The following is a 57,671-nucleotide window of genomic DNA, read 5'->3' as shown; positions in this document are numbered from 1 at the left end:
AATACATTGCTCGACGGATTCGCTGCGTAAGCCGACAGCAAAACGACAGAACTGACCTTATTTTTACTTGCGATTTCGGCGAAACGGGCCGGAATTTCATAATCGATTTCCCATTGTTTTTCTTTCGATCCCGCCGCTTGCAATGTAGTGCCGAGACAGCAGAACAATACATCGCCGCGGACGATATCGGAAACCGATCCTGGGTTATTGAAATCTGTTAGCACTTCGGTGATTTTCGGATGCTTATTTCCGCTCAAGCGCCTCACGAACAAAACGACTTCCGTATACGAAGTATCATTTGCCAAGGTTTCGACAAGATCTTTTCCCGTTGCACCCGTTGCCCCGATGACCAATGCTTTCATGACTCGCGTTCAGATTTCGTTATCCGAAATATACGCAAAAGTCGTTAATTGATTACCGAACGGTACTGCTTCCTATATTCCGAAGCGCTCTTTCCGGTCAATTCCCTAAACGTCTTATTGAAATAGCTGAAGTTGTTGAAGCCGCTTTCGAAGCAGATTTCGGTTATGCCGATCTGCTTTTCGGCCAAAAGTTTCGAAGCGTGCACGACGCGGTATTCGTTGACGAATCGCGTAAAGGTCTTGTTCGTGACTTTTTTGAAATAGCGGCAAAACGAAGGAACGGTCATACTGACCAAATCGGCCATTTCCTCTAGCGTGATCGGGTTCTGGAAATTGTCTTTCACGTGATTGAACACCGAATTGATGCGATCGTTGTCCTGAACCTGGGTTTCCATCGAAAATCCGGCGGCATTGAGGATTTTGATGTCTTTTGCCAAATGCAAATCGTTGAGGATCGAAAGCATCGCCATCAATCTTTCGAATTGAGGCAAACGCTCCATGGCTTCGATTCGCGCGCCGACCTTGTCCATGGTTTCGCGCCCGAAAGCGATACCGCCCTTGGCTTCGTTGAAAAGCAATCCGATGTTTTTGATTTCGGGCAATCCCATAAAAGCCGTTCCCAAAAAATCGGGTTTCATCTGGATTACGGTCTCGTTTGTATTTCCCGTTTGGTCGTCGGTGAATCCGCAATGCGGCAAATTGCTTCCGATCAGGATCAAATCGCCGTCGTTATAATAGGAAACATGGCTGCCGATTTGACGCTTGCCCGAGCCTCCGTTGACGTAAACCAACTCGATTTCGGGATGGTAATGCCATACGTGCGATTTGACGTTGGCCTTCTCATCGAACCTCGAATAGTAAAACGAGCTTCCGAACGATGGTTCTATGACTTCTAATGCGGGTTTCATATGACAAAATTACACAGTTCGAAAATGTACTTTCTGTGCAAAATTAACCATAATATGAACTAAATTACCATTTAACCTTAATTTAACGTCATTTAATGTTAATCCAGCACACAAATCTGAACATTTGCTGCTAACATCGCCTATGTCATCTTTCTAATTTTACACCATTGAAATCAATGTTCAACCTAAAATTTAAGCACTATGAAAAATTTCATGAAATTCGGATTGGTTATGGCAATGTTGTTCGGGATGGCTTTTTCCGCATTTGCCAACACGGCAGATTTTTCGCTGCGCGTCATGAACACTAACGGTAAAACGGTGAGCTTGTCACTTGTTGAGGCAAAAAACATCAAACTCTCGATATTCGCAGACAACGAGGATCTTTTGTTCCAGGAAACCATCGATTCTGATGGTCATATCTCCAGAAAATACGACCTCAACGCTTTTCCTTCGGGAACGTATACGCTCGAAGCGGAATCGGCTCACAAAATCACACGTTATGAGATTACGATAGACGCGAATTCGGCTAAAATTTCGACAGAAGCGAAAGCCGAGGTGAAAAAACCTATGGTCGTCAAAAAAGGAACCGATCGAGTGAGCCTAAGCATCATCAACACCGAGAAAACTCCTGTAGAAATCGCGATTTTCGACGACAGCGGATCGGAATTGTACCGCCAGACATTCCCGGCCGAGTTAAGCCTGATCAAAATGTTCAGCTTTGACAACGTCAACTACGGAAACTATACGTTCGTGACCACTTACAGCAATAAGACCTTCACCGACTCGGTAAAAGCCGGTAAATAATTCTGATAAAGGTTAGCAAAGAAAAACCCTCCGATTATGGAGGGTTTTTTATTTTTTGATGATTTTGTCCGATCGAAGGAATTTGCCGTTTGCGTAAATCCTCAGGAAATATACGCCTTGAGGCAGGTTTTCAAGCCCAATCACGTTTTCGACCTTATCGAGCGTCGCCTCTTTTTTGAGTTGGCCGTTCGCGTTATAGATTTCTACCTTATCCACATACGTCTTGTCGGAATGGATGACGAAGTATTTATCGGCGGGATTCGGATACACCAAAATGTCGCTATTGGAGATGATCTCGCGCACGCCTAACAAAGACGACCGCGGTCCTGCCAAAGTCGCTTGTGCCACCGATTTTTGGTCATCTGTAAAGAAAGCCATACACGCATCGTCAACATAGTCCATAAAGTTCATGAACATCGCGCCGTGTTCATCGGGATTGCACATGTTGCTGTTTTCGGGATAGCTCGGACATCCGAAATGCGGATCGTTGATGGCGGGCGTGTCTTCCAATCCGTCGTCGTTCGTCATTTCGCCACAAGACGACTCATCTTCTCCCCACGGATGCAAAAGCCCTAAGTAATGGCCCAATTCGTGTACAATCGTGCGTCCTTGGTTGTACGGAGGAATTGCCGAACCCATGCTTCCGACGCATTTATACGAAATACACAGACCGTCATACGCTTGACCTGCAGCAGCCGGAGGCGTCGCGAAGCCAAGATAGCCGAAAGTCGGGAAACGTCCGATCCATACGTTGAGATAGTGTGACGTATCCCAAGCCGGTTGGCCTTCTTCTGTATAATATTGGGTTTCGAGATTGAAATCTTCGTCGACGTGTTTGCGTGTGATGCCGTTGGTGGGCTGTCCGTTGGGAGCGATCGTGGCCTTTGCGAAACAGATTTCCATGTCGGCTCCATGACATTGGAACGGTTCGGGGACGACGCTTGAAAAATCGCTGTTGAGTCGCCTGAAGTCGGCGTTCATGACCGCGAGTTGGGATTCTATCTGCGATTCCGAAATATTTTGGTTGTTGTTCTTATAAAGTACGTGAAATACTACAGGAATAGTTACTGTAACGTTAGGCATGTTAGCCGACAGATTGCGTTGGTGCATACGCGCATCCTTCAAATAACGCGTTATGGCCTGATGCCTCGCAAAGAACTCGGGATCGTTAGACAACTGGGCTATCCTTTCGTTTGTGCCACAGCGTTTCTGGGCCGAAACAGCCACAGAAAGCAATGCGAGCATTAAAGTAAAAAGTCTATTCATAGCCATGTCGTTGGGTCAAAACTACCAAAAAAAATAAAAAACGTTACATTTTGGTTATTTATTTATTCGGAATCAACCGATTACCTAAATAAAAAAGGGAAGCTTTCGCCTCCCTTTTCTATAACTATGATGGTTTTGTGATTATTGAACCACAACGCGTTTAACCGTCTTGTTCGCACCGTTTTGTACGGTAACGAGGTAAACTCCTGACTGAACCGATTGCAATTGAAGGTTTTCTTCGAATGCACCTGTTGCAGGATACGTTTTAGCCAAAATTCTTCTTCCCTGGATATCGTGAACATTGATTTTAATGTCGTTGCTTCCGTCTGGAGTGAATTTCACGTTGAACGATCCGTTGTTCGGGTTAGGATAAAGACTGAAATCGGTAAGTTCGAAATTGTCTGTAGCCAAAGTAACAGTAGTCGTAGTAGAGCAAATCTGCAAAGACCAGCTATTAAGAGTACCGCTGTTGGCAGCAGTTACGTCGGCGATTGCCAATCTCCACAAACCTTGTGACTGACCTCCGTTGAACACTTCAAGAAGCTGGTTGGCCGGCTTGTAAGAGTTTCCTGCACCAAGAGTGGCACAAGCCAAAGTCGGAGCCGCATCATCCCAAGTACAAACCATGTTTTGAGTGATCAGCGTAGGGCAGCTTTGCGTGTAAATCTGGCAATCTACTACTGTGCTGTTCGGCTTGACCAGACCAACGTACAAATCATTCACTTTCGGGTGCGTGATATTGATGGTCAAGTTCACATCTGAAATCGTAACGTTATCCGGAACGTCTACTGTTCCCTGAACGGCATACTGTGTATCCGGACCAGCTACAGCAGCAGCCGTAACGGTTCCTGTATATGTGTTACAAGTATTGGTAACTGTAACGGTGTATCCGATAGCGAATGATTTAGAAACCGCATAGTAAATGTTTCCTACCGGCTCGATCATGATTCGGCAATAAGGAGCGGCTACGTTCGGAACGGTAATAGCTTCAGATCCGTCGTTTGGCGTATTGGCAACCAAAGTCGTGAAAGTAGCACCGGCATCAGACGAGAACAAGATGTTTACGTTAGATGTGTTGATTCCGTTTCCAGTTGTCCCTGCAACATCCCAAGTAACGGTTTTGGCCGTATTCTGGAGCCAAGTTTCGTTTGCGATATTCGGATAAGTCACCTGGAAAGGTCCTGCAGTAGCGTTAACGGTAACGATCATTGCATCTGTTTGGGTCTGTGAAGACGTCGGACCGTTGCTGTCTCTTCCCGTAAGGGTAAAGTTCATAGTACGCGCAACAGTAGAAACGGTTTCCCACATTGTAGTCAAGTTACCTGCCAAAACGCTTGAGAAAGCCGGCATATAACGGTTAGGCGATGTTGAAGGGTTAACCGAACGGAAGTTAGGTCCGTCTGTTTTTGTAGGCGACGGATATGAAGCAGCAGCTCCTACAACCGTAGCATCATCGTTTTGTTCCCAACAGTAAGTGATCGTGTCACCTTGTGCATCGGAACCAGTTCCTTTCAAGATGAAAGCTGTTCCTTTAGGAATCGTGAAATCGGCACCAGCGTTGATAGTTGGAGGCGTATTCGCGATTGGCGTGCTAACCGGACAAGTTTTTGTCGCCATGTTAGTTTGGATCTGCAAGATACTTCTGTAAGTGAAGTAAGGATCTGAATGCGCCTGAACGTCTGTAGCACCTGTAATTCCGGCATAGGCCATAATGGTCGAACCACTTCCTGGTTCAACGTTCACTGCGTTGTTTTCAGTCGAAAACGAGAACGTGTGATTTCCTCCCATTTGGTGACCCATTTCGTGAACAACGTAATCTACGTCGAAGTTATCACCTTCCGGTATACCATCGGCAGGAGACGTGATTCCGCTTCCTTTCCCTAGTGGATTACCAATTGTCGGGTTAACGCAAACGCACCCGATACAACCGGCATTTCCACCGCCGCCATTCGAACCGAACATGTGTCCGATATCGTAATTGGCATTTCCGATAGAGTTGGTCAACGTCGTTTGCAACTGTTGGTTCCAGTCATCGATACCGTTTCCTGAATCGAAAGGAGTATACGGATCCGTTGTGGCGTTGGTAAAGATTACCGAACTCGACGAAGCGATAATGTTAAGGTGAATCGACAAATCCTTTTCCATGATACCGTTAACACGGGTCATCGTGGCGTTCATCGCATCAAGTGCATCAGAAACCTGTCCGCCGTGATAGATGGTGTATTCAGCGTTACATGACAAGGCCAAACGCATTGTTTTGTACGATTGGTTGTTCGAACGCATCACTTCTGTGTTCAACTGTTGGTTAAGAGCTACGTCGTCTGTGCTACAAACCCAAGGAAGGCTTGCGTGGCTTCTTGACTCAGCTCCTTTTACCACATAAACTGAACGGTCTGTAGTGTACGGCTCGATGAATTCAGATTTTCTGTCGGCACGAAGAAGCATCGTTTTTACTCCTTTTGGAGAAACGCTCAAGTTCAATTGTGCGGTAGGATCTGTAATTCCTTTTCCGACATAAGCGCGGATGTTCGGGTATTGCGCCTGAAGTTCTGCATCGAAGTTCGAATTTTCCCAAACGAGGAAACGCTCGAGTTGTCCGGCTGAATTCGGAATTGAAATTTCTACTCCCGCTTGTCCAGAAAATTTATCTGTTGCCGAAGCAAGAGCGGCGGTAAATTGAGCCTGATTGATTTGGTAAAGGCGTTGGTTTTCCGGAATATCGCCTGTTCTGATGGCCTGACGCCCAGAAAGCTTATCCGTGCCCACCTTTTGCCATGGCGATCCTTTTTGAGCCGAAAGGCTTCCGAAAGAAAGGGCCAATGCTAAACATAGTAAGGTTTTTTTCATTATAGTTTAATTTTTCCCAAATGTATTGGTTTTTTGTTGGACTTAAAATAGGTTTTGACGGCTAAGTTGTTAATATGTTACTTCGAGATGAACGAATTGTCAAATTTTATAGGTTTTAACACCGCCGAAATTCATTTTCGTCCTAATCCGGATCTTGGTAAAATAAAAAAGCGGTCCCAAAAATGGAACCGCTTCAAATTATTTAAAAATCAATCAGTTGATGACGATTTTTCGAACCTCTTTATGTTCGCCTTCTTGAACAGTCACCAAATAAACGCCCGATTGTACCTGGTTCAATTGGATGTTCTGTTCGAAAATGCCCGAATTCGAATACTTTTTCTCGAATACCTGACGTCCTCTCAGATCGTGTACAGCAACCGAAACGTCTTTTGTTCCTGTCGGCGTGAACTGGATCGTGAAGTTTCCGCTGTTCGGGTTCGGATAGATCGCGAAATCGGTCAAACCGAAGCTTGGCGTGGCCAATTGAGCCGTTTGTGTACAGATTTCAAGGAACCATGAGTTCACGTTTCCTATGTCTTCATTCCAGAAGTCTGCCGCAGATAGCGTCCAGGTTCCTCCCTGGGTCTTACCGTTGAAAACAGAAAGCGGTGAAGACGGCGCAAAAGTACCGGTCATGTTGGCGACGCAAGTGAATGTGGCTCCGCCATCGCTCAAGGTCACATTGAAGTTGTTGTTTCCTGCACAAGCGCGGTTCCACACCAAAGATTGGGTAGCGTCTGGGTGTGTAACGCCTAAAACAAGGTCGTTCGGATATGTATGCGTCACGTTAAGTCCGACATTCACATCTGAAATCGTACCCGTCAAAGCGGGAACGACAATCGTATTGCTGACGGTCGCGCCTGGTGTGTTCGCACCAGTTCCGTCTGGGATTACCAAAGAAGTACTGTTCGTATACGTATTACACGTTGTGGTAATGATATACCCGACAGCAAAAGACCTCGAAACCGCGTAGAAGATGTTGCCTACCGCCTCAACCATGATATAACAGCTTGTAGAGGTCACATTCGGAACGGTGATCGTTTCCGAACCGTCGTTAGCCACGTTCGCTGCCAAAGTAGTCCAGGTCGCACCTGCATCCGAAGAGAACAAAATGTTTACGTTAGCCGTGTTCACAGGCGCTGCAGTCGTTCCCGCCACGTTCCAAGTAATGGTTTCCGATGTGCCCTGAACCCAGCTTTGGTTCAAGGTTGGCGCAGTCAAGATAAAAGGCCCGGCAGTTCCGTTTACCGTTACCACCATGGCGTCCGTATTGGTTTGTCCTCCACCGGCTACATTGTCCCAAGCGGTAAGCGTAAAGTTAAGGGTACGGGCGACGGTGTTTACCGATTCCCATGTCGTGCTCAGAGTTCCTGCCAAAACGCTCGAGAAAGCCGGCATATAACGCACCGGCACTGATACCGGAGGCAAAGAGCGGAAGTTCGGACCTGTAACTTTCGTCGGTGAAGCGAAACTGTTGGCGTCTGTATCGGCATCGGTCGCGCTGTCGTTTTGTTCCCATGCATACGTAAGGGCATCTCCGTTCGGATCGGTTGCCGACCCAGTCAGTTTGTAAGCTGTTCCTTTTGGAATCGTGTAATCTGATCCTGCGCTTACGGTCGGAGCACCATTAGACATCGGGGTTGAAACCGGACAAGTCTTGGTCGCCAGGTTCGTCTGGACTTGCAAGATGCTCCTGTAAGTGAAATAATCATCTGAATGTGCCTGAACATCGGTCGCTCCCGTAATTCCGGCGTACCCCATAATCGTAGACCCACTTCCAGGCTCCACATTCACTCCAGTGCCTTCAATATTCATCGAAAAGGTATGGTTCGCTCCCAATTGGTGACCCATTTCATGGGCAACATAATCGATATCGAAATTATCTCCTTCCGGGATCGCATCTGCAGGCGAGGTGATTCCTCTTCCTTTTGTCGCATTGACGCATACGCATCCGATACAACCTGCATTACCGCCGCCGCCACTTGCTCCGAAAAGGTGACCGATGTCGTAATTTGCCGCGCCGATTGTAGTGTTCAGGTTAGTTTGGAGCTCTGCATTCCAGTTACCCATGTTCGCCGCCGGCGAATAAGGATCTGTCGCCGCATTGGTATAGACAATCGCACTGTTGTTGGCGATAATATTCAAGTGAAGCGCGAAGTCATTCTCAAAAACTCCGTTACAACGCGTCATAGTGGCGTTCATTGCATCAAGCGCATCAGAAACCTGTCCGCCGTGGTATACGGTATATTCACCTGTACACGACAGCGCCAATCTCATTGTTTTATAAATTCCGTTATTGGCCAAAGCCGTTGCGTTGTTTCGTGCCAATTCATCGTTGATGGCCACGTCTTCGGTAGTACATGCTAAAGGCAAACGTCCCGGGCGACGCGTCTTCGAATCAAAAATCACATATACGTTGCGGTCTGTAGTGAAAGGTTCGATGAATTCGGTACCGCGATCGGCACGCATTACCATAGTTTGAATACCTTTCGGACTAAGGCTGAAGTGGATTACCGCTGTAGGATCGGTCAATCCTTTACCCACGTAAGCCCTGATTTCGGGAAATTGTGCCTGAAGTTCGGGAGCGAAGTTCGAATTCTCCCACACCTGGTAACGCTCCATCGCGCCGTCCATGTTCGGGATTTGAATTACGACGCCCTGTTTTCCAGACCAACGGTTTTCTACACCTTGCAAGGTTTGCCTTAGCAAAGTCGTGTTCACCTGATACAGGTTTTGCTCTTCGGACGGGGCTACCTGCCTAATCCGTTCAAGACCGCTGGCTTTGCTTGCCGCGACCTTGGTCCATGACGAACTTTTTTGGGCACTCACTTGCCCAACAGTCACCGCCAAAGCTAAAATTAGTAGTGTTTTTTTCATTTTATCATAGTTATGGTAAGTAAACAAAAATAGCATTTTATTTTGTTTACGCACTATTTTTCATGTCTTTTTGGGAATGATTTCGACGAAAAATTGAGGAAAATTGATTTTATTTCCGAAAATTACAATCGCCTTTTGTTTGCGGTTTAAACTCCCGCTACATTTGCAATAAATCTTTACGTTTTGAAAATCGTACATTCCATCGAGGATTTCGTTCCTGTCGGAAAAACCATATTGACTTTGGGCACATTCGACGGTGTGCACATCGGTCACCGAAAAATAATCGCGCGCCTTTTACAGACGTCCGAAGAACAGAAATGCGAAAGCGTCATCCTTACTTTTTTCCCGCATCCGCGAATGGTATTGCAGTCGGATTCCGAAATAAAATTGCTCAATACGATGCCCGAAAAGGCTGAGCTTCTTGAGCAGGCCGGGCTTGAAAATCTCGTCATCCATCCGTTCGACAAAGCCTTTTCCCGACTCACGGCCGAAGAATTCGTCAAGACCGTACTCGTGGACAGGTTCAATATCTGCAAAATCATCATCGGGCATGACCATCGATTTGGTAGAAACCGTACGGCCACGATAGACGACCTTGTCGAATACGGGCATATTTACGGTTTTGGTGTAGAGCAGCTTTCGGCCGAAGAAATAGACGAAGTGTCGGTGAGTTCCACGAAAATCAGGGAAGCGCTTTTGAACGGAAACATGGCACTGGCCAATCAGTATCTCGGCTACGATTACTTTTTGACCGCAACCGTCGTCAAGGGAAAGCAACTCGGGCGCACCATCGGATTTCCGACAGCCAATCTCGACGTAAGCGAACCGTATAAACTGATCCCGAAACAAGGTGTTTACGTAGTGGAAAGCATCATCGACGGAAAGCATTTCAAAGGCATGATGAACATCGGCACGAACCCGACCGTTGGCGGACAGGACTTGTCGGTAGAGGTCAATTTCCTCGATTTCGATGGCGATCTTTACGGAAAAGAGCTCAAAGTTTCCATTTTACACAGATTGAGAAACGAAGAAAAGTTCGCTTCGATCGAAATCCTCAAACAAGAACTGGCCAAAGACCGTATCGCCACGATCGAATATTTCAAACACAGATGACTTTTACCCAAAAATTATTCCGGCCGATAGACAACGCACCTTTGATCGCGTTCCGGATTTTTTTGGGATTCCTGCTGTTTACCGAAGCTATCGGCGCAATTTTGACGGGCTGGGTCAAATCGATTTTCATAAAACCCGAGTTCACGTTTTCACATATCGGGCTTGAATGGTTGCAGCCTTTGCCCGGAAACGGCATGTATTTTTACTTTTTGACGATGGGCATTCTGGGGCTTCTGGTCATGCTCGGTTATCGCTACCGGCTCACTTTAGGTCTTTACACGATTCTATGGGCGGGCGTTTACTTCATGCAAAAGGAATCATACAACAACCATTATTACTTGCTGTTGCTGGTTTGCATGATCATGTGGCTTTTGCCCGCGAACCGATATGCATCGTTAGATGTCAAAAGAAATCCCGCCATCAAAGAACTCTCGATGCCGCAATGGTATTCGTGGGTCATGATCGTTCAAATGGCCGTCGTGTATTTTTTCGCGACGGTTTCCAAACTCACGCCCGATTGGGTAGACGGCACGTTCATCAAATTGCTTTTGGGAGGCACAGACCATCTCCCATTCATGATGAACTTATTTTCGAAGCATTGGTTCCATTTGTTCATCGCTTGGTCGGGCATGGTTTTCGATTTCGTCGTGATTCCGCTGTTTTTGTGGAAACGCACGCGCACGATCGCTTTTATCTGTTCGATCATTTTCCACATTTTCAATTCGATCGTGTTGCAAATCGGGATTTTCCCGTTTTTCGCGTTGAGTTTCATCGTTTTTTTCTATCCGGCAGACAGCATTCGAAAACTGTTTTTCAGGAAAAAACCCGTAGCCGACCCGAATACCATAATCAAAGGCCACAAATCGCTTCTGGCTTATGTGTTCGTGCCGTATTTCATCATTCAAATTTTATTGCCGCTGCGCCATTTCGCGATCAAAGGCGACGTGCTCTGGACCGAGGAAGGCCACCGTTTGAGTTGGCGCATGATGCTGCGGCAGCGATACGGCTACGCACAGTTTGAAGTCGTCGATAAAAAGACGCATTCGAAAAGTTTCTATCCGCTTTACAGGTTGTCGAACAAACAACAGCATTTTGCCACGACCAAGCCCGACGGCATCTGGCAAATGGCGCAACGCATCAAGAAGGAATACGCCGAAAAAGGCAAAGACGTGAGCGTTTTCGTGACGGGAAAAGTAGCCGTAAACGATTCGGGTTATCACGAACTCGTCGATCCGAAAGTAGATATGGCCGCCGCAAAATGGGATATTTTCGCCCACAACGACTGGATATTGCTGTACGACGAGCACTGGAAGCCGATTCCGTGAACGAAGTCATTTCAACTACTAAAATTATATTAAAGTAGATTTCCCGTTGAAAAATCCGTAATTTTTTAGTTAAATTTGATAGACACCATCAATAGGATTTTGTCTAACATTTCCGACCTATATCGGGCTAACTAAAAAACCATAACCATGAAATTTACCAGAGAACTCACCAACGGTTTCATTATTTTTCTTGGAATCGGACTTTACTTCATCATCCTTGAGCTGCTTGGCTTATCGGATGTGTTCTACTTGCGGCTTCTGAACGTCCTTTTTGTGATTTACGGTGTCAACCGAACGATTCGGGCCAATTATCAGGACGGCATCCGCGGCTACAACACGAACTTGCTATCGGCGATCATCACGTCTATGATTGGGGCGATTTTAAGCATTGCCAGTTTGCTCACGTACATTTACATCAAAGGTGGCGAGCCTTTCCTTAAGAACCTTGCGGAAAACTTCATTTTCGGAGGAGGCGACCTGACCATCCAACAATACTGTATCGGTCTTTTGTTCGAGTCCACAGCGGCCTCGCTGATCGTTTCTTTCTGTTTGATGCAATATTGGAAAGACAAGGTAGAGGTCATCAATCGCGTCGATTAAGCATCTTTAAACATACAGATACCTGCAATTCAACCCCTTGTAGCGATTGCAGGTTTTTTTATGCCCGATACTTTCCCGTTTTGCAGCGGCCTTCTGCCCTACTTAAAGAAGAATTCCCTACTTTTGGAGCAAACAAAACCAGGCCTTATGACCCAAACCAAACACGATTGGACGAAGGAAGAAATCATCGCCCTGTACAACAAGCCCTTGATGGACCTGCTTTTTGAAGCGGCCTCGGTTCACCGTCAAAACCACGACCCGAACGTGGTGCAAGTCTCTACGCTTTTATCGATCAAAACCGGAGGATGTCCCGAAGATTGCGGTTATTGTCCGCAGGCAGCCCGTTACCATACCAATGTAGAAGGAAACGACCTTATGACCGTAAACCATGTGAAAGCCCAGGCATTGCGTGCCAAAGCCAGTGGATCTTCACGCGTTTGCATGGGAGCGGCTTGGAGAAACGTGAAAGACGGCCCTGAATTCGACCAGGTGCTCGAAATGGTGCGTACCATCAACAAATTGGATATGGAAGTTTGCTGTACACTTGGCATGCTTACCGAAAATCAGGCGCATCGTTTGGCCGAAGCCGGTTTGTACGCCTACAACCACAACCTCGACACTTCAGAAGAATATTATAAGGAAGTCATTTCGACACGCGGTTTCGAAGACCGTTTGCAAACGATCGAAAACGTGCGTAAAACGAACGTAACGGTTTGTTCAGGCGGAATCATCGGAATGGGCGAAAGCATCGAAGACCGCGCCGGAATGCTCGTTGCTTTGGCGACTTTGAACCCGCAACCGGAATCGGTGCCGATCAATGCGCTTGTAGCAGTTGAAGGAACTCCGATGGAAGATGAAAAACCGGTCGAGATCTGGGAAATGATCCGAATGGTCGCCACGACAAGGATCGTGATGCCCGAAACCCAAGTGCGCCTTTCTGCGGGAAGAACCAATATGTCGCGCGAAGGACAAGCAATGTGCTTCTTTGCAGGCGCCAACTCTATTTTCGCCGGAGACAAATTGCTTACGACACCGAACCCGGACGTGAACGAAGACATGAAAATGTTCGAAATGCTCGGTTTGGTCGCACAAAAACCATTCATCAAAAAAATGCAGCCACAAACGGTAGAAGCACAAGATTCACAATTCGAATCGCTTGGCGAAAAACCAAGATGGACGCGTCCAGGACACACGATCGACCGCAATCTAGAGGCCGCCGGCAAAAAATTGGTTTAATTCGTTTTATCATATAGGTGAAGGCTTTCCGAAAGGAGAGCTTTCTTTTTTACAGGCTTTCGTAACTTTGGGCAAACCATCCGAACAAATGCCTTTCATCCGTGTTGTCTTATCATTCGTATTTGCGTGCCTTTTGGCGCAAACCGCCGCTTGGGGTCAAACCCGGCAAGACTGCGATTCGCTGATCGTGAAAGGCGTCAAGGCGATGCAGAACCAACAGCACGCCAAATCGTTGGAATTGCTTGCCGAAGCCAAATCTATCGCGCACAAGCAGAACTGGCCAGAGCAGGAATTCCTTGCAATCAACAATATTGGCGCGAATTACTACATCCTTTTGGAATACGGCGAAGCACTCGATCATTATCTCGAAGCTTACACATTGGCGATCAGAAAGCTTCAACCCAAATTCGAGATGATCGTGCTCAATAATATCGCGATTTTGTATTCGAAGGAAAAGAAATTCGACAAGGCCGACGAATATTTCGGTAAAGCCTATAACATCGCCAAAGAAAACAACGACAAGCTCAAGATTGGCTTGTATGCGATGAATCTGGGCAATGTCGCCAACGAAGTCCACAAACCTCAAATAGCGCGCGATTATTTTCTCGAGGCGATTCCGTTGCTCAAAAACCAGCCCGAATTTTCTGCCATGGCCAAAGTAGGCATGGCAGAAAGCGAGTACCAGCAAGGCCGATGGAGTGAAGCACGTACTTCTGCATTACAGATTTACGATTCGATAAAAAACTCGGCTTTCGAAGACGCCAAAACCTCATCGTTGATTATCGCCGGAAAATCGTTCCTCAAGGAAAACAACCTGCCGCAGGCCGAAAAATACCTGAACCTTCTCATTGCTTCTAAACCCAACCTCGAAACCAAGATTACGCTTTTTGATATGCTTTCGGACCTTCACTTCAGGGCCAAGCGCTTCGATAAGGCGCTCGTTTGCAAGGATTCCATCATCAAGATTAACAGCCAGCTCGAAGCCATCAAAAACGGGAAATTGCTCGAGACCAACAAGGCGAAGTTCGAAATCAAAAATTATCAGAACGAACTCGTTTTGAAAGAAGCGAAAATCACGAACGAACGTCGTATTTTCTATTCGATTACGGCGATCATCCTTGTCATTTTGGCTTTGGTGATCTGGTCGTTGCGCAACCGTTCGATCAAACACAAGCAAAAGAAACTCATTGCCGAGCGCAATCAGCAAATCCTGTATCTCGAACTCGAAAAGGAAAAGAACGAACATCTGTTGCTTGAAAAACTGTCAAAGGAAAACGAAACGACGGCCTTGCTCGAACAGGAACGCCTCAAAAACGAACTCGAAGCGCGCAACCGCAAGCTTTCGGCCAAAGCCTTGTATTTATCGGGACGTAACGAGATGATCGAGGAAGTACTTTCGGAACTTTCGAAAATCCCGCAACTTTCAGAAGACAAAGTCCTGTCGACACGTATCGATTCGCTCAAGAAACATTTGAAGTCCGATGGCCAATGGGACGACTTCATCACGCACTTCGAAGAGGTCAACCACACGTTTTTGAACGCACTCAAGACCAAGCACGCGAACCTTACGGCAAACGACATCCGTTTCCTGTCTTACATTTATATGAATTTGAGCAATAAGGAGATCGCATCCATGCTCAACATTACCGTAGAAGCGTGCAGGAAACGCAAGGAAAGACTATCCGATAAAATGTCTATTCCTGAACACGTTAACCTTTACGACTACCTCGCAACCCTTTAGAATCACGGATTGTCGCGTTTTCGGTCACGTTTTGTCACGCCGTTATTTTTGAATTGGGGCTTGTTTTTCTGAAACTTTCGGAAAACAAAAAAACCGCAATGAAAAAACCTATTACGCTTGCCTTGCTGCTTTGGTCGCTTTTTTCGGCCCAGGCGCAAACCACTTTTGAAGCAACGGAACAGTACGGGAAGTTATACGACCTTACTTACGATGCAACCATCCCAAATCGCATTTATGCCATTACGCTAAGCAACCACATCGTATCGTCTGACGACAACGGACTTTCGTGGCATCTTTTCTTTTCGAGCCCGTCTGGTGAATACATGAGAGATTTGAAATTGTTGCCTGGAAACGCAGGCCTTTCGTTCTCTGTAGGAAGCGGCATCGGATTCGTCGACATCGCTTCACAACAACTCACACATTTCTTCCCGGTTCCTCAAAGCAACGTTCCCGAAGCTGCGGCGCATACCGTAACTTCGTATTCGGTTTACGACGCACAAGGCACGACGATTTTGGTGAACACGAACTTCCGCGTCGGTTTGTCGAGTTTCGGAAAAGCCTTCTACACTTCGAGTTCGGGCAACACCTGGAATGAAATTTACTACACCGTCGATCACGACAACGTGTTCATTAACAACGTGGCCATCAGCCCGAACAATCCCGATAAGATTTTCCTCATGCGCAGCCACGGGAATACCGATATAGACGGCGGATTGTGGATTTCTACCGATGCGGGAGCTACTTTTAACGAAAAACTTTCAGGTATCACGCTTGATCCGATCGCTTTCCATCCGACCAATGCGCAGGAAATCCTATTGGGTACGGGTATAGGCGCCGGAGTGCATCCTGAAAACCTGTATAAGTCTACCGACGGCGGTTCGACGTGGTCAGTCATTCCAATCACCTGGAACGACCAGACGCTTAACAACATCACGACGGTCAAATATTGCCCTCAGGATCCGAGCAATATCATCGTGCTCGACGAAAACGAAATCCTTACGACGATTAACGGAGGCGCAAGTTGGACGCAGACGGTATATCCTGTTGGCGAGAGCATGCAATATTACTATGGTTTGAACGCGTCCTTCAACCCGGCGAACAAAGACCAGATTGCTATCGGAACCGATTTCTATCCGCAATTTACCGTTGACGGAGGTGCTTCCTTGACCCAAATCAAAGCCAAGTTCTACAACGTCATCAGCACCGCGGTCGTAAAAGACAACGGCGTCACGCATCTGTACTACGGCGCACAAGGCGGACGCGTGCACAAAAACATGAATACGGGCGATCAACAGGCATATGATACGGAATTGGTGAATTCGTTCAATCCGAAGCGCAATTTCATCTATGCCGACCCGAACGTTCCGGGGCGTGTTTTCACGTTTGCCTCGCTTGGCTTCTTTGGCGGAGCGATCAACGTGAGCACCGATTACGGCGCTACGGCTACCGATATCTATCCTGCATTCGCCGACGACATTCAGGAACTTACCATCGATCCGAACAACAACAATATCATTTACATTTCATTGCGCTCGGGCGAGGCCGGCAGCATGATCAAGCTTGATATTTCCGATATGAACAACGTAATCTCTACGGATATCTTCACGCCTTATGTGGGCGAAGGTGTCGGTGTGGTGACGGGAATCGTGATCAATCCGGCAAACTCGAACGAAATTTACATTTCACTATACGACAGGGTTTTCAAATCTACCGACGGTGGCGAAAACTGGATCGAAAAGAGCAACGGTCTCCAAGCGATTTCGAACAGCGGTCTTATTTGGGACATGACGCAAAACCCGTTAGATCCGACACAATTGACGTTGAGCTCAAGCGTAGGGATTTTTACGTCGTACGATTCGGCCGAAACCTGGACGTCGCTTATGTGGGGCAACGTATATCGCGTGAAACACTCGCCTTTGAACAACGGTGTTTTGGTAGGAACCGTACATGCGAATTCTCAAGGTATGGCCCAGATTTACTATTCTGTCGACGGCGGGCAAAACTGGGAAACCGTTTCTGAAGAAACCTTGAATTACCTGCAAGGTTATTGGGTCGACTATCTTTTTGAAGACGACACGATCGAATGCTACATCGCTACATCCGATTTGGGTGTCGTGAAATATGTGATCGAAGACTTGCAGCTTGGCACGCATCAGCCTGTAGGCCCGAATCCGATCGCTTTGTATCCGAACCCGGCTTCGGACACGGTAAACGTCGGAATCGATGCGAGCGAGCTAGTTTCGGCTCAAATCTGGTCTGTGACCGGACAGAAAATCATGGAAACCACTTCTCCTAATATCAACGTTTCCTCTTTGAGCAACGGGGTTTATTTTGTGCGGATCAACACAACTGCCAACAAGACTTTTACCTCAAAATTAGTGAAAGAGTAGTTTTTTTATTTATCTAAATTGGGATGGCGCTTCTCTTCGGGGAAGCGCTTTTTTTTGGCAAAAGATTAGCAGAAAGGGCAGTTTACAATTCCGTAACACTCGCTAACTTTGATAGGAAAGCGGTCAAAAACACTACTTTTTTGTCCAAAAACAACACAACACATGCCTTTAGACCTAACTGAAATTGAACGTGTAGCGTCTATCTCGAGAGAAGATTTCTACAACAATTACGTAAAGAAACAGAAGCCCGTGGTAATCGAAAAACTGACCGAAGACTGGCCGGCTTACCACAAATGGAACTTCGAATACATGAAAAATGTGGCCGGAAACCAAGTCGTCCCTTTGTATGATGACCGGCCCGTTTCGCACAAAGACAAATTCAATCAGGCGCATGCCGAAATGAAGATGTCCGAATATATCGATTTGCTCGAATCGAAGCCCACGAATTACCGCATTTTCCTGTATAATCTGGTAAAACAGGTTCCCGTATTGCGCGAAGATTTCAAATGGCCCGATTTGGGATTGAGCCTCATCAAGCAAATGCCGATGCTGTTTTTCGGCGGACGCGACTCGAAGGTATTCATCCATTACGACATCGATTATTCGAACATCCTGCATTTCCATTTTCACGGCACGAAACGCTGCGTATTGTTCGCTCCCGACCAAACGCCGTATTTGTACAAAGTTCCGCATGCGTTGATTTCGCGCGAAGACATCGATTACGACAATCCTGATTTCGAGAAATTCCCGGCACTCAAAAAAGCGAAAGGACTTGTCACCACGCTCAAACACGGCGAAATGCTGTATATGCCTGAAGGTTATTGGCATTATATGAAATATCTGACTCCGGGATTTTCGATGAGTTTACGCGCGCTTCCGAGGGAAATCGTAAACCTTGGCAAGGCCGCATATAACATTTTCATCATGCGCCATTTCGACAACCTGATGCGCAAATGGAAAGGCCAATCCTGGATCGATTACAAGAATGAGCAAGCCATAGAGCGCACGCACAAACAACTTGGCATCGGCGTATAAAAGACAACCCCGACGCGAGCCGGGGTTTATCATGAGAGTGAAGTTTATCAGTAAATGATTTTCTTGGAAATCACGGCTCCGTTAGCCAACTTTGATTTTACGATCAACGATTGCTGATTGCTGACGACATTCCGGATCGTAAAATCGGTCGAATGCACATCGTTGGTTTCGTAAATGTTACGGCCCAAAAGATCGTATACTGCAATCGACTCGATATCCTCGCCAAAAGATTTGAGATGGATCGCATTGTCGTTGACGGCAATCGTCAGGCTGTTTTGCAAATCGAATTCGGGAGTGGAAAGCTGTTCGGTCGTATAGCGCAATTCGAATCGTGTATCGAATGTTCCCGCCGAAGTAGTGAACGCATACGGGCTTTGTTTCAAATCGTGGATGATGTTGAGCACCTTATCTTCCAAATAGATGTTCTGGTTTTCGAACAAACCGTCGAATCCTTCAAGACCAATCGAAAAGTTACCCGCAGCGGTCGTTTTGTAACCGAGTTTCACCTTGTCGGAATCTACGAACGGAAGCCCGCGGCCTTGTATAGCAAACGTATCTTGGCCTTGATCTATAAACGAATAGAGCGATAGGAAATTGCCTCCGTTGGCGAACGGTCCGTCAAACAGCAAATCAATTCCGTTCGACGCACCTTCGGCATAACCGACCAAAGTTTGCTTGAACCAGCCCGAATCGTTAAAGATATCAAGCCAAATACGGTGTTTTTCTATATCTCCGGGCACTGAAACCGTTCCTGTATTATGATGGCCTTGAAGATCGGGCCTGAAGAAGGTCGTATTGTTGCCTGTGAGACGCATACTGTTGTTGAACGTGACGTTTCCTGGCGTATGGCTTACGACAAAGAATCCCTGTCCCGATGCGATTTTACCGTTCGGAATGGTATTGTTTACGCCAACACTTGGTGCGGCCATCGTTCCTGTTCCGCCCAAAAGGTTGTACGCCGCATAATCGTTGTACACATAATTCTGGTTCGTGATTGGCGTATTGTGTGTCCAGAAATAAATTGTTCCGCTAAGAAGGGCCGAATTTCCGGGAAGCTGCAGGAAGGTGTCGGCGTTGATTGCCGATGGATAAGGATTTCCGACCAAATTCCAGGTTCCGATAGAGTTGTAAACCGCCGGTGTCACGAATCCGTTATTCGGGCTTCCGACAAAATTAGCCGCATACACCTGAGGCGTAGACGTAAAGGTTTGAGGCGCCCTGATGATATATCCGATTCCCGGCGTCATGATCGACGAACTTGGCACCGATTGCCAATTGTTGATTTGGGTGTTGAACGAATAGAATTTATCGGGAGTCGTATTCGGCGACAGGTTATAAAGCGTTTGGCCGCCAACCGGACTCGACCAATAGGTGTAATCGTAAAGTCTCATCGGGGTTGAATTCCTACGTACTGTTACATTGCCGATATTCGTCGCAAAATCGTTTCGCTGCACCAAACTTCCACCGCTTTGCACGATGATGGAACCTGCATTCTCGATATCGCTTTCACTGCTCAGGTATTGCCCGCTTGCTATCGTTAGCGTTTTTCCTGCGTTTATCTGACATTTACAGGCCGTAATATTGCCTAGCGAAGTGTTATAGTCGGCATCGAAAATCGCTTTGGTGGTTTGGGTTGGCACACCGTTCGTCCAAGCTCCGTTCCAAGTTGTGGTCACTTCCTTGCGTCCGAAAAGGCTTACGTTGTCGATGGCCCAAATTTCGGCTGCGCTATTGTTGATTAGGGTGATGCGTACCATAAGGTTTGACGCCTTAGGCAGGTTCGCCAATCGGATCGTGCTCATACCGTCGGCGGTTATATAACCTGCAGTCGCCGTAGTGTAACTCGTCACGACATTGTTTCCGTCGTATGTAGCGGTGATGATTCCGGTTCCCGAAGTGAAACTCCATTTCGCATTCGCGTTACCGATCAGATCCAATTCGTTTGACCAGGTAAGGCCTCCGTTAGAACTCACCGCGACGATGATTTTATCGGTATTATCGCTTCCTTCGGTATTATTAGTCGACATCGAAGCCAAACGGAAAGACAGTTCGATATCGCTGTAAAGTAGCGTATTGGTAGCGGCAAAGGTCACATTAGAAGTGGCGTTGGTCACTTGAAGGCTTCTTCCTCCTATAAAACGGCTACTTGTACCCGAATCCCCGGAAACTCCATAAGCCGTTCCCGCCGCAACGGTATAGCCAGTTCCCGAATAGGTCCACGTAGGCGTTGCAGGTGAGGTTTCGAAATCCTGGATGCTAATGGTTTCGACCGCTCCGTACGCGCAAGGCACATAGTCAAGTCCGTAGCCGCGAATTGCGAATGTGTACGGATTCTCATCAAAATCGTTATTTACCAAATTCACCTGGGCGTTCTTTATCCCTACAGACGATGGGTCGAAACGAATCGTGAAAGTAGTGCTGGCATTGATTGCCAACGTTGCACTCGGAGAAGATATGATTGAGAATTCCGAGGCATTGACACCCGTTATGGTCAAAGCGCCGATGGTCATGGCCGCAGTTCCCGTGTTCTTTATCGTATACGTTCGGTCGAGCGTCGCGCCTGTGATATTGAGATAATCGAAGAAAGTATGGTTGATAAGCGTTGGAGTCGTGCTTCCGCTTACGATGGGTTGTGAATTTCCCGTGATATCGATTTCGGGTGTGATTCCTTTTCCTTGAATCAAGAACGTATAGGGACTTTCGGTCAATCCGGTAAATGGATCATTGATAGCATCATTATTCGGAATCGTGACCAAAGCGGTACGTATTCCCGCTGCCTGAGGTGTGAAGGTAATTATGAAATTCGATCCAAAACCACCGTTGATATTGGTAGATGTAGGCTGAGTCGTCACGACAAAATCACCTGGGTTCGTCCCTCCGATCTGTACTTTCGGAGTGCCCGTCAATTGAAGGATCGACGCGATGTTGGCGGTATTTTGTATGCGATAGTCTTTAGAAACACTTGTTCCGACGATCTGGTCGGCTACCCAAAGCGTATTGTTGCCCGCAGCCGGAATCATGTTCCCACTGGTGATGTTTGACGTGCCTCCGGTATTTCCTTTTACGTTTATATCGGGCTTAGGGATGAGTCCATATCCCTGGATATCGAACCAATATACGCCTTCATTACTGTCTGTATTGTAAATCGTCACGCGCGCTTTTCGCAGCCCTTCGTCGCTTGGGTCGAATTTAATCGTGAGTTCCCTGAAGTTACTCCCCGAACCGGCCGGTAATATGTCTCCCGTCGGCAGGTTGTTTGATGCGGGAATATAAATGGAAAAGTCGGCCGCCTGCGGTCCTGTAATGGTTATGTTACTTACATTGAGCAGCGCACCTCCGAGGTTTTGGATTTGGAAAGTCGTATTTAGGCTCGCACCGACTGTTGAAAGAGGCGAACCGATTGGGGCGAAATCTGTTCCTTCGGCTACCGTCGGAGTCGTATCTCCCGTCAAAACGGTCACGCCAGAAACGCCTTTCACGTTTATTTCGGGAGCAGGCGCGCCGTAGTAGGCCGAAATCTGAATGTCGTCCAATCCGAATTCATCGCGATCGCCCGTTCCACTTACGTCTTGCGAAGTCCACCTCAAATAATAGAATCCGCCCGGAGCGATATTGATTCCCGTAATGATGATGGAACGCGCCGGAGAAACGCCGATCGCCGTCCATTGGAAAGCATCCGGAGCTTCTGGCGAAATGTAATCGAGACTCGGTTCATCCTGATAGACAACATCATCCGAAGAATGCGAGAAATTGAACGAAGAAGCCCTTCCTTCGTCATTTCGGATAAACAAATTATAGGAAACCGTAAGCTGGGTCAGGTTGGTCGTGCCGTTGTTTTTGAGTTTGAGGACAATCGAACCGGGATTGAAATCGGTATCGGTCGGTTGTACCATAAAAGCCGGATTCGCAACCGTTCCGGGCAATTCGGTATAGGCATAAAGCCCGCCAGTCAATACGGGATTGGTAATTTGACCGCGACCGAAATCATCTACGGTTTGTGTTCCACCAAAGCCTAAAACGCCAAAATCGAATCCGCGAACGTCCCAAGCGTTGGAGTTCAACCTACCTGCAATTGTCGGGTTCGGAGAGAAACCTGCAGCCTTATATGCCGTACTTGGGTTGGTTCCGACGGTCGTTTGCATCGATGCAGAGAAATCTACAGTCACGTTCGGAGCCGCCTCGGTAAGCATTACCTGGGCGTTCACCGCGCTGAATGCCAATAAAATAAAGGCAATAGATAAGTAGATTCTCAGTTTCATGGTAGTAGGATTACGCTAATTTGTTTGCTTGGGAATTGTAACTTTCAAACATACAAATAAAAGATTTACAGCGATTTAACACAAAGTCATTCTCGACGAATAACAAAAAAAACCGATGAATTACATCGGTTTTTTCTGATTAGTTTTTTAACGTAAATTACAGTTTCGATAAACTACATAGTATCAGTTCGTTAATGGACGATTTTTTTAGCCGTACGACTTCCATCTGTAAGCTCAATGCGCACCAACAACGCTTGTTCCTGAACATACACCGGAATCGTAATTTCGGTGGCGTTGATGTCTTTTTTAGAGTATACCAATCTTCCGACCATGTCAAAAATTTCTACCGTAGCTAAATTTTCGACACCCGATTTTATCAGCACATCGTTGCCCGAAGAAACCACCAACACATTCTGCTCAGGATTTTCATGAACCGGGTTGCCAAGCGCCGAATCGGTGTAGCGCAATTGGAAACGGTCGTCTGAAGCGCCAAGAGGTATATCGAAAACATACGGTCCTTGTTTGAGATCGTGGATTACGTTCAAAAGTTTGTCCTCAAGGTAAATCGGCGTGGACGGATCGTTCAGGATTCCCTCGGCATGTTCGATACTGATGGTATAACTTCCCGGAAGTGCCGTTTTCAATCCCAACGGAACGATGTCGGACGTCCAGAACGCAGGCCGTCCCTGAATGCGGTATTTGTCGCCTGCGATGAACGAATAAAAACTCACCGAGTTTCCGGCATTGCTCACAACTGCATCGTAACCTCTGTCTATATCGAGCGTCGCCGCATCAGAATAACAGATAAGTTGCTGGCTGAACAATCCGATAGCATGTTGCAGATTAAGCCAAACACGGTCTTTTTGCGGAGCCGGAACAGCCATATTGCTGTTCCTGTAGAAATTCGCGTTGCCGTACGTTTTGTCACGCATCGAATTGTTGAAAACGAGATTCGTTCCAGTGATTGCCTCTATGAAAAAACCTTGTCCGCTGGCTACATAACCCGTTGGTTGGGCGCCTCCGTTAGAACTCGCGACGCCTCCACTCAAGTTATACATGGCATAATCGGAGGTGACGAAATTATTTTGGTAAGGTCCCGGAGCCGTATTCGACACGGGCGTGGAATGCGTCCAGAAAAGCAAAGTACCCGACGTATTCGTGTTCAGGTTGATGAAATCGTCGGCAAAAATTGACGACGGATACGGATTTCCGACCAAATTGTAATCGTCTCCCGTATCGGCCGGATTCGCGCTCAAAGACAACGGAATGTTGATTATCCCGTTGTTGACCCTTCCGGAAAACGTTACCGTCGTGGTAGTCGGGTAAGCCGGCAGATTCGTAGGCGTCATGACCGTATATCCTTTCGCAGGAATCATCGTCGCTCCAGAACCGGCAAGCGTCCACGTATCGTTGTTGTCGTCGAAACCATCGGCCGGGCCTGTTCCGTTCGGGCCGGTGACGTCTGTATAGTTTGCGGTGTTGAAAGTCCATGAATAATCGAACCTCCAGCCTGGCATGGCCGCTCCCAATGTCGTATTGAAAACCGGTGACGACCAATATGTATAATCGTATTTCACGAAAGGCGTGGTCGTCCTGGCCACTTGGGTCGTACCGTTATTGGTAACAACGCCGCTGTCCTCGATCATGACAAGCGAACCGTCGTCCTGGACCTGAAGCGTTCCTCCGGCGGCAACCGTCAAATCGTTTACGATAGAAACGTAAGTATTCGGTGAAATCACCAATGTACGCGTTCCGTTTACAGTAAGGCTACAAGCTTCGAAACTTCCGTTGGCCGCAGTGTTGTAATTGCCGTCGATGACTGCCGGAGTCGTTGCGGTCGGTGCCGATGGCGTCCAAGCCGTTCCGTTCCAGGTCACTGTAGTCACTCCGGTAATCATGACCGCATTCGAGGCGGTATAACACGTAGCCGTATTTTCACGCACTTGTACATAATATTGGTAACCGGTAAGTCCGGCGATATTCGAAATCGTCAGCGTCGCGGTGCTCACTCCCGAATAAACGCCTACATTGGCGAGAGCCGTCCATGTTGTCGCTCCCGGCGCAACTTCGTACCATTGATAAGCCAACGCGTTGCCTCCGACAAAACCTTCGGTAGCCGTTACGGTGAACGACGTTTGCTTACAGCTTGGGGTGAAAACCGGTTGAACGGTGACTGTTGGCGGAGTTCCGGCCAAAAAGTCGAAAGATCCAACATTTGAATAATCAAGATCGGTACACGTATCGCCCCAATCGGTTATGTTCCAATCGGCATTCGTATAGGTCGTATTCGGTGCCACGACGTTGTTCTTGCGCTCGAAATTCGCGCCTTTTCCGTTCAAATTAAGCGATACGGCCCAAGTTTGATCCGTATAGACACCCCAACTGTCTACATGAGTCGCGCCATTATAAAGCCTGATGTGGTCATGGCCGTTATTGTTGTTGGTGTTGTTGAAGTTGACTCCGCCAATGCCGCTCGACTGATTGCCCAGTTCGCCATTTCCGCCTGTAAAACCAGAGCAGGCAGGGCTACTTGTACCAACAACTACCGTATACATACTGTTATTGGGAAGCATGACATTGTTCAACGCGACGTTACCTCCATTTTGCGTAGCGCTTCCGTTATTGAAGAACTGCAACGACCATCCGTTCAGGTTTACAGCCGCACCTGTACCGTTATAGATTTCGATATACGACATAGCGTCGGCTCCCGAATCGGTGACTTGACTTATAAAAAGACTTGAAGGCAAAGCAGCCCCTCCTTGGCATCCGCCCGTAACTTGTTTTATGATGCCGAATGTCGTGCTTACCGAACATCCAGCGGCATTGGTCGTGATAACTGGTCCTGAAACCGCTCCAACCGGAACCACGACAGTAACTTGAGTAGCCGAAATCTGAGTCACCACGGCAGCTACGCCGTTAAAAGTAACCGAGGCGCCATTCAGGTTACCGGTATTCGCCGTGATTGTCACCACAGTTCCTGCAGGTCCTGAGGCTGGTGTAACCGTATTCGTATTTGTTGGGCAATCCCCAGTCCCTTGAACCATGAACGTATACGGATTCTCTGATCCCGAACTGTCATTGTTTGCGATGTTCACGATAGCCGTGCGTACGCCGCTGGCTGTCGGCTGGAACGTAACGGTAAAATCGACGAAACCAGTTGGTCCCGCAATGCTGTATGGCGTTGAAGCAGTAATGCTGAAGTCGCCAGGATTCACGCCCGTTAGCGTAATGGTCGGTACAGAAAGGTTACCGTCGCCAATATTTTCGATTCGGAACGTTTTTGCAAGGGAGTTCCCCAAAGTCTGGGCGGCAAATAACGTATTGTCCAATCCGGATGGCGTCACATCTCCGGAAGTAATGGTCGGGTTGGCCGCAATCACGCCTCGTACGTTGATGTCTACGTCCCTAAGCCCTGCCGTAATATGGTTCGTGCTTGCCACAACACAATTGACCGGTCCTGTAGCAGATGCAGCAACTACTGTTCCGGCAGTCCAAGCCGTTCCGTCCCAACGTTGGCGTTTATAGGTGGCTTCGTTTGCGGGAGTATTTACATCTGCCGGTAGATAAGTCCCGGATGCGGTAAAAGTCGTCGGAGCCGTTATGCCCGAAGTACCCACTTGCCAATAGCGTGTAATAAAATCTGCGGCAGATTCAAAATTAGGATGCTGTATGTCGTTCACTCCGACACTCACATAAGATGTCGCCGAATAACTCCCACCGGCAAGTATTATCGCACAAGGCGAGTATTGAGATCCGTTGAGTGACGCCACGGCATCTCCAATCGGGAAAGTGAAATTTCCGGCTGCCGAGAAAATCTTGCGTACTTCGGCAGCGGCATTCGATTTATCGGCAATTATATAATTAGACGCGCTTCCCGAATAGGCGATCGAAGGCCCGAGCGTCAACACATTGTTGCCCACGTCAAAGTAGCCTCCGTTAAGCGTAAGCGCAGATTGGACGCGCAAAGCAGTTCCCAATGTCGCTGCAGCTGTGCCTGTGGTACGGCTTATTGAAAGAGACGCTAAATTCTGAGATCCCGTCACAAAATTGAGCGTTCCTATACTTCCTGTTCCGATCAAGGTCATAGAAGATGTTGTCGTCGTACTTGTCGTACCATTGAACATCCCGTTCCCTGTTATCGTATTCGCTACGCCTACCGTACCTATCGTAAGCGATTGGTTGTTGAGGCTAAAAACGTCGGCGGCCGAATTGAAAGCGATCGCATTTCCTGCGTTTGGTGCGCTGATCGTCAACCCATTGTTAAGCTGCACCGTGCGGCTGCCCGTACTGTCGAAAACCACATACGGAAAAGTAAGTCCTGTAGTAGACGAAACGGTTTGCGTACCTGTCGCTTTAGAGAAATACACCGCGCGGGCGTTGCCGTTAAAAATTCCTGTATTGGTGAAATCGCCAAAAAGCTTCAAGTCGGCGGCATTGACATTGCCAAGCGTAATCGTGCCGTTGTTGATCACGTTTCCGGCGACGGTCAACGGAAGAGCCGAAGACGTTCCTTGGTTCATGTCGAAATGGCTTCCTGCGTCAATCGTTAGGTTGCCGTTGAGCGCTTTGGCTGCAGGCGTGCCGTTGTTGTAGTTAAGGGTCGTACTTGCCGAAAGCGTGACGTTGTTCGGATATCCCGCAGAAGTACCGATTGTGCCTACGCCGTTGAACAGCCATTCGAAACCACGGCCAAAGGTTCCTCCGGTATTATATATAAGTTCGGATGCATTTCCGAAAATCGGTGAATTCAAGAAATAGCCAGAAGGATCGATACGGCAAATACCGTTAAGCGTCAACGCAGACGGAGTTGCAAACGCAACGCCAAGATTGCCGCCCGACACAAAAGTTCCGGCAACGGTACGCGACGTACTGTTCATCTGCATACCGCCTTGAAGTACCGATACGTTAAAAGGTCCGCTTGCGGCAGGCCAATAGACATGAGTATTGTTTACGTTGTACACGCCTGTAGTATTGAAATTGAGTCCGCCGGCGCTTCCGTAAGTGAAGTTCGTGCCTTGGGCAAATCCGCCGTCGCGAAGCTCAAAAGTCCCGTTGACCATCGTCACGGCATCGCGTTGCAGCGGCACGGTCGTATAGACGACATAAGGAGCGGTTAGGGTTACGTTATCGGTGTTTGTGGGCACCATGCCCGTATTCCATGTAGCCCCGACGTTCCAGTCACCGTTGGTTATGGTGTAAGGACCTGCAAGGTTGACGCTTCCGTTCAACGTAAAATCATCAAGACGGAATGTTCCCGTTCCACTTGCCCCAGATAATGACAATACAACAGTGACCGTTCCCGTCAAATTTGAAACTGCGTTCGAAACCGTGAGTGTACCCGTTCCCGCGCCAGTTGTCGGAACAGTTCCTGAACCTACGGAAATACCGTTAATGGTCATGCTCCAATTTTGCGCGCCAGTTCCACTGCGCACACGCCAAAAACTAAATGAATTGACAGACAGCTGATATCCGGCGTCAACGTTAAATGTCAAAGTATAAGTTGGCGTTCCTCCAGAATTATTGAGGGATAATGCTTGTCCTGTCGCCCCTCCAAAATTGGTGAAAACCGTCGGCGACGTAGTCCACGATGACGCCGATAAATTTGCCGCCAAAGTATTCGGCGCTGCCGTATAAGGCGTTGAGTATGGCGTTCCTTCGAAATTATGCACATAAATCTGTGCGTTCAACATTCCTCCTACGCAAAACGCGAGGGCTAAAAGGAGTAATCTGATCTTCATTAAAAGGGCTTTTTGTTTTTGTTTTCGACTCTTTTTACGGCGTATATTCGTGTTGTTGTTCCCCAAACTTTTTAAGGGGCGACAAATCTACATCTAATTTACTTATTTTCAAGCGTTTTAGGCTTCAGAATTATTAACAATTGCATATGGCTGAGAATTGGTCGCCCAAGCGCAAAACCTACACCGTAGACGAGGCACGGCTCAAACTCGAGGGCTATTGCGCCTATCAGGAACGCTGCCATGACGAAGTTTTGTCTAAACTGCGCGCCATGTCTATGATTCCCGAGGCCGTCGACCTAATCGTGACCCATCTTATCACACACAATTTCCTCAATGAGGAACGCTTTGCCATAGCGTTCGCACGAGGCAAGCACCGCATCAAAAAATGGGGCAAAATCCGGATCACCAATGAGCTGAAATTGCGAAATATCTCACAACGCAATATCGCAACCGCACTCAAAGAGATTACGCCCGACGAATATTACGCGACTTTCCACGACACGGCCGAGAAAAATTGGGCGTCGATCACGGGTGTGATCACACAGGCAAAACGCAAAAAGTTCTGTGATTATTTGCTGCGCAAGGGTTTTGAAAGCAATTTGGTGTACGACAAACTCAAAGAACTCGAAAAATCTGACTAAAAATCGAACTCGTCCACGTTGAGCGTATCGACGTTGATGATCTTCTCGTCTTCTTTTTTCACATAAGCGCGCGCCGCTCCGTACAAAACGACTTTCTTGGTTTGGGCCGTCGTATCGTTCGAAGTGAGCCAGCCGCGTCGCATCATCGTGTTCTTGAGATAGGAATTTCGTTTTACGATGTACGGTTTGAGCGTCGCTTCCCCATCGAATTGCCACATGAAACCTTTGGGCTTCGGGATGATACTCGCCAGGAAAAGCGATTCATTGAGGTTGAGTTCGCTCGGATGTTTGAGGAAGTAAAACAACGACGCTTCGCCAATCCCATATACGTTCGGTCCCCATTCGATGATGTTCAGGTACACCTCGTACATGCGATTCTTGCTCACGATGTGGTTGTTCTCCATGATGTACACCATGAGGATTTCCTCGAGTTTTCTCGACAACGTTTTTTCGCGCGTGAGGAACACGTTCTTGATGAGCTGCATCGAGATCGTACTTGCGCCTCTGGCAAAGCGTTTTGTCTTGATGTTCTGGACGATGGATTGTCGGAACGCATCTGGAATAAAACCTCTGTGCTGATAAAACGACGGGTCTTCGGTAGTCAAGACCGCCCGTTTCAAATAAGGCGAAATCTGATCTAAAGGCGTGTAGTAAATGTTTACCGGATTCACTAAAATCGGACGCAATCGCCTGCCGTTTTCGATCGCGCGATAGGTAAAACTTCCGTTGAGTTTAGCCAAATCGGCTTCACCGTATTTGACGATTTTAAGGTTGTCCTTGTTGAGCGTACTATTGAAAACCGTCTTGTTCGGCTTGTTCTTGTTGTAGGCGAAATCGAGTTTGTAATCGAAAGCGCCCGTGGCTTCCATACCTTCGAAATGCGTGAAAAGTCCTTTGGGCAAAGACGTGATGAAATCCTGCGCCTGCATTTTCGGGATGTCGACCTTGAGCTTGTAGATCGTGTCTTCTTCGACGTTGTATTCGGCATAAGGATTGAACTTGATCTTGTTCAAAACGGCCACCGACGAACTGTCTACGCGCATAAAATCGGCACCGAAAAGGAAATGGTAATCGAATTGTGCGTTCTCTATAACAACATCTTTCGAAGCGATTTTCGGATGGTTCACGCGTAAATTCGCGATCGAACTGTAACCGTCGATTTTCATCTCGCCACCGCTGTAATCGATGTCGTCGACCTTGAGTCGGATCGAATCGAACCCCGATTTCAAATTGTAGCGTTCGTCTACATACGGCACTTTGATTCCCGCAGAATCGGTCGAATAAAAATGCAGATCGGTTTTTTTGTCGCGAGGATCGGCGAATCCCGAGATTTTCCATTGCTGCGAAAACGTATTGGTAGAAACGTCGATCGTGGTCTGAAGTCTCTTATCAGACAAATCGAGCTTGTCCATTTTCATCGTGACCTTGCGGCCCATGTCGTCCATGCGCAACGCGATGTTCTCGAGCTGCATGTTCGTCGGGATCAGGTTCAGCGCGCGATTCAGGATGCGATAACCCAGCTTTGCGTAATTCTTGCGTTCGTTCGTGCTTTCTTCCTCTACGGCTTCGGCGTCTTTTTTCGGATGCAAAAACGATTCGAAATTCTTGCCCTGCGCATTCTTGACCAATTGAATAAAACCGTCTTTCACGACAAGTCTGCCCAATTGCAGATCGCCCGTAAAAAGCTTCCAGAAATTGACTTCGGTATTGAGCGATTTGACGCTGAACAACGTATCGGCATGGTTCGGAACCAAAAGGATGTCCTTCATCTCGATCGAGCTGAAAGCCGTAAACCGCGCTTCTTTTATGCTGAATTTGGCGTCGTAATCTTCGGCGATCTTGTCCGAAACCTTGTCTATCGCCTTGTGCAGCAATTGGTCGCGGAAAATAAAAACGGCAATGAGCGCCAAAATGAGAAGCCCGAAAAACGAGCCGAGCGAAATGTAGATTTTCTTTTTGGTGCTTTTCTTCATCAGACGCAAATAAACACTAAATATATAGGTTTTAAATGTTAAGAAATGTTAACCGAAAAGTTCGGTCGCGACGTCTTCGATACGCGAAACGAGACTGACTTTTATCGCGGTTTTCTTCAATGAGATCTTGTTGTATTTGGATACGAAAATTTGCGAGAATCCGAGTTTTTCGGCTTCCTGTATGCGTTGGTCGATGCGGTTTACCGGACGTATTTCGCCCGACAACCCGACTTCGCCCACGAAACAGCAATCTTTCATCACCGGAATGTCTTCGTTCGACGACAAAATCGCCGCGACTACCGCCAAATCTATCGCCGGATCGTCTACTGAAATGCCTCCCGTCACGTTCAAAAACACGTCTTTCGTTCCCAATCGGAAACCGGCTCGCTTTTCGAGAACCGCCAGAATCATGTTGAGGCGTTTGGCGTTGTAACCCGTTGTACTTCTTTGCGGCGTACCGTAAACCGCCGTAGACACGAGCGCCTGGATTTCGATCATCAGCGGGCGCATGCCTTCGAGAGTTGCCGCAATCGCCGTTCCCGAAAGGTTTTCCTCACGATGTGAAATCAAGATTTCGGACGGATTCGACACTTCGCGCAATCCGCTGCCGAGCATTTCATAAATGCCGAGTTCCGCAGTCGAACCGAATCGGTTTTTGAGCGAGCGCAGAATCCGGTAAACGTGGTTCCGGTCGCCTTCGAACTGCAAAACCGTATCGACCATGTGTTCGAGGATTTTCGGACCCGCGATGTTACCGTCTTTGGTGATATGTCCGATAAGGATTACGGGAATGTTGGTTTCCTTGGCGAACTTGATGAGTTCGGCCGTACACTCGCGGATTTGCGAAATCGATCCGGGCGAGGCTTCGATATAATCGGTATGCAACGTCTGGATCGAGTCGATGATCAGAATATCGGGTTCGATCTCGTCGATCTGACGGAAAATGTTCTGGGTTTTGGTCTCGGTAAGGATGTAGCAATTATCGCTGTTCGGATTGATCCTTTCGGCGCGCATCTTGATTTGCTTCTGGCTTTCCTCACCCGAAACGTAAAGCGTGCGAAACGGTAATTTAAGTGAAATCTGCAGCAACAACGTACTTTTCCCGATTCCGGGTTCGCCTCCTAAAAGAATCAAAGATCCGGGAACGATGCCGCCTCCGAGTACGCGGTTGAGTTCGTTGTCCTGACTGTTTAAACGATATTCCTCACCGGATTCGATCTCATGCACACGCAACGGTTTGGCCGCGCGTTTGGTTTCGTGGTTCGAGGCGCGCCATACGGGCTTTTCTTCCTTGTGGATGATTTCCTCTACAATGGTATTCCATTGTTTGCACGAATTGCACTGGCCTTGCCATTTGGCGTATTGCGTGCCGCAGTTTTGGCAGAAAAAGGCGGTTTTTACTTTTGCCACATCAGAGTATTTTAGGCGTTGATTCGTTTTTGGCTTTTAGGTTTCCGATGCTATCCGAAAAAATTTACTGTCGTTTAAGCTCGTCGGCTTTATTGATCATCATGTCTTTGGTAAGATCTCCGATTTCTTCCATCTGATAAGCGCGCATATACGATTTTATCGCTTTGGCATTGTCGCCTTTGCGTTCGTACATTTGGGCCATTTCGTAATCGGCGAGCATGGTGCGCGGGTAGTTCTTTTCGGCAAGCTGCGCCAATAGGTCGTATTCGTTATACGCTTTGTTTTTGACAATGGCCGCTTCGATCGCTTTGAAATCGTTGAGGCGGATCTTCATTTTCATGCCCATCGATTTCTCGATCATCTCGTATTTGTCGGCGAGATATTGCGCATAGCCTTGCTCGAGCTTAACGATCTTTTCGTTGAATTCGTTAGACGATATCGGCTGATAGAACGAGAAGAATTCGTACAAAGCATTCGGGATCGCATACAAAACCAGCGAATAATGCGAAGCGCCTTTGAAGTCGTCGAAACGGTATCTCAATCCTTCGCGTTTGATCGTTTTGGCCGTTTCATCCACTTTTCGGATGCGGGTCGCCATTTTCTTGACGTCGCCATCGGCCGTACAATGGTAATACCAAATCGGTTTCTGCACTTTTTCAAGCCTTTCGGGAATTTGTTCTTCCATTCCCGTCGGATAATCTGGGCTCAACATGATGTATCCGTCGAAAACCGGGAAATCCTTATATAAAAAATAATGGGCAAAACCGGCTGTAATGTCGTGACCGGCGATGAGTTTCAAAGGCGCGACGCGGTATTTCTTTTCGATCGACGGCACTAATTCGGTTCCTATAAAATCGAAAAAGTTGTTGCCTTTTCCTTCTGGAAGACCGGTTTCCTTATCGTATGTACAATCTGTGTCGCGTTCGTTGTTCTTGTTTTGGCTGATGCCGACCACGATCATTTCCGGAATATCTTCCCAATATGCGCCGTAATCGAGCGCTCCGGTAAACGCAGGCATGAGGTATTCGCCATCGAGCAAAATCAGAAGCGGGAATTTGCGGTCTTTGTCTTTTTTGTATGAAGGCGGAAGCGCAATGCTGATTTCGCGCACTTCATTGAGTTTTTTAGACGTAACCGAATCGATCACGGTGTTTTGCGCAGAAGCGAAAGGGGCACAAAATAGAAAAGCGATGATGGGTAAAAAATATCTCATGGTTCTTGTGTTTGGCACGCCCAAGATAGGAAATTATTTCACTCCATCGCGGTTTTGCGTCTTTGTAAAAACCCCATTACCATACCGTTTTTGAGGCGCAGATGACATGCACCGTAATCGTTTGGATCGTTTGAAAAAAAGAACAACACTTTCGCTCCATTTTGAATCGCGACTTGCACGGCTTGATCTAAATCTTCGACCGTCAAAGTAATCAATACACCCGATTTCAAATAGTCAGGCATACCGCAGGAATCGGCATAAAACTCAAGCAAGACGCCGGGTAAAACTTCAAAAGCGTTTTGCCCCGGACTACAAAAAACTTCGGTGCCGAGGCCTAACGCCTTTAAAGTGTGGCCAAAGGATCGGGATTTTCAGACGCAGCGAACGCGATGCTCATGCTGATTTTTCCTCGTTCCATGAGTCCGGATTCAGATTTGGGCAAGACCTCCGTCTACAAACAATTCGATTCCCGTGATGTAAGTGGAATCTGAAGACGCCAAAAACAGTGCGGCGTTCGCGATTTCTTCGGAAGTGCCGAAACGTCCCATCGGGATCCTTTCGACGAACGAATCTTTTACTTCTTCGGGTACGCCGTCAAAAGTCGCCGTGTCGATAGAGCCTGGGCTGATCACGTTGACGCGGATCTTGCGCGGCTGCAATTCAAGTGTCCAAGTGCGTGCAAAAGAACGGACTGCGGCTTTGCTCGCGCTGTAAACGCTCATTCCGGGAAGGGCTTTGACGCTCGCTATCGAACCGGTCATGATGATCGAAGCACCTTCCGAAAGCAACGGAAGCGCTTTTTGCACCGTAAAGATCGTTCCTTTGACGTTTACGTCGAACGTCTTGTCGTATACGTCTGCGGTTACGGCATCGATCGGTACGCCGAAATCGCCGACGCCTGCACTTGCGTAAAGCACGTCGATGCGGCCTTTTTGTGTTTTGACGATGTCGTACAAACGATCCAAATCGGCTAAATTGCCTGAATCGGCTTGTACTCCGGTTACGTTTTTACCGATTTCCTTGACGGCGGCGTCGAGTTGCTCCTGACGTCTTCCGGTAATGAACACGTAAGCGCCTTGCTCTACGAAAAGTTTTGCGGTCGCCAAAGCCATTCCGCTGGTTGCACCGGTTATCACGGCTACTTTGTTTTCTAATTTATGTGACATGATCTTTGCTTTTTAAGTGTCGCGGTTCGTTCCGTCGACATGGCAAAGTTGCGCCACGCGGTCAAGCAAAAACGATGATGTTTATCAAGAAAAAAATTGACAAATGTCAAGTGTCACGATTTGGTTTTGGGATTGCGCAACCGGCTTAACGTTTCGGGTTTGATGCCCAAATAAGACGCGATCATGGCTTGGGGCACGCGCAGTGCGAAACCCGGATAGCGCTTTACGAAGTTTTGATAGCGTTCTTCGGCCGTGCTGCTGATGGCTTCGTGGATGCGATTCTGGTTCACGATAAAGCCGCGATTGAGGATATCGGCAATCATTTTGCTGAAGGCCGGGATTTTTTCGCAGATCTGTTCGAAGTCATTTTTCTCGAACAGGATAAGTTCGGAATCCTCGATGGCGTCTATGTTGAACTTCGTCGGTTGTGCCGTCGCAAGACTCTCGCGATCGCTGATCCACCAATTCTCCATCGCAAAACGGATGATGTGTTCGGTTCCTTTGTCGTCTACCGAATACGTCCGCATCAAACCTTTGGCGATAAAACAGTTGTATCGGCACACATCGCCTTGCTGCAGCAAATATTGTTTTTTGCGCAGTTTCCTGAACACGGCAAACGACTCAATGAAATCGAAGTCATCGTCGCTTACTTGAATATGGTCGGATATGTAATTTTTGAACGCCTGGAACACGGTGAGGATTGTGCCGGCTAAATTAGGCTTTTTTGCGATTCAACACTGGCAAAAGCAGAAACGACGCGACACCGAAAACGAGAACGACGATGAACTGAGACGACCAGACGATCCATCCGAAAGCGGTGCCGATCGGTTTGTCGATTGCGTAAAACACAAGGATTTGCGAAATAAGGAACGGGTAAGATCCGAAGCCGGAATTGGTGAACGCGATGGCGATGCTTCCGACCACGAAAGCCGAAATCGCCGCCCCGAATGACAGCACCGCGGTTTGCGGAAACACGTACATCGTCGTATAAAAAGTAAGCAGATACGACGCCCATATGAAAACGGTATGACCGATGAACTGCCATTTCTTCTCCATTTTAAGAATGCTGAACAGGCCTTCCTTGAGTCCCGAAATCTTTTCCTTGAGCAACAGGATATACTTGTTACTCGAGTAGAGATAAATCCATAGCGCGACCATGCAACATCCGAAAGCGATTCCTCCATAAACCAAAAGATTGTTCAGAGGAATCTGGTCAAGCACAAACGCCTTCACGATGTCGAACTGCAGGAAAAAAGCCAGAACCATGAATCCGAAAAGGATGATTAAATCGAGCAAGCGTTCGGCTACGATTGTTCCGAAACCTTTATCAAACGGCACTTCATCGTATTTTCTGAGAATGACCGCCCGGCTTACTTCACCAGATTTGGGCACGGCGAGATTCATCAGATAACAGATGTTGATTGCCAGAAAACTGTTCACGACGGAGATTTTGTAACCCATCTGTTCCAGTGGATATTTCCATCTGTACGCTCTCGAAAGGTTGCCCAAAACGGCAATGAAAGCGCCAAGCACGATATAGGAATAGTTGGCGTCGCGAAAATACGAGCGGATTTCATCGATCTCTTCGGGCGTAAAACCCTGATACATATAAATGATAAGATAAATCCCCAATGCTATAGGAAGCACGATGGAGAGGAATTTACTTATCTTTTGTTTCAAGATTATGTAAGGGTATTGTCTTTCTCGTTAGGGAAAACGAGGCTCGGTTTGAACGATTTGGCTTCTTCGAAATCGAGAATCCCGTAAGAGATGATGATGATGATATCGCCTCTCTGAACCTTGCGCGCGGCCGGTCCGTTCAAGGTGATTTCGCCGCTGTTGCGGTTTCCTTTGATGGCGTACGTTTCAAGTCGCTCGCCATTGTTGATGTTCACGATCGAAACCTTTTCGCCTTCGATGATGTTGGCGGCTTCCATAAGCGCCTCGTCGATGGTGATGCTTCCGATGTAATTGAGATCGGCTCCGGTTACGGTAACGCGGTGGATCTTCGATTTAACAACCTGTACTTGCATGGGGCAAAGGTAATTAATTTAATGAAATGGTATCTATTAAACGCACATCGTTTGCGAATACCGCAATGAAAGCGCGATATTTCTCGTTATTTTCCGTTTTTTCGACCGGGACGAGCGTTTTCTCGTCGGCGACCTCGAAATACTCGAGCTCGAATTCTTTTTCGGCAGACAAAACGCCTTTTACGATGTCGCGCAACTCGCTGACAGATTTCGTGCCAAAGTGCTGTTTGGCAGCTTGTAACGATTTGTATATGACAGCGGCTTTTTGCCTTGTTTCGGGTGAAAGGCGTTCGTTGCGCGAGCTCATCGCCAATCCGTTGGATTCGCGGAAAATTGGGCAAAGCACAATGTTTACGGGGATTTCGTATTTGGAAACGAGTTTGCGAACGATTTGCAACTGCTGAAAGTCCTTCTCTCCGAAATACGCATTTGTCGGTTCCACGATCTCGAAAAGACGTTTGACGATAGTGCCGACACCGTCAAAATGTCCGGGACGGAACTTGCCTTCCATCTGGTTTTCCAATCCGTCGAAATCGAAATGGCGCGAAATCGGATTATCGCCGTAAATATCTGATACGGACGGCGCGAAAACTATAATGTCGGCACTGACAGATTTCACCTTTTCTACATCGGCCGCAAGCGTACGCGGATACTTTTTAAGATCTTCGGGATTGTTGAATTGCGTCGGATTCACGAAAATACTGATCACCGTAATGTCGTTATCGTCAACCGATTGGGAAAGCAACGAAAGATGCCCCGCGTGCAAAGCGCCCATCGTCGGGACAAAGCCGGTAGTGGGTTTCGGCGTCCGTAAAGAATTCAAGTGAGCCGCAAGACCCATCTGATTATCGAAAATCAGCATTGGAATGAGAGATTAAAAGCGGCGCAAAATTATCACTTTTGTTAATAATAGCATAAAATTTCGTAGTTTTGCCTGTTTTTTATTGCCTAAAGAAAAAGAGATTACCCTATGGAGGATAAGAGGATATTATACGTATCATCTGAAGTTGTTCCGTATCTTGCTGAAAATGAAGTGTCTTTGATGTCATATGACGTTCCGAAAATGATCAACGATCAAGGAGGACAAATCCGCATCTTCATGCCGCGTTACGGAAATATTAATGAGAGAAGGCACCAGTTGCATGAAGTGATACGGCTTTCGGGGATGAATTTAGTGGTAAACGATCTCGACATGCCGCTTATCATTAAAGTAGCATCGATTCCGAAAGAGCGCATCCAGGTCTATTTTATCGACAACGACGAGTATTTCAAACGCAAAGCCACCTTTACGGACGAAGATGGTAATCTTTATCCCGATAATGATGAGCGTTCGATTTTCTTCGCGAAAGGCGTCGTGGAAACCGTCAAGAAACTCAATTGGGTTCCCGATATCATCCACGTTCACGGTTGGATGGCGGCCATGCTTCCGATTTACATGAAACATTATTATAAGGACGAGGCGTTGTTTGCCCACACCAAGATCGTGACTTCGGTGTATGCCACCGGTTTCGAAGGCACTCTGGATCCGGATATGATCAAAAAAGTCATGTTCGACGACATCCCGGAAGAGTCGGTCTCCTACCTTGAGACACCCGACTATGAAAACATCCTCAAGGCTTCTATAATGCACTCTGACGCAGTGATTATAGGGTCTGAAAACCTGTCTCCAAGTTTAACAAAATTTATAGAATCTTCGGGTAAACCTTTTCTACCTTTCGCGCCGAAAGAAACCTTTGCCCAAGCCTATACGAATTTCTATAAGCAGGCGGTTTTATAACCCTTCTCACGTATTTATGAGTTCAAAATTCCTTAAGACTGTACTGTTTTTCGCTACTGCTTTAACCTTGGTTTCCTGCGACAAGGACTACAATGAAATCGGCACCGATATCATTGGCGATGATCATTATGATTTCCTTAAAAAGGACGATTATTCGATTTCGGCGGCTTCCTATGCCACAGGCCCGGTCCAGACCAACGGATTGAGCTTGGTCCCTTTTGGGATTTATGAAGACGACCATTTTGGACGAACTACGGCAAATTTCGTCACTCAAGTGGAATTGGCAGCGGTGAACCCGACATTGGACGATCTTATCGACATTGACTCGGTACGCCTTTACGTTCCTTATTTTTCTAAGCTTGAGGAAACCGAATCGGACGGAGACAAGATTTATTCGCTTGATTCGATTTTTGGCAATAGAAATACAACTCTCGATCTCAAAATCTACGAAAACAAATATTTCCTACGCAGTCAGGAAGTGGTAGGAAACGAGCCTGAAGACCAGATTTATTACAACGATATGAGTCCGGTAATTGAAAGCGCGAACGCCGGTTCGGCCCAAGTCAACAATTCGACAGATCCGACAGACAACACCGCGTTCTTCTTCAAAAACACCGAAATCAAACAAAACAAATACAACACCAACGTAACCGAAGAAGACCATACGGTGATCAGGCAAACGCCGGGAATGTATATGACGCTCGATAAGGCTTTCTTCAAAACCAAAATTCTTGAGGCTCCCGAGGGCATGCTTACCAACAACAACGTTTTTAAGAATTACTTCCGAGGGCTTTATTTTAAGGTGTCGAATCCGAGTACGGCAAAAGGCGTTTTAAATATGATGAATTTCTCGAAAGGGGTCGTCACGTTGTACTACAGACGCAACATCACCACAACCGCTAACGGCACGAGCACTACGGTAGCCCGCAGGTTCGAACTCAAATTGAATCTTACCGGAAATTCGGTAAGTTTGCTCAATTACGAGAACACACCCGCACTTCCATCCAATCGATTGGTTGTCAAAGGCGGGCAAGGCTTCCTTTCTACTATCGACATCCTAACGGCCGAAGAAAGAGCCCAAATGGTACATGACTCGCTTAAAGTAAATGAAGCGAGCCTGGTTTTCCACGTAGATGAAGCGGCCATGCAAGGCGCAACCAAACCAAGGCGCATTTACCTGTACGATATGACACATGGGCAATCTACGGTAGATTATAATTTCGACGGTTCTACAAACGGCGACACCAAATACAGTAAGTCCGTTTTTGGCGGTATTCTTGACTCGGCCAAAATTGCCGGAACGAATCAGTACAAGTTCTTTTATAAGGTACGTCTTACGAATTACATCCGCGGACTTATCAACGAACCGGACAGTACAGATGTAAGGCTCGGACTTTCCGTATCAGAAAACATACTTGAAAACTCGATGGCAAGGCTCAAAAATCCGATTTCTATCGTAGAGCCAGACAACAGTACGTCTACTTACAACAAGCTTCCGAGAGCATCGGTCATGCATCCGTTCGGAGTAGTTTTGCACGGCGTGAACAGCGAAGTTGTCGAAGAAAGGCTTAAACTTGTAATCTATTACACCAAACCAGACGAAGTGGACGGCAACTAAAAAGGTCTCCAATCCATTAAAAAATAGACAAATTATGTGTGGAATTGTTGGATATATCGGTAATCGGGAAGCCTATCCGATTATCATAAAAGGGCTCAAAAGATTGGAATACCGAGGCTATGACAGCGCCGGAGCGATGATTTTTGACGAGGGAGAACTAAAACTTTCCAAAACGAAAGGAAAAGTTTCCGACCTAGAAGAAAGAGCCGAAAAGGAGATTTCCCTTAGCGGGAACATCGGTATGGGACACACGCGTTGGGCCACTCACGGTGTACCAAACGACGTGAATTCGCACCCGCACCTTTCCAACTCGGGCAATCTTGCGATCATCCACAACGGGATCATAGAAAACTACGAGCCTTTGAAAAAAGAGCTCATCAAACGCGGGTATACATTCAAGTCGGATACCGATACAGAAGTATTGGTAAACCTTATCGAAGAAGTCAAAAAGAACGAAGACGTAAAACTCGGAAAAGCCGTGCAAATCGCGCTTAACCAAGTCGTCGGCGCTTATGCGATCTGCGTTTTCGACAAACAACGTCCAGACGAAATCGTCGTGGCGCGTTTGGGAAGCCCGCTTGCCATCGGTATCGGGAAAGACGAGTTTTTCATAGCTTCGGATGCGTCTCCATTCATCGAATACACGTCAAACGCGATCTATCTCGAAGATGAGGAAATGGCGATCGTTCGCAAAGACAAACCTTTGAAAGTCCGTAAAATCAAAGATGATACGCTTGTCGATCCTTATGTCCAGGAACTTCAGATGAATCTTGAGCAAATCGAGAAAGGCGGATACGACCATTTCATGCTCAAGGAAATCTACGAGCAGCCGAACGTGATCAAGGACACGTACCGCGGACGTCTACACGCCAACGAAGGCATCATCCAGATGGCGGGCGTAGAAGACAATCTCGAGAAATTCCTAAACGCCGACCGCATCCTTATCGTAGCCTGCGGAACGTCTTGGCATGCCGGTTTGGTAGCCGAATATATTTTCGAAGAATTCACAAGGATTCCGGTCGAAGTGGAATACGCTTCCGAATTCCGATACAGAAATCCTATCATCAATAAAGGAGATGTGCTGATCGCCATCTCGCAATCGGGTGAAACTGCCGATACGTTGGCCGCCATCAAGCTTGCCAAAGAAAAAGGCGCGTTTGTTTTCGGTGTCTGCAACGTGGTCGGATCGTCGATTTCACGCGAGACACACGCCGGAGCTTATACGCATGCCGGTCCTGAAATCGGGGTCGCTTCCACAAAAGCATTCACGACACAAATCACCGTTTTGACGATGATCGCGTTGCGTCTTGCGAAAGCGAAAGGAACGTTGAGCAATTCTGACTTCCATCGCTACTTGCAGGAACTCGAGGTCATTCCTGAAAAAGTGACCGAAGCCCTCGCTACGAACGACGTCAGCAAAACCATTGCCGAGAAATTCAAGGATGCACCGAACTGTCTTTACTTGGGTCGCGGATACAACTTCCCGGTCGCTCTCGAAGGCGCTTTGAAGCTTAAAGAGATTTCATACATCCACGCCGAGGGTTATCCGGCTGCCGAAATGAAGCACGGCCCGATCGCATTGATCGATGAGTTGATGCCGGTAGTTGTGATCGCTCCAAAACAAGGACATTATGATAAAGTGGTGAGCAACATCCAGGAAATCAAGTCGCGCAGCGGTAAAATCATCGCCGTGGTGACCAAAGGTGACGTACAGGTTCGCGAACTCGCCGATTACGTGATCGAAGTTCCCGATACGTCGGATGCGCTTTCACCTCTATTGACCACGATTCCGTTGCAGTTGTTGTCGTACCACATTGCCGTGATGCGCGGATGCAACGTAGACCAGCCTCGAAATTTGGCTAAATCGGTTACCGTAGAATAAATTACATCTTTTATATAGATACGAAGCAGGCCCAAAAGCCTGCTTTTTTTGTAAAATTTCGCCAACCCTCATTTTTACGGAAAATATAATTTTATATGCACGCATAATGTTTTTTACGTGCTTTTTTCAAAATGTTAATGAAAACACAAAAAATAATTTAGTTAACGAATAGGTAAAACACTTACACCTTTTTTAAGGATTCGCGAAAATAAAACGGCTGTTTTTGAGAATGCGCGATTTATTGTACATTGGTGATACTAATCCAAGAAAATTCAAACCAAATGAAAATCTATCTGTTCATTTTGTCATTGTTGTTTTGTGGAATGACCTACGCCCAAACGACGATTTCAGGAACTGTTAGCGAATCGGGAACCGGACTTCCGGTACCTGGCGCCAACATCAAAGTTACGGGAGATTCCGCGGCAACGGTTTCAGACGCCGACGGGAAATTCTCGCTGACCGTTTCCAAAAAACCACCGTTTACCGTCGAAATCAGCATGGTCAGCTACACGGCACAAACCGTAAACGTAACCTCGGCCAACCAGACGGTAAACGTCAGCTTGGTCGGTGAAGAGACCAAGCTTGAAGAAATCGTGGTTTCGGCTTCGAGAACACCGGAACGCGTAATGCAGTCGCCGGTTACCATCGAACGCATGACCGCCGCACAGGTCAAGAACACTTCTGCGCCAACGTTCTACGACGGATTGGAAAACCTCAAAGAAGTGCATTTCAACACGAGCAGTTTGTCGTTCAAATCGATCAACACGCGTGGATTCGCAACCGTAGCCAACACCCGTTTTCTACAACTTGTAGACGGTATGGACAACTCGTCTCCGGCGCTCAACTTTGTTTTGGGTAACCTCGTCGGATTGTCCGAGCTCGATGTAGCCAGCGTCGAATTGCTTCCGGGCGCGTCTTCGGCACTTTACGGAGCGAACGCATTCAACGGGATTTTGTTCATGAACAGTAAAAGTCCGTTTACCAACCAAGGCATCAGCACGTATTTCAAATATGGGAAAACTTATCAGGACGCCGCAGGAACGAACGATTATTACGACTTCGGATTCCGCGCCGCTACCGCTTTCTCGAAACATTTCGCCGGAAAAATCAACTTCACTTACCTGCGCGCCACCGAATGGATCGCCGCAGATGAGCGCAGCATGACTACGGGCGGAGTCGGGCACGACATCAACCAGAATTACGACGGGCTCAATTTTTACGGTGACGAGGTGACGACTTTTATCCCGAACGTCGGGCAGGTAAGCCGTACCGGTTATGCTGAAAAAGACCTCAACAACAACAAGATCGAAAGCGTCAAAGCCGACATTTCACTTCATTTCAAACCGTTTGCGAACGATTTCGAAATCATCCTTCAGGAGAAAGTCGGTTTGGGAACTACGATCTACCAAGGTGCGAACCGTTATGCGCTCAAGAATTTCCTTATGAATCAAGTGCGCGTCGAGGTGAGAAACCGCAATTTCTTCCTTCGCGGATACATGACTTCGGAAAGTGCGGGCGATTCTTACGACATGCGTTTTGCCGCGTGGAACGTGAACCGCGCCGCCAAATCGGATACGGGCTGGTTTACCGATTATGCGACAGCTTTCCAGTTGGGATCGGCATTCTACGGTCTGGATGCTCAACAAGCTGGGATTTATGCACGTAAGTTCGCCGATTACAACGACAACACATCGCCTGTGAACGGTTTGCCCGCATTGCCTTTGACACCACACGGAAATCCTCGTCTTATTCCGGGAACTCCAGAATTCAAGGCCGCTTTGAATACGGTGACGAACAATCCCGATTTGACTCGTGGGGCAAAATTCCTCGACAATTCAAAATTGTATCACGTAGACGGAAATTACAACTTCAAGGAATTACTTAAAGTCGTAGAAGTGATGGTTGGAGGTTCATTCCGCCAATATGCTTTGGATTCACAAGGAACTATCTTTACCGATTACGACGGAGTGCTTCGTTATGACGAATACGGTGCTTACGTCCAGGCCATCGGAAATCCCACCGATCGTTTGAAACTTACCGGATCGCTGCGTTACGACAAAAGCCAGAACTTCGACGGATTCGTTTCCCCAAGGATTGCAGCTGTCTATTCGGCCGGAGATCACAAGGAACACAACTTCCGTATTTCATACCAAACCGGTTTCCGCAACCCGACCACTCAAGACCAGTATATCGGGCTTGACCTCGGGCCTTTCGCACTCATCGGTTCGGCGCCGGACAATTTGACCCGTTATGTAGAAACATTGCCTGTTTCTGCCGCAGGACAAGCCGCAGGACAACCTTCTTCGGTAACGTTGAGCGGTGTTGACGCTTACAACAATTCGTATACGCTGGCTTCGGTTCAGGCATTTGCCGCTTCCGGAAACCCGGCCGATCTTCAGGTCGCTAAAATCGGATTGGTAAAACCCGAGCGCGTACAGGCATTCGAGGCCGGTTATCGCGCGGTCATCAACAACGATATTTCGGTAGACATCAACGGATACTACAACCTTTACAATGATTTCCTGAACCAATCGCGCGTCATCACACCGTATTATGGGGTCGTTGGCACGGATTCTTCAGATCCTAACGTCCAACTCGGTTATCAGGCGCTTGGTTTCGGCGACCGCCGCGTGTATCAGGTGTACACGAATTCGAGAACCGAAGTGACTTCTCTTGGTTTTGGTGTCGGACTTTCGAAAAAATTCTTCAAGACGCTTGAACTCGGAGCGAATTACAACTATGCCGAATTCGAATACGACGAAAAAGAAGACCCCAGCTTCATTCCTGGTTTCAATACGCCGAAACACCGTGTGAAAGCTTACGTTTCGAGCCCTAACATCTACAAAGGACTTGGATTCAGTTTCAACTATCGCTGGTCTGACGAATATTTATACCAAGGTTCTTTCGCCGATGGAGTAGTTCCCGAGAATTCGGTTATCGACGCCCAAATCAGCTATACGATCCCGAAATGGAAAACCATGTTCAAAGTCGGTGCGGCCAATTTGTTCGGAGAAGACTATATCCAGGTTATCGGAGCCGGTATGATCGGGCAACAATGGTATGCGCAGATCACCATCAATCCTTAATACTAATCGCTAAAAAAATATATGATGATACGAAATTTCAAATGGCTGGTATTGGCATCGCTGACGTTGGCGGCCTGCAGCGACGATGATAGCGCATCTACCGTCGACGAACCGATTACGGCCGGTTCTGCCGACCTTTCCAAATATGTGGCTTTGGGCGATTCGTTCGCCGCAGGTTACAGCGACAATGCCTTGTTCAAGAAAGGACAGGAGAATTCCTATCCGAACATCATCGCTTCCCAATTCGCTTTGGCGGGCGGTGGTTCGTTTGCCCAACCGTTGATGGTGGATAATGTCGGCGGATTTTCTATGGGCGGCGTCCAGATTTCAGCGTTCCCGACGCGTCTGTACTTCAACGGCACAGGTCCGGCGAATGTTCCCGGAGTTTCGGGAACGGTTTTCGGAACTACCGTTGCGGGTCCTTTCAACAATTTTGGCGTTCCGGGAGCGAAAAGTTTCCATTTGGGAGCGGCCGGTTACGGAACTTTGAACCCGTATTTCGGACGTTTTGCTTCTTCGGCAACGGCTTCCCCTTTTAGCGACGCTTTGGCTCAGAATCCGACCTTTTTCACTTTGTGGATTGGCGGAAACGACGTACTCGCATATGCGACTTCGGGTGGTACGGGAACGAATCAAACGGGTAATTTCAATCCGGCGACTTACGGCGGAAACGACATCACCGATCCGACCGTATTCGACAACGTCTACAATTCCATGATCGACGGATTGACCGCAAACGGCGCAAAAGGCGCTGTCGGAAATTTGCCTTATGTGAACACGTTGCCATTCTTTACGACGGTTCCTTACAACCCGGTTCCTCTTGATGCGACTACAGCGACGACTTTGAATACTCAGCTTTTGGGTCCGCTTAAGCAAATTTTGACGGCTTTGGGCGAAGGCGATCGCATCAATCTTGTTGCGGCCGGTTCTACGAATCCGCTTTTGATCGTAGACCAAAACCTTACGAATTATTCGGCCCAAATCACGGGAGCACTCATGCTCGGCGGCGTTCCGGGACCTCAAGCGACCTTGATGGGCAACCTTTACGGACAGGCGCGTCATGCGAAAAAATCGGCAGACGGAACGTTCCGCGATTTCATTTTGCTTCCGACACGTAACATCATCGGAACGACTCAAGCGGGTGTCCCGGCTCCTTTCAATACGGTCGGCGTGACGTATCCGCTTCAGGATGCTGCGGTTTTGACCAATGCCGAGGCCGGCGAAGTGCGTGTGGCCACCGATGCTTATAACATCACGATCGAAGGCGCGGCATCGGCTCACGGTTTGGCTCTTTTCGATTCGAAAGCCACGTTGAACCAGTTGCTCAACGGCGGAATCCGCTTCGGAAATTATCATATGACCACGAGTTATGTCACAGGCGGTGCTTTCTCTTTGGACGGCATCCACCCAAGTGCAAGAGGTTATGCATTAATCGCGAACCGATTCCTCGAAGCCATCAATGCGACATACGGGTCGAACTTCAAAGGAGCCGATTTGGGCGATTACCAGATCCAGTATCCTGTGTTGCTTCCGTAATAATCTAACCAATGACGAGAAGAGCCGTTTCGCGAGAGATGGTTCTTTTCTTTTGTGGAAAATTCAGTAAGAATTTACATGTTGTCGACAATCCTCAATTTTAACCGTTTTTTTCGCTGTTCACCTATTGACTTGCTATTTTAAAAAACTATCTTTGCACTCGAAAAAAATAAGGTCTTTTAGAAAACCTAAACGGCTATTTAATAAATACATAAGCAATGTCGAAAATAACAGGAAAAGTTGCGCAGATCATCGGACCGGTAGTTGACGTAGTGTTCAGCGGCGATGTAGAACTCCCAAAAATTTACGATTCACTCGAAATCAAAAAAGCGGACGGAACGCTTTTGGTGCTTGAAGTCCAGTCGCACATCGGTGAAAATACGGTGCGTACGATTTCGATGGACTCGACTGACGGTTTGAGCCGCGGTTATGAAGTTGTTGGAACAGGTAACCCGATCAAGATGCCGATCGGCCCGGATGTTTACGGACGCCTTTTCAACGTAATCGGAGATGCGATTGACGGTCTTGGCGATTTGCCACGCGACGGAGAAAACGGAATCTCGATTCACCGTCCGGCTCCTCGTTTCGAAGATCTTTCTACTTCGACAGAAGTTCTTTTCACGGGTATCAAAGTTATCGACCTTATCGAGCCTTATGCAAAAGGTGGAAAAATCGGTCTCTTCGGAGGTGCCGGTGTGGGTAAGACGGTATTGATCCAGGAATTGATCAACAACATTGCAAAAGGTCACGGTGGTCTTTCGGTATTCGCCGGAGTAGGTGAAAGAACACGTGAAGGAAACGATTTGCTACGTGAGATGCTTGAATCAGGTATTATCAAATACGGTGAAGAATTCATGCACTCTATGGAAAATGGAGGTTGGGATTTGACCAAAGTGAACAAAGTCGGAATGCGCGACTCTAAAGCGACATTCGTATTCGGTCAGATGAACGAGCCGCCTGGAGCACGTGCACGTGTTGCGCTTTCAGGACTTTCTATCGCTGAGTACTTCCGTGACGGAGCTGGTTCAGACCAAGGAAAAGACGTACTTTTCTTCGTTGACAACATCTTCCGCTTTACACAGGCTGGTTCTGAGGTATCGGCTCTACTTGGCCGTATGCCATCTGCGGTAGGTTACCAACCGACACTTGCTACGGAAATGGGTGCGATGCAAGAGCGTATCACCTCTACAAATAAAGGATCGATCACATCTGTACAGGCGGTTTACGTTCCTGCGGATGACTTGACCGACCCGGCGCCGGCAACGACGTTTGCCCACTTGGATGCAACAACAGTATTGTCTCGTAAGATCGCCGAGCTTGGTATCTATCCTGCGGTTGATCCACTAGATTCGACTTCACGTATCCTTACGCCGCAAATCTTGGGCGACGAGCACTACGCTTGCGCACAACGCGTGAAAGAAATCCTTCAAAAATACAAGCAGCTTCAGGATATCATCGCGATCCTTGGTATGGAAGAATTGTCTGAAGAAGACAAACTAGCCGTATCACGCGCCCGTCGTGTTCAACGTTTCTTGTCTCAGCCGTTCCACGTGGCCGAGCAGTTTACAGGTATCCCGGGCGTTTTGGTAGACATCAAAGACACCATCAAAGGATTCAACATGATCATCGACGGTGAATTGGATCACTTGCCAGAAGCGGCTTTCAACTTGAAAGGAACCATCGAGGACGCTATCGAGGCTGGTCAGAAAATGTTGGCTGAAGCCTAATAATAATTATGAATTATGAATTATGAATTATGCGTCTGTGCCAATTCATAATTTATAATTCATAACTCATAATTCAAACTATGACGTTAGATATTATTTCTCCCGAAGCGACGCTTTTCTCAGGTGAAGTTACAGCCGTAACCTTGCCGGGCGTTGACGGAAGTTTCCAGATATTGAACCACCACGCGCCTATCGTTTCGATCTTGAAGCAAGGCGATGTGAAGATCGCGGCGAACAGCTTCCATTTCGCGAAAGAAGTGGCGGCCAAGTTCCACAAAGTAGACGAGAAGACGTACACTTTGGCGATCAATTCGGGAACCATCGAAATGAACGACAATAAAGTAATCGTTTTGGTAGACTAAACGATTCCTTATAAAGCAGAAGCCGGACTTAGTTCCGGCTTTTTTATTGGCTTTCGGCTTGATTTTATGATTTGCGACTATTTATTTAGAATCATTCTGCTTAATTTTGCGCATCAGAAAAAATCCCATATGAATTCCAAATCTATTCTTCTCTTCGCCTTTTCGCTTTTCAGCATCGCGCTTAACGCCCAAAATGTTTTCCACGACAGAAATTACTGGAAAGCCGCGCCATCTGTAGAAACCGTAAAATCTGACGAACAGAAAGGCAACGACGCAACGCAATTGAACGCAAACGCATTCGACGCCACGGTTTACGCGATCATCGAAAAAGCACCCGATGCGACCGTCAAATACCTGCTTTCGAAATCCGAAAACGGCGCCAATAAAATCACGCACGACGGACGTACCTATATTTTTTGGGCTGCTTACGTCGGAAATACCGATTTGATGGAATATTTGCAGAAGAACGGCGCCAAGACCGACATCATCGAAGATCACGGCTACACCATCATGAATTTCGCGGCCTCGACCGGGCAAACGAATACGAAAGTGTACGACTTATGCCTCAAATTCGGTGCGAACCTCAAGAAAGATCTCGACCATGACGGAGCGAATGCTTTGCTTTTGGCTTCGGGTTCTGCCAAAGACATGACGCTTATCGACTACTTTTCATCCAAAGGAATCGACTTGAAAAGCACCGACGCGAACGGAAACGGCATCCTCAATTACGTCTCCAAAAACGGCAACCGCGACATCATGGAAAACCTACTCAAGAAAGGGCTTAAGTTTTCCGACAACGCGATGATCATGGCCGCACAAGGCACGCGATCGAACACAAATACACTTGAAACGTATCAGTTTTTAGAGTCGAAAGGCGTCAAACCGACAGCGATCGGCAAGAACGGCGAGAACGCGTTGCACTTCATCGTACGCAAAGAAAAACAAGCCGAAATCATCGCGTATTTCCTTTCTAAAGGCGTCGATGTGAACCAAACCAACAAAGACGGAAATAATGTTCTGATGTATGCGTCGGCGGCAAATCCGGATGTGGTCTTGGTCAAAATGCTTGCCGAAAAAACAAAAGACATCAACGCTAGAAATGCAAAAGGACAATCGGCTTTGTCGATGGCGGTTCAATCGAACTCTCCCGAAATCGTCGGTCTTTTGCTTGAAAAAGGCGCGGATACGAAAATAGTCGACATCGACGGAAACAACCTCACCTATTACCTCGCCCAATCATACAATCCGAAAAAGCCAGCGGAATTCGACACCAAACTCAAAGCATTGCAATCGAAAGGTTTTGACTTGAATTCGAAATCGAAAAACGGCAACACACTTCTCCATATCGCGGTGGCCAAAAACAACCTCGATCTGATCAAACGCGCCCAAGGTTTGGGAATCGACGTCAATATGAAAAACGCCGAAGGCATGACGGCCTTACACAAAGCCGCGATGATTTCGAAGAACGACGAGATGCTCAAATACCTCGTATCCATCGGTGCCAAAACCGATGAAAAGACCGATATGGCCGAAACCGCCTACGATCTCGCTTCCGAAAACGAAGCCTTGAAACAAAACAAGATAGCCATCGATTTCCTCAAATAATGAAAAACGTTTTTAAAATTTTCGCGATTGCATTTCTGGCAGTCACATCGGCAAACGCACAAAAAGCGGACAAGTACAAATGCATGGTCCAAATGTCGAATTATCCCGGCGAAGGCGCGTACATCGTGGTTTCTTTGGTAAATCCGAAAGGCGAATACGAACAGACGCTTTACGTTTTGGGCCGTGACAAAAAATGGTATCCCGATTTGAAAGAATGGTGGAAATTCCAAAAAGCGAAAAAGCAGAACATCAGCGCGATTACCGGAGCGTCGATGGCCGGTGGCGACCGCAGCGTGAACGTGATCGAGATCGAATCGGATAAAGTAGATGCGGGTTATACGTTGCGTTTTGAGGCCGCCGTCGAAAACCAGAAGTACAACGTCAAAGACCTCGAAGTGCCGCTTACGACAGAAAACGTTTCAGGTAAAGTAGAAGGCACGAACTACATCCGTTACGTGCGATTGGCACCGAATAATTAATTTTAGCCACAAATTTCACCAATTCGTATGATTCGTGAAATCCGTGGCAAATTTTTAAAGTATGACGATTTCGATCTGGAGATACAGCCATCTCGCTTTGGCCGTATCTTCTTTCCTTTTTATTCTACTCGCTTCGATTACGGGGCTTATTTTAGCGTTCGAACCCGTTTCGGATAGTTTAAAGCCGTATGCATTGCGCAATCTCGACCAAATCACGTTGGCCGAAACCATTGCGAACGCCCAGAAGAATTACGACGAAGTGATCGAAATCAAAATCGAGAAAAACCGTTTCGTACAAGCCAACGTAATCCCCGAAGACGGCCAAAGCCTGAAGATCTACCTCGATCCGAAAACCGGAAAATCTATCGGGAATGCCGAAAACGACAACGAGTTCTTCCAATTCGTGACCACGTTGCACCGCTCGCTTTTCCTGCACGGATTGGGTCGTTTCTTTATGGGACTGACGGCTTTTTTGCTGTTCCTGATCGCGCTTACGGGAAGTATTTTGGTGATCAAACGCCAACGAAAACTCTCGAAGTTCTTTTCGAAAGTCGTGCGGGAAAACGGTTTTCAGTTCTATCACGTGATTTTCGGAAGGTTGTGGCTGATTCCGATCCTGATCATTTCGGTTACGGGTGTTTTCCTCACATTCAACGAATTTGAGGTTTTCGAAAAACCGGAAACCAAATTGCAGATCGATTACGACAATGTCAAATCGGAGCCGAAAATAAAGATTCATGAATTCGGGACGTTCCAAAAAACAAAACTGTCGGATGTTGTTTCGGTCGAATTCCCTTTTTCGGACGACATCGAGGACGCTTTTACGGTAAAGCTGCACGATCGTGAAATAATCGTGAACCAGTTTACGGGCGAAATCCTGGCCGAGAACTTATCGCCTTCAATCAAAAATTACGTCGATTTAAGCCTCGACCTCCACACGGGACGCGCGAACATAATTTGGGCTCTCGTGCTTGCCGTGGCATCGATAAACATCTTGTTTTTTATTTACTCGGGGTTTGCGATGACGCTCAAAAGGCGAAGCGCAAAAACGCGAAATAAATTCAAAGCAGAACAAGCGGAATTCATCGTTCTCGCGGGATCGGAAAATGGAAGCACTATGCGATTCGCCAAAGCGTTTCACGAAAGCCTGCTCAAAAAAGGACAGTCTTCTTTCTTTGCCGAACTCAACGATTACCAAACTTTCGAATCGGCCAAGCACATTATCGTGATTACTGCGACGTACGGAAACGGCGAAGCTCCGACGAATGCCAAAAAAGCGCTGGCGGCGATAGAAAAGCACACGCAAACACAACCCGTCCATTTTTCTATAGTAGGATTCGGGTCGCACGCCTATCCCGATTTTTGCCAGTTCGCTTACGATTTGTACAACCGTATGTCGCTCGAAGAAAACCTTAATGCTTTCCTTGAAATCAGGACGGTGAACGACAAATCGATCGAGGCTTTTTCCGAATGGGCTTCCGAATGGTCGAACAAGGCCGGAATCGATCTGGAACTCGATCTGGAATCCGCGAAAGCGAAACCCAAGAAACTGCAGAAATTCAGGGTTGTCGAAAAAACCGAATGCGAAATCGACGGTTCGTTCCTTGTCAAATTCGAACCCAAAAAGAAAAAAGCGTTCCGATCGGGCGACTTGCTCAATGTGTATCCGGCCAACGACCACCGCGAACGTCAATATTCTGTCGGAAAAGTCGCGAATCTCGTACAACTTAGCATCAAAAGACACGAATTCGGTCTCGGTTCGACGTTTTTATACGATTTGGAAATCGAACAAACCATCGAAGCAAGAATCGTTGCGAACGACCCATTCCATTTCGATCCGAACGCCAAGCAAACCGTGCTGATCTCGAACGGAACCGGAATCGCACCATTCTTGGGCATGATAGACGAAAACGACGCCAAACACGAATGTCATTTGTACTGCGGATTCCGCGAAAAACGGTCGTTTGAGCCGTATCGTGCGTTCATCGACAAACAAACCGCCAAACGAAAACTGACGCGCCTGCACCTGGCCTATTCGCGCCACGGAGAAAAACAATACGTGAAAGATTTACTTGAAAAGGATTCAGGCTTTGTCGCTTCGGTGCTAAAAAACAACGGAAACGTGATGATTTGCGGATCGCTTGCGATGCAGAACAACGTACTCGAGCTACTTTCTAAAATCTGCGAAAGCGAACTCAAAAAACCGTTGAGCCATTTCCAGGCTAACGGACAGATCAAGATGGATTGTTATTAGAACATTCCAATCATGATGTAAACCGTCACTCCGAGACCTAAAACGACGAACCAAGAACTGATTGCAAGCACGCTTCCCAAAACAAGTTTAGCCGTTGGCCAAAATCCCGATTTTTGAAGAAAACGCTTGTAAAACCACGTGAAATAGCAAATCTGGAACAACAGGAAAATCATAAAGCCAATGTTCGCGTCGTAATGAAGGAAATAATGCCCTAAAAGAATCGAAACTGAGCTCAGTAGCATGCAAAATCCCCACATGTACATGTTTGCAACGAGATGCTCGGTGTAGTTGAAAACATTTTTTCTATACATCAACCACAACACAAAAGCCGCGAACGGCAACGTGAGCATGAGCGCATAATTGCCATAATAAATCGCAAATTCTATCCCGACTCTTTGCCTTTCATAAGCCATGTATGTCTTCTCTCGTGTAACCGGATCTTCGATTTTTGCGATTTCAGGATGTTCTTTTCGCACGTCATGGGTTTGCCTGACATAGCTGACATGCGAGGCGAAAACGTATAAGGCGGCTACCAACAAAAAGAAATTCAATGGAGGAAAATATTTTTTGCGTTTGCCCAGAACGAATTCGCGCGCAACGGTCCCGCCTTTGACGACCAAATCGCGGACCAATTGGAAAATGCCCTTGTCGGCATGTGTAAAATAATGGATGGTTTCATGGCCGACTTCGTGCAGGCTCAGTCGATGCAAGTCGGATTTCTGCCCGCAATTGGGGCAATGAGCAAATTCCGGTTTTAATTCTAGGTCGCAATTTTTACAAACCGTATCCATAAATGGCTGTTTTTGCGAAAGATACGAAATGCGATTTTATGTTAAAATCAGGATTTTCCGTTTTTGCCCGACAAACTTCGGTACGCGATATAACAGAAAACACCAACCTGGAACAAAAGCGCGAACGTCAGGAAATACTCGGCATTGGCAACGTGCTGGATTTTGAGGAAGGCGGCCCCGACCATGATCAGACAGGCCAGAATCAATAAAAGGACAGCGGTTTTAGCTTTCATCGGAATCGTTTTTGGGTTCAGGAATATATTCGAGTATGTCGGCCGGCTGGCATTGCAACACTTCGCAAATCGCCTCGAGCGTAGAAAAACGGATCGCCTTGGCCTTTCCCGTTTTGAGAATGGACAGGTTGGCCGTGGTCATCCCGATACGGTCGGCGAGTTCGTTGGAACGCATCTTGCGCTTGGCCAACATGACGTCTACGTTGATTACTATCGGCATTAAAGTGTCAATTCATTTTCTTCTTTCAAATGTTTCGCAATTTTGAACACCTCGCCCAAAACCATAAAAAACAACGCCAAAGCTATAGACAAAATTCCAGAATCGAAACTCCCTACTTCAAGTTCCAACCCTGCGCGTTGCTTGAAAATCGCGCCGTAAACGAACGAAGGAACGCCGATAATAAATGTCGAAACCAACAGGCAAATCCCGATACGGTTGAAGTTCTTGATGACGTCGTCGGTAAAAATCTCATGTCTTATGAACGCGTAAACGTTTCTTCTCAGCAATTGGATCGCCTTTACGAACAACGCTGTGGCAACGAGCCAGCAAACAAGAAGGGCACGCGCGCCCCAATTGTCAACGACGATCTCTCTTCCGTTCACTTTCATGTCCATAGAATCGTCGCTGAAAACCGCCATCGGCACGAAAATCAAAGATGCGGCAAATGCGAGGATTCCGAAAAAGAAAAAGAAATCCAGACAGGTTTTCAAAATGGTAAGCTTTCTCATGTTATTGGTTTTTGGTTGGGTCAAAGATATATAAATTATCGAATAACAATAATTATTTATCAAAAATCTTTTATTAATTATTTTTGTAGCCAATCCTTCGCTTGCTCTTAGCTTTCTTGTAAACCGCGTTTTTTGTTTCGCGACTAGCGGGGCTTTCTGCGGTCGCCCGCCTTTCGCGACAAAAAATGGCGGTTTCCTTCAAAAGGCTAATTCACGCTTCGGGGCTAATACACCTGCTTTCCCGCTTACGGGCATTTGATTATTTTTACATCATGGATTTCCCGAAGAAACTTCTCGAACGGCTCGAAAAACGCGAGCACGAAAACGCGTTGCGCATTTTGTCTTCTCCCGATTTCGCGGTAGACTTTTACTCGAACGACTACATCGGTTTTGCGCGTTCAAAAGAAATCTTGGAAGAGACGCATGAATTCCTTAAACGAAAACAAACGTTTGTAAACGGATCTACGGGTTCGCGCCTCATTTCGGGAAACCATGCGATTTATGACGAAGCCGAGACTTTTATCGCAGAATTCCACGACAGCGAATCGGCACTTATTTTTAATTCCGGCTATGACGCGAACATCGGTTTTTTCAGTTGCGTGCCCCAGCGCAGCGATATCATCCTGTACGACGAACTGTGTCACGCCTCGATCCGTGACGGCATTGGTTTGTCGCGCGCCAAGTCGTTCAAGTTCACGCATAACGATTTGGAAGAACTCGAAAAACTCATCGAAAAATTCCAATCGCCACAATCGGATATCTACATCGTCACCGAATCGGTATTTTCTATGGACGGAGATTCTCCAAACCTCGAGGAATTGTGCCGCATCTCGAAAAAACACAATGGCCTGCTGGTTATAGACGAGGCGCACGCGCTTGGCGTTTTTGGCGAAAACGGCTCCGGATTGGTACAACAACTGGGTTTGCAACACGAATTTTTCGCAAGGCTCATGACGTTCGGAAAAGGCTTGGGATGTCACGGCTCGGCCATTCTCGGATCGAAAAAACTGTGTGATTACCTTGTGAATTTCTCGCGTAGCTTTATTTACACCACGGCGCTTCCGCCACATTCCGTAGCGACGATCCTAACCGCTTATAAACGTTTGGAAGCGTCTGTAAACGTTTATCGACTTTCCCAAATCATTGCGCATTTCAATCAGGAGAAAAACCGCCTTTCGCTCAAACCGATGTTCGTGTACAGCAAATCGGCGATTCAATGTGCGATCATTCCCGGAAACGAAAAAGTGAAACAGGTCGCCGACAAATTGCAGCAAAAGGGTTTTGGCGTGAAAGCGATCCTTTCGCCAACCGTTCCTCAAGGTCAGGAACGACTCAGGATTTGCCTGCACAGTTACAATTCCGAAGAGGAAGTCACCGACCTTCTCGATTATTTGGCGACGTTGGTTTTTTGATCGACCCGATGGAATTCATGCTTGAGAAGCGAGAAAAATAACGAATCCTCGAATTGGCCGTCGGTAAAATAGTGCCCGCGCAAAAGCCCTTCGCGCGTAAACCCGAATTTCTGTACCAACTTTAAAGACGGAATGTTCTTCGGACTCAAAAGCGCTTCGACGCGATGAAGCTCCATGGTTTCGAAGCCGTATTGCAGAATCTGCGCCATCGCTTCAGACATAAAGCCACGGCCTTTCATGTTTTCATCTTCTATATGGTAGCCTATTTCGGCCCGCGCGTGATCGACGAACCAAGTATGGAAGCCGCAAGCACCCAAATACTTCCCGTCAGATTTGTCGAGCAACTGGAAATTCACGAACGATTGCTTGTGGGTCGAACGCCCTTTGAGGTGTTTTTCCTTTTCTTTTTCGAGTGCGTCGTTGTCTTTGAGAAAAAGCGACCGCATGATTTCGGCATCGGGTTGGGCGAAGATTTCCAAGTATTTCTCGGGTGTCAAAATGCGCAGTTGCATCCTTTCGGTTTCAAGTATTTCCCAATTCATGTCGTCGGTTTTTGGACGCTAACTTAATCAATTTGCCGAAACGTCAACCCCATTTAAGGCTTGTGTCGCCTGAACCAGCGCGAGTCTTCTTCTCCGAACAAGTAGGCATACGGCTCGGTTTCGGGGCTTAATTCGAACAGCTTTTTTAGGATCGCGATCGTCGGGATGATCAAAATCATACCCGGAATTCCCCAAATCGCGCCGCCGATAAGCAATCCGAGAAACGTCACGAATGCATTCAGGTTCACGTTCGCACCCGTAATCCTCGGCGTGAGATAGGCGCTTTCCAAAAACTGGATCAACGTGAACGACACGACCACCGCAAACGGATAGAACAAACTATCCTTGGTAAGCAACGCGAAAACGAAAGGTAAAATCGCGCCCAACGACGGGCCTAAATACGGAATGATGTTTAAAAATCCGGCGAGCATGCCGAAGAAAATCGCGTGTTTGATGCCAAGCGCGAACAGTACGCCCGTATTGACAACGCCCAAAATCAGCATGACTTTTCCCGCGCCGATCAGGTAATTGTGCACGACTTTGCGCAAAGATGCGATCTGTTCGAGCAAATCGGAGTCTTTCTGCTTGCGGAACACCTTGCTCACGAAAACGGCCAAATGGTCGCGGTAAATCAGCAGGAAAAAGATGAAAACGGGCAACAGGACAATGTCCGAAAGCGTCCCCAAAGTCTTCATCAGGAA

The 57,671-nt window shown here is 47.3% G+C and carries 42 protein-coding genes (2 of these 42 cut by a window edge); 20 read left to right on the top strand and 22 right to left on the bottom strand.

Features of this window, described 5'->3' with window-relative positions:
• Both HZF10_RS05545 and HZF10_RS05540 read right to left on the bottom strand, forming a co-directional pair.
• Nucleotides 1-362 carry the 5' portion of an NAD(P)H-binding protein gene (locus tag HZF10_RS05545; protein ID WP_176005189.1) on the bottom strand. Its footprint begins 277 nt before the window's first position, so 362 of the gene's 639 nt are visible here — the first part of the coding sequence; its start codon is at nucleotides 360-362; its stop codon lies beyond the left edge, outside the window.
• Between the two features lie 44 nt (nucleotides 363-406).
• Complete coding sequence (locus HZF10_RS05540; RefSeq protein WP_176005188.1) at nucleotides 407-1,270, bottom strand: AraC family transcriptional regulator; 864 nt, start codon at nucleotides 1,268-1,270, stop codon at nucleotides 407-409.
• Between the two features lie 201 nt (nucleotides 1,271-1,471).
• Between HZF10_RS05540 and HZF10_RS05535 the strand changes: the two genes are divergently transcribed.
• On the top strand, nucleotides 1,472-2,074 hold the full coding sequence (locus HZF10_RS05535; protein ID WP_176005187.1) for a hypothetical protein: 603 nt from the start codon (nucleotides 1,472-1,474) through the stop codon (nucleotides 2,072-2,074).
• 48 nt (nucleotides 2,075-2,122) lie between these two features.
• Here the strand turns inward: HZF10_RS05535 and HZF10_RS05530 are convergent, their stop codons facing one another.
• The 3 genes from HZF10_RS05530 to HZF10_RS05520 all read right to left on the bottom strand — a co-directional run bounded on the left by HZF10_RS05530 (nucleotide 2,123) and on the right by HZF10_RS05520 (nucleotide 9,064).
• Nucleotides 2,123-3,340, bottom strand: coding sequence for a zinc-dependent metalloprotease (locus HZF10_RS05530; RefSeq protein WP_176005186.1), 1,218 nt, complete (start codon nucleotides 3,338-3,340; stop codon nucleotides 2,123-2,125).
• Between the two features lie 141 nt (nucleotides 3,341-3,481).
• Entirely contained in the window at nucleotides 3,482-6,187 is a 2,706-nt protein-coding gene (locus HZF10_RS05525) for a zinc-dependent metalloprotease (RefSeq protein WP_176005185.1), read from the bottom strand.
• 213 nt (nucleotides 6,188-6,400) lie between these two features.
• Nucleotides 6,401-9,064 (bottom strand): zinc-dependent metalloprotease, encoded by a 2,664-nt coding sequence (locus HZF10_RS05520; protein ID WP_176005184.1) that lies wholly within the window; start codon nucleotides 9,062-9,064, stop codon nucleotides 6,401-6,403.
• Nucleotides 9,065-9,247: 183 nt separating this feature from the next.
• Between HZF10_RS05520 and HZF10_RS05515 the strand changes: the two genes are divergently transcribed.
• The 7 genes from HZF10_RS05515 to HZF10_RS05485 all read left to right on the top strand — a co-directional run bounded on the left by HZF10_RS05515 (nucleotide 9,248) and on the right by HZF10_RS05485 (nucleotide 18,504).
• The gene (locus HZF10_RS05515) at nucleotides 9,248-10,177 is read left to right on the top strand and encodes a bifunctional riboflavin kinase/FAD synthetase (RefSeq protein ID WP_176005183.1); all 930 of its coding nucleotides are present in this window, start codon (nucleotides 9,248-9,250) and stop codon (nucleotides 10,175-10,177) included.
• Nucleotides 10,174-11,502, top strand: coding sequence for an HTTM domain-containing protein (locus tag HZF10_RS05510; RefSeq protein WP_176005182.1), 1,329 nt, complete (start codon nucleotides 10,174-10,176; stop codon nucleotides 11,500-11,502). Before HZF10_RS05515 ends, HZF10_RS05510 begins: the two co-directional genes overlap by 4 nt.
• Before the next feature lie 147 nt (nucleotides 11,503-11,649).
• A complete protein-coding gene (locus HZF10_RS05505) occupies nucleotides 11,650-12,102 on the top strand; it encodes a hypothetical protein (RefSeq protein ID WP_176005181.1) in 453 nt (150 codons plus the stop codon).
• A 147-nt stretch (nucleotides 12,103-12,249) separates the two neighbouring features.
• Entirely contained in the window at nucleotides 12,250-13,338 is a 1,089-nt protein-coding gene (gene bioB / locus HZF10_RS05500) for a biotin synthase BioB (RefSeq protein ID WP_176005180.1), read from the top strand.
• An 88-nt stretch (nucleotides 13,339-13,426) separates the two neighbouring features.
• Nucleotides 13,427-15,079, top strand: coding sequence for a tetratricopeptide repeat protein (locus HZF10_RS05495; RefSeq protein ID WP_176005179.1), 1,653 nt, complete (start codon nucleotides 13,427-13,429; stop codon nucleotides 15,077-15,079).
• Nucleotides 15,080-15,177: 98 nt separating this feature from the next.
• Nucleotides 15,178-17,469 carry a T9SS type A sorting domain-containing protein gene (locus tag HZF10_RS05490; protein WP_176005178.1) on the top strand — a complete coding sequence of 764 codons (2,292 nt, stop codon included), beginning with the start codon at nucleotides 15,178-15,180 and terminating at the stop codon, nucleotides 17,467-17,469.
• Nucleotides 17,470-17,631: 162 nt separating this feature from the next.
• Complete coding sequence (locus HZF10_RS05485) at nucleotides 17,632-18,504, top strand: cupin-like domain-containing protein (protein WP_176005177.1); 873 nt, start codon at nucleotides 17,632-17,634, stop codon at nucleotides 18,502-18,504.
• Nucleotides 18,505-18,551: 47 nt separating this feature from the next.
• Here HZF10_RS05485 and HZF10_RS05480 read toward each other — a convergent pair whose 3' ends face one another.
• Together HZF10_RS05480 and HZF10_RS05475 are read right to left on the bottom strand one after the other, a co-directional pair.
• Complete coding sequence (locus HZF10_RS05480) at nucleotides 18,552-22,763, bottom strand: RemA C-terminal-like gliding motility protein (RefSeq protein WP_176005176.1); 4,212 nt, start codon at nucleotides 22,761-22,763, stop codon at nucleotides 18,552-18,554.
• Nucleotides 22,764-22,954: 191 nt separating this feature from the next.
• A complete protein-coding gene (locus HZF10_RS05475) occupies nucleotides 22,955-28,501 on the bottom strand; it encodes a RemA C-terminal-like gliding motility protein (protein ID WP_176005175.1) in 5,547 nt (1,848 codons plus the stop codon).
• A 146-nt stretch (nucleotides 28,502-28,647) separates the two neighbouring features.
• Between HZF10_RS05475 and HZF10_RS05470 the strand changes: the two genes are divergently transcribed.
• Nucleotides 28,648-29,142 carry a regulatory protein RecX gene (locus HZF10_RS05470; protein ID WP_176005174.1) on the top strand — a complete coding sequence of 165 codons (495 nt, stop codon included), beginning with the start codon at nucleotides 28,648-28,650 and terminating at the stop codon, nucleotides 29,140-29,142.
• Here the strand turns inward: HZF10_RS05470 and HZF10_RS05465 are convergent.
• The 9 genes from HZF10_RS05465 to panC all read right to left on the bottom strand — a co-directional run bounded on the left by HZF10_RS05465 (nucleotide 29,139) and on the right by panC (nucleotide 37,799).
• The gene (locus tag HZF10_RS05465) at nucleotides 29,139-31,115 is read right to left on the bottom strand and encodes a transglycosylase domain-containing protein (RefSeq protein ID WP_176005173.1); all 1,977 of its coding nucleotides are present in this window, start codon (nucleotides 31,113-31,115) and stop codon (nucleotides 29,139-29,141) included. The genes HZF10_RS05470 and HZF10_RS05465 overlap by 4 nt on opposite strands.
• Nucleotides 31,116-31,163: 48 nt before the next feature.
• The gene (gene radA, locus HZF10_RS05460; RefSeq protein ID WP_176005172.1) at nucleotides 31,164-32,525 is read right to left on the bottom strand and encodes a DNA repair protein RadA; all 1,362 of its coding nucleotides are present in this window, start codon (nucleotides 32,523-32,525) and stop codon (nucleotides 31,164-31,166) included.
• Between the two features lie 64 nt (nucleotides 32,526-32,589).
• Nucleotides 32,590-33,738 (bottom strand): alpha/beta hydrolase, encoded by a 1,149-nt coding sequence (locus tag HZF10_RS05455; RefSeq protein WP_176005171.1) that lies wholly within the window; start codon nucleotides 33,736-33,738, stop codon nucleotides 32,590-32,592.
• Between the two features lie 38 nt (nucleotides 33,739-33,776).
• Nucleotides 33,777-33,980: a VOC family protein gene (locus tag HZF10_RS05450; protein ID WP_176005170.1), complete on the bottom strand. Its 204-nt coding sequence runs from the start codon at nucleotides 33,978-33,980 to the stop codon at nucleotides 33,777-33,779.
• A 186-nt stretch (nucleotides 33,981-34,166) separates the two neighbouring features.
• On the bottom strand, nucleotides 34,167-34,904 hold the full coding sequence (locus HZF10_RS05445) for an SDR family NAD(P)-dependent oxidoreductase (RefSeq protein WP_176005169.1): 738 nt from the start codon (nucleotides 34,902-34,904) through the stop codon (nucleotides 34,167-34,169).
• A 113-nt stretch (nucleotides 34,905-35,017) separates the two neighbouring features.
• On the bottom strand, nucleotides 35,018-35,596 hold the full coding sequence (locus tag HZF10_RS05440; protein WP_176005168.1) for a Crp/Fnr family transcriptional regulator: 579 nt from the start codon (nucleotides 35,594-35,596) through the stop codon (nucleotides 35,018-35,020).
• A 22-nt stretch (nucleotides 35,597-35,618) separates the two neighbouring features.
• Nucleotides 35,619-36,584, bottom strand: a complete 966-nt coding sequence (locus tag HZF10_RS05435) for a lysylphosphatidylglycerol synthase transmembrane domain-containing protein (RefSeq protein ID WP_176005167.1) — start codon at nucleotides 36,582-36,584, stop codon at nucleotides 35,619-35,621.
• 2 nt (nucleotides 36,585-36,586) lie between these two features.
• The gene (gene panD / locus HZF10_RS05430; RefSeq protein ID WP_176005166.1) at nucleotides 36,587-36,937 is read right to left on the bottom strand and encodes an aspartate 1-decarboxylase; all 351 of its coding nucleotides are present in this window, start codon (nucleotides 36,935-36,937) and stop codon (nucleotides 36,587-36,589) included.
• A gap of 13 nt (nucleotides 36,938-36,950) precedes the next feature.
• Nucleotides 36,951-37,799 (bottom strand): pantoate--beta-alanine ligase, encoded by an 849-nt coding sequence (gene panC / locus HZF10_RS05425; RefSeq protein ID WP_176005165.1) that lies wholly within the window; start codon nucleotides 37,797-37,799, stop codon nucleotides 36,951-36,953.
• Nucleotides 37,800-37,907: 108 nt separating this feature from the next.
• Between panC and HZF10_RS05420 the strand changes: the two genes are divergently transcribed.
• From HZF10_RS05420 to HZF10_RS05375, 10 genes are all read left to right on the top strand, one after another.
• The gene (locus tag HZF10_RS05420; protein ID WP_176005164.1) at nucleotides 37,908-38,714 is read left to right on the top strand and encodes a glycogen/starch synthase; all 807 of its coding nucleotides are present in this window, start codon (nucleotides 37,908-37,910) and stop codon (nucleotides 38,712-38,714) included.
• Nucleotides 38,715-38,730: 16 nt separating this feature from the next.
• Entirely contained in the window at nucleotides 38,731-40,332 is a 1,602-nt protein-coding gene (bamH, locus tag HZF10_RS05415; RefSeq protein ID WP_176005163.1) for a BamH family beta-barrel-assembly machinery protein, read from the top strand.
• Nucleotides 40,333-40,366: 34 nt separating this feature from the next.
• Nucleotides 40,367-42,214, top strand: coding sequence for a glutamine--fructose-6-phosphate transaminase (isomerizing) (glmS, locus tag HZF10_RS05410; protein WP_176005162.1), 1,848 nt, complete (start codon nucleotides 40,367-40,369; stop codon nucleotides 42,212-42,214).
• A 281-nt stretch (nucleotides 42,215-42,495) separates the two neighbouring features.
• Nucleotides 42,496-45,300, top strand: a complete 2,805-nt coding sequence (locus HZF10_RS05405) for a TonB-dependent receptor (protein WP_176005161.1) — start codon at nucleotides 42,496-42,498, stop codon at nucleotides 45,298-45,300.
• A gap of 24 nt (nucleotides 45,301-45,324) precedes the next feature.
• Complete coding sequence (locus HZF10_RS05400; RefSeq protein ID WP_176005365.1) at nucleotides 45,325-46,836, top strand: SGNH/GDSL hydrolase family protein; 1,512 nt, start codon at nucleotides 45,325-45,327, stop codon at nucleotides 46,834-46,836.
• Nucleotides 46,837-47,054: 218 nt separating this feature from the next.
• Nucleotides 47,055-48,563 carry a F0F1 ATP synthase subunit beta gene (gene atpD, locus HZF10_RS05395; protein ID WP_176005160.1) on the top strand — a complete coding sequence of 503 codons (1,509 nt, stop codon included), beginning with the start codon at nucleotides 47,055-47,057 and terminating at the stop codon, nucleotides 48,561-48,563.
• Nucleotides 48,564-48,643: 80 nt separating this feature from the next.
• Entirely contained in the window at nucleotides 48,644-48,925 is a 282-nt protein-coding gene (locus HZF10_RS05390) for a F0F1 ATP synthase subunit delta/epsilon (protein WP_176005159.1), read from the top strand.
• 129 nt (nucleotides 48,926-49,054) lie between these two features.
• Nucleotides 49,055-50,530, top strand: a complete 1,476-nt coding sequence (locus HZF10_RS05385; RefSeq protein ID WP_176005158.1) for an ankyrin repeat domain-containing protein — start codon at nucleotides 49,055-49,057, stop codon at nucleotides 50,528-50,530.
• Nucleotides 50,530-51,009 (top strand): DUF2271 domain-containing protein, encoded by a 480-nt coding sequence (locus HZF10_RS05380; protein ID WP_176005157.1) that lies wholly within the window; start codon nucleotides 50,530-50,532, stop codon nucleotides 51,007-51,009. The genes HZF10_RS05385 and HZF10_RS05380 overlap by 1 nt, the downstream gene beginning before the upstream one ends.
• Before the next feature lie 61 nt (nucleotides 51,010-51,070).
• Entirely contained in the window at nucleotides 51,071-53,263 is a 2,193-nt protein-coding gene (locus tag HZF10_RS05375) for a PepSY domain-containing protein (protein ID WP_176005156.1), read from the top strand.
• Here HZF10_RS05375 and HZF10_RS05370 read toward each other — a convergent pair.
• The 4 genes from HZF10_RS05370 to HZF10_RS05355 form a co-directional block, all read right to left on the bottom strand.
• Complete coding sequence (locus tag HZF10_RS05370; RefSeq protein WP_176005155.1) at nucleotides 53,260-53,973, bottom strand: DUF3667 domain-containing protein; 714 nt, start codon at nucleotides 53,971-53,973, stop codon at nucleotides 53,260-53,262. The two genes, HZF10_RS05375 and HZF10_RS05370, sit on opposite strands and share 4 nt — an antisense overlap.
• A 128-nt stretch (nucleotides 53,974-54,101) precedes the next feature.
• Nucleotides 54,102-54,287 (bottom strand): GldL-related protein, encoded by a 186-nt coding sequence (locus tag HZF10_RS05365; RefSeq protein WP_176005154.1) that lies wholly within the window; start codon nucleotides 54,285-54,287, stop codon nucleotides 54,102-54,104.
• Nucleotides 54,277-54,507 (bottom strand): helix-turn-helix domain-containing protein, encoded by a 231-nt coding sequence (locus tag HZF10_RS05360; protein WP_176005153.1) that lies wholly within the window; start codon nucleotides 54,505-54,507, stop codon nucleotides 54,277-54,279. The genes HZF10_RS05365 and HZF10_RS05360 overlap by 11 nt, the downstream gene beginning before the upstream one ends.
• Nucleotides 54,507-55,016: a DUF2975 domain-containing protein gene (locus HZF10_RS05355; protein WP_176005152.1), complete on the bottom strand. Its 510-nt coding sequence runs from the start codon at nucleotides 55,014-55,016 to the stop codon at nucleotides 54,507-54,509. Before HZF10_RS05355 ends, HZF10_RS05360 begins: the two co-directional genes overlap by 1 nt.
• A 272-nt stretch (nucleotides 55,017-55,288) precedes the next feature.
• Here HZF10_RS05355 and HZF10_RS05350 point away from each other — a divergent pair, with 272 nt between their 5' ends.
• The gene (locus HZF10_RS05350) at nucleotides 55,289-56,428 is read left to right on the top strand and encodes an aminotransferase class I/II-fold pyridoxal phosphate-dependent enzyme (protein ID WP_176005151.1); all 1,140 of its coding nucleotides are present in this window, start codon (nucleotides 55,289-55,291) and stop codon (nucleotides 56,426-56,428) included.
• Here HZF10_RS05350 and HZF10_RS05345 read toward each other — a convergent pair.
• Nucleotides 56,404-56,970: a GNAT family N-acetyltransferase gene (locus HZF10_RS05345; RefSeq protein WP_176005150.1), complete on the bottom strand. Its 567-nt coding sequence runs from the start codon at nucleotides 56,968-56,970 to the stop codon at nucleotides 56,404-56,406. The genes HZF10_RS05350 and HZF10_RS05345 overlap by 25 nt on opposite strands.
• Nucleotides 56,971-57,023: 53 nt before the next feature.
• On the bottom strand, nucleotides 57,024-57,671 hold the 3' portion of the coding sequence (locus tag HZF10_RS05340; protein ID WP_176005149.1) for an AI-2E family transporter. 432 nt of this gene lie beyond the right edge of the window; 648 of the gene's 1,080 nt are visible here — the last part of the coding sequence; the start codon falls outside the window, past its right edge — the gene reads right to left on this strand; it ends in the stop codon at nucleotides 57,024-57,026.

The organism is Flavobacterium agri (genome assembly GCF_013401995.1).
Taxonomy (GTDB): Bacteria; Bacteroidota; Bacteroidia; order Flavobacteriales; family Flavobacteriaceae; genus Flavobacterium; species Flavobacterium agri.
This window is presented reverse-complemented; position numbering and strand designations above follow the sequence as displayed.

Coding starts and splice junctions, on each gene's coding strand:
- HZF10_RS05525 (WP_176005185.1), bottom strand. CDS start 6,187: ATGAAAAAAACCTTACTATGTTTAGCATTGGCCCTTTCTTTCGGAAGC.
- HZF10_RS05495 (WP_176005179.1), top strand. CDS start 13,427: ATGCCTTTCATCCGTGTTGTCTTATCATTCGTATTTGCGTGCCTTTTG.
- HZF10_RS05420 (WP_176005164.1), top strand. CDS start 37,908: ATGGAGGATAAGAGGATATTATACGTATCATCTGAAGTTGTTCCGTAT.
- bioB (WP_176005180.1), top strand. CDS start 12,250: ATGACCCAAACCAAACACGATTGGACGAAGGAAGAAATCATCGCCCTG.
- glmS (WP_176005162.1), top strand. CDS start 40,367: ATGTGTGGAATTGTTGGATATATCGGTAATCGGGAAGCCTATCCGATT.
- panC (WP_176005165.1), bottom strand. CDS start 37,799: ATGCTGATTTTCGATAATCAGATGGGTCTTGCGGCTCACTTGAATTCT.
- HZF10_RS05520 (WP_176005184.1), bottom strand. CDS start 9,064: ATGAAAAAAACACTACTAATTTTAGCTTTGGCGGTGACTGTTGGGCAA.
- HZF10_RS05405 (WP_176005161.1), top strand. CDS start 42,496: ATGAAAATCTATCTGTTCATTTTGTCATTGTTGTTTTGTGGAATGACC.
- HZF10_RS05445 (WP_176005169.1), bottom strand. CDS start 34,904: ATGTCACATAAATTAGAAAACAAAGTAGCCGTGATAACCGGTGCAACC.
- HZF10_RS05400 (WP_176005365.1), top strand. CDS start 45,325: ATGATACGAAATTTCAAATGGCTGGTATTGGCATCGCTGACGTTGGCG.
- HZF10_RS05350 (WP_176005151.1), top strand. CDS start 55,289: ATGGATTTCCCGAAGAAACTTCTCGAACGGCTCGAAAAACGCGAGCAC.
- HZF10_RS05455 (WP_176005171.1), bottom strand. CDS start 33,738: ATGAGATATTTTTTACCCATCATCGCTTTTCTATTTTGTGCCCCTTTC.
- panD (WP_176005166.1), bottom strand. CDS start 36,937: ATGCAAGTACAGGTTGTTAAATCGAAGATCCACCGCGTTACCGTAACC.
- HZF10_RS05380 (WP_176005157.1), top strand. CDS start 50,530: ATGAAAAACGTTTTTAAAATTTTCGCGATTGCATTTCTGGCAGTCACA.
- HZF10_RS05355 (WP_176005152.1), bottom strand. CDS start 55,016: ATGAGAAAGCTTACCATTTTGAAAACCTGTCTGGATTTCTTTTTCTTT.
- HZF10_RS05540 (WP_176005188.1), bottom strand. CDS start 1,270: ATGAAACCCGCATTAGAAGTCATAGAACCATCGTTCGGAAGCTCGTTT.
- HZF10_RS05535 (WP_176005187.1), top strand. CDS start 1,472: ATGAAAAATTTCATGAAATTCGGATTGGTTATGGCAATGTTGTTCGGG.
- HZF10_RS05385 (WP_176005158.1), top strand. CDS start 49,055: ATGAATTCCAAATCTATTCTTCTCTTCGCCTTTTCGCTTTTCAGCATC.
- atpD (WP_176005160.1), top strand. CDS start 47,055: ATGTCGAAAATAACAGGAAAAGTTGCGCAGATCATCGGACCGGTAGTT.
- HZF10_RS05470 (WP_176005174.1), top strand. CDS start 28,648: ATGGCTGAGAATTGGTCGCCCAAGCGCAAAACCTACACCGTAGACGAG.
- HZF10_RS05345 (WP_176005150.1), bottom strand. CDS start 56,970: ATGAATTGGGAAATACTTGAAACCGAAAGGATGCAACTGCGCATTTTG.
- HZF10_RS05475 (WP_176005175.1), bottom strand. CDS start 28,501: ATGAAGATCAGATTACTCCTTTTAGCCCTCGCGTTTTGCGTAGGAGGA.
- HZF10_RS05485 (WP_176005177.1), top strand. CDS start 17,632: ATGCCTTTAGACCTAACTGAAATTGAACGTGTAGCGTCTATCTCGAGA.
- HZF10_RS05505 (WP_176005181.1), top strand. CDS start 11,650: ATGAAATTTACCAGAGAACTCACCAACGGTTTCATTATTTTTCTTGGA.
- HZF10_RS05490 (WP_176005178.1), top strand. CDS start 15,178: ATGAAAAAACCTATTACGCTTGCCTTGCTGCTTTGGTCGCTTTTTTCG.
- HZF10_RS05480 (WP_176005176.1), bottom strand. CDS start 22,763: ATGAAACTGAGAATCTACTTATCTATTGCCTTTATTTTATTGGCATTC.
- HZF10_RS05360 (WP_176005153.1), bottom strand. CDS start 54,507: ATGCCGATAGTAATCAACGTAGACGTCATGTTGGCCAAGCGCAAGATG.
- HZF10_RS05465 (WP_176005173.1), bottom strand. CDS start 31,115: ATGAAGAAAAGCACCAAAAAGAAAATCTACATTTCGCTCGGCTCGTTT.
- HZF10_RS05375 (WP_176005156.1), top strand. CDS start 51,071: ATGACGATTTCGATCTGGAGATACAGCCATCTCGCTTTGGCCGTATCT.
- HZF10_RS05365 (WP_176005154.1), bottom strand. CDS start 54,287: ATGAAAGCTAAAACCGCTGTCCTTTTATTGATTCTGGCCTGTCTGATC.
- HZF10_RS05390 (WP_176005159.1), top strand. CDS start 48,644: ATGACGTTAGATATTATTTCTCCCGAAGCGACGCTTTTCTCAGGTGAA.
- HZF10_RS05530 (WP_176005186.1), bottom strand. CDS start 3,340: ATGAATAGACTTTTTACTTTAATGCTCGCATTGCTTTCTGTGGCTGTT.
- HZF10_RS05510 (WP_176005182.1), top strand. CDS start 10,174: ATGACTTTTACCCAAAAATTATTCCGGCCGATAGACAACGCACCTTTG.
- HZF10_RS05450 (WP_176005170.1), bottom strand. CDS start 33,980: ATGCCTGACTATTTGAAATCGGGTGTATTGATTACTTTGACGGTCGAA.
- bamH (WP_176005163.1), top strand. CDS start 38,731: ATGAGTTCAAAATTCCTTAAGACTGTACTGTTTTTCGCTACTGCTTTA.